Source organism: Azoarcus sp. TTM-91, from assembly GCF_012911025.1.
In the GTDB taxonomy this organism is placed as follows: Bacteria; Pseudomonadota; Gammaproteobacteria; order Burkholderiales; family Rhodocyclaceae; genus Azoarcus.
On sequence record NZ_WUEI01000026.1, the window covers coordinates 1 to 51,894 of the forward strand.

The window sequence follows — 51,894 nt, forward strand, 5'->3', positions numbered from 1 at the left end:
GGTTAGGGGAATGGGAGGGACTCAGTTCGCCAGCTCGTTCACCGACAGGATGCCGAGCAGGATGGAAACGATGATGGCGGCGATGACCGCGCCCAGCAGCAGGATGAGCAGCGGCTCCAGCAGGGTCAGCGTGCGCTTGATGCCGGCCTGCACCTCGCCATCGGTGACGCGGGCCAGCTCCAGCAGCATGGCGTCCAGCCGGCCGGTTTCCTCGCCCAGCCGCACCATGTTCAGCGCCAGCGGCGAGAACAGCGCGCTGCCTTGCAGCGCATCCGCCAGCCGGCCGCCCTGCTTGATCGCCGGGGCGACGCCGGCCAGCGCGGCGCGCAGGCGCTGGTTGGACATGGTGTCGGCGGCGATGCGCAGCGCCTGCACGATGGGTACGCCATTGCCCAGCAAGGTGCCCATGCCGCGGGCGAAGCGGGTGACCTCGTACTTGCGCACCACGCCGCCCAGCACCGGCATGGCGAGCAGGCGGCCGTCGCGCCAGTCGCGGCCGGCCGGCGTGGCCAGCCAGCGGCGCAGCGCCCAGGTGAAGACGGCGGCGGCCAGTGCCATCAGCCAGCCCCAGTCCGCCACCAGGTGACCGGCGACGACGATGAGGCGGGTGGGCAGCGGCAGGGCGTCGCCCATGTCGTCGAACAGGCTCTCGAACTGCGGCACGACGAAGCCCAGCATCAGGAAAACGGAGATCGCCGCCACCACCACCAGGATGGCCGGGTAGGTGAGCGCCGAGATCACCGATTCCCGCAGCGCCTTCACCCGCTCCAGGTGCTCCGCCAGCCGCGCCAGCACCTCGGCCAGCTGGCCGCCCGCCTCGCCGGCGCGCAGCATGTTGACGTAGAACTCACCGAACAGCGGCAGATAGGGCTGCAGTGCCTGGGACAGGCCCTTGCCCGACTTCACCGCCTTCAGCACCTCGTCCAGCAGCGCGGCGACCGAGGGTTTGGTGGCCATGCCCTGCAGCACGCGCAGGGCGCGGTCCAGCGGCAGTCCGGCGCGCAGCATGACCGCCAGTTCGCTGGTGAAGGCATGGACGTCCGCCGCGCCGGGACCCTTGTCCCTGGCCAGGAAGCCGCCGGCGAAGGCCGCCTTGTGGCCGGGCACAGCCTGATCGACAGCCATGGATGGTGCGGCGCTGCCCCGGCCCGCCTCCACCTGCAGCGGCGTCAGCCCGCGCGCCTGCAGCTGGCGGATGGCGGCTTCGCTGCTGGCGGCCTCCAGCGTGCCGCTGCGCAGCTGGCCATCTCCGGCGGCGGCGCGATAGGCGAAGTCAGGCATCGCTCTGGTCCTGGGTAACGCGCAGCACTTCGTCCAGCGAGGTTTCGCCCTGGGCCACCTTGCGCAGGCCATCCTCATACAAGGTGATCATGCCGCTGCGGCGGGCGGCGGCGTGCAGGCTGGTGGCGTCGGCGCCGGCGAGGATGGCCTGGTGGGCGGCGGCATCCATGGTGAAGAGTTCATGGATGGCGCTGCGGCCGCGGTAGCCACTGTGCTTGCATTCCGGGCAGCCGCGGGCGGCGTAGACCTGGCGGCTGCCGGCGGGCAGGAAGCGCGCCAGCCCGGCGCGCTCCACGATCTCCGCCGACAGCTCGGCCGGCGCCTTGCAGGCGGAACAGAGCCGGCGCACCAATCGCTGCGCCAGCACGCCATTCACCGAGGAGGTGATGAGGTAGCGCTCCACCCCCATGTCCTCCAGCCGCACGATGGCGCCGGCGGCGGTGTTGGTGTGCAGGGTGGACAGCACCAGGTGGCCGGTGAGCGCCGACTGCACCGCGATCTGCGCCGTCTCGGTGTCCCGCATCTCGCCGATCATGATGATGTCCGGGTCCTGCCGCAGGATGGAGCGCAGCGCGTGGGAGAAGCTCATGCCGATCTGCGCCTGCACCTGCACCTGGTTGATGCCGCCCAGTTGGTACTCCACCGGGTCCTCCACGGTGAGTATCTTCAGCGCGGCCGCATCCAGCTTGGCCAGCGAGGCATACAGCGTGGTGGTCTTGCCCGAGCCGGTGGGGCCGGTCACCAGCAGGATGCCGTGCGGCCGGGCGATCAGCTCGCGGTAGCGCGCCAGCGTGTCGGCCGAGAAGCCCATGTCCTCCAGGTTCAGCCGGATGCTGGCGCGATCCAGCACCCGCATCACCACGCTCTCGCCATGCACCGTCGGCAGGGTGGAAACCCGCAGATCCAGCTCGTGGCCCTTCACCCGGTTCTTGATGCGGCCGTCCTGCGGCAGGCGGCGCTCGGCGATGTTGAGGTGGGCGAGCAGCTTGATCCGCGAGGTGACGGCCGCCGCCAGCGACAGCTCCGCCAGCTCGCCCTCCTGCAGCACGCCGTCCACCCGGTAGCGAATGTGCAGGCCGTCCTCGAAGGGTTCTATATGGATGTCCGAGGCACGCAGGTCTATCACCCGCGAGATGATCTGATTCACCAGCCGGATCACCGGCGCCTCGCTGGCGAGATCCTTCAGATGCTCGACGAACTCGCTGTCGCCAGTGTCCGCGGCGAGCAGGCTATCGCCGCCTTCCTCCGCCTCGTCCGGCTCCAGGTAGAGCCGTTCCAGCGTCGCCTGCAGCTCCGACTCCAGCGCCAGTCGTGGCGCCACCTTCAACCCGGTCGCCAGCCCCAGCGCCTTCAGCAGGAAACCGTCCTGCGGCGTCGCCATCGCCGCCAGCAGCCGGCCATCGGCCACCTGCAGCGGCAGTACCGCATGCGCGATCAGGTAATCCGGCGACAGCCCGGCCACCTCCACCGGCAGCTCGGGGAAATCGGCCGCTGCCACCAGCGGCATACCCAGCTGCTCCGCCAGCGCCCGCCCCACCTCGGCCTCCGACACCAGCCCGAGGCGAACCAGCACCCGGCCGATCAGGTCGCCGATTTCCTGCTGCGCCGCCAGTGCCTGCTCCAGATCCCGCGGCGAGAGGCGGGCCGCCCGTACGAGCAATTCGCCCAGCCTGGGGCGCGCTGCGGACATCGCAGGGGCTGCGTCTTTCGGTGAAAGCACTGTGAGGGGCTGCACGATATATAGGCAGGAAATCAATAACGGGAGGGGTAGTCAGCGCTAGGCAAGTAGCGAGCCAGCAGAAGTAGGGGAAAAACCCATCATAAATAAGCGATATAGCACTGAGGCCAAGCGCCATCGTCAGTGTTGGATGTACAACAATCCGATCCATTTATTGTTTACTTAAGTACATATTTATGGATTGGAAGGCGGGCGGGAAGACAGGACTCCTGCTCGTTACAGAGCAGCTAGATTTGGTGGATGTCGCATGTACTTACCTTGATATTCCATCAAGGTGCCGGGGCGCGAAGAGGTAGGAGGTTATGCAAAGATGTGCGCCCGATGTCAGAGGTCGAGCGAGGAGGCTATGCCTAGTAGGTGGCTATGGCGCGTTCGAGAGATCCTAAAAATGACAGGACATATGCCTATAAGGCAGACCGCCCAGCTAAAGCTGGGCGGTCTGCGTCACACAGACCTTAGATGCTGCCGTAGCACCTGTTGTTGAGCCACGTGTTCCAACCCGCGCTGCCGAGATTCATGTACGTCTTGAGATCGGCTGCCAACTGCTCTGCGGCTGAAGTCGTGGCGGGGTTGCCATCGACATTCAAGAGAATGCCCTTCTGATCCAGCGGGTAGTCGGAGAAGGTCACGTACCAGTTGCTGTTCTCGGCGCAGACCTGGCCCCAGGAGACGAAACCTGCCGTGACATCGCCATTCTCAATGGCCTGGAGGGTGTAGTCGATGTTGTTGTACATGCAGAGGTCTCCCGACGTGCAAGCGCCGCCGGTTCCACCGTTGGTAGGCGCAGTGCCACTACCATACGGAGAGGCTAGCCATTGCTTCATCGCCGTAAGGATGGTTCGCGCTGCAACCCCATAGGGCGCTCCAGGTACGTTTCCGATGCCGAGGCTGTCGACGTTGCTTTCGTTGACTCGGACATAGTCGGCGTAGCCGTCGGCAGTGGCGGTGGAGTCCAGGGAACTGATGCCATCTTCGATAAGGTCATCCTTAGTGAGACCGGTGATGTCAGAGTTTGTATACAGCACGGGAATGCCATAGGCGTACCTGAAGGCCGTCGCTCCAGACTGCACGTAGCTGGTGCCTTGCAAGGACGTCGGGGTGGTGGCGTTAGCGGCGAGGAAAAGGGTGTAAGGGTACGCAGGCGTGCCGGTGATCTCGCCGTAGATGGTGGCGGTGGAGTCGTGGCAGACGCGTATCGTTTTCGTGGTCGGCAGCAAGGTCGCCAGGAAGCTTGAGACGAGGTCCTGCGCAGGTCCGTAGAAGTTCGATGCGACCACGATGGTTGTCGCAGCTGCCGGAGCAGGGGAAGCGTTGCTGACGTTCGTGCAGCCGGCGATAGCCCAGCAATTACCAGTGGCGAAGGCAATGCCCAGCGCAGCGAGATGGGGCAGGAAATTCTTGGTCGGGTTCTCTTTCTTCAGATTCTGGTTCGACATCATTCCTATTCCTCGAAAAAACCGTCCTCAGGATGAATTTCCTGGCGGTACGGCAAAGCAATAAAAGTGAAGCGGTAGTTGCCGCCATCTTTCGATATATTTACCTATATATCGATAGGCGATGAACTGCCTCGGATGGCGGTATTCAGTTAGCAAATTGTGAGCCATTCGTCATTTCTTGATGACACTTAGGCATACCAACAGATTTGACGAAGCAGGTCGAGAGGTTTTTGTAGGTTGTCTGTCAAAAATGCCTTTTACTGTATTGTTGACAACATAATATTTGAGAAAATGTAATTATTTTCTATGTTAATGTTTTTAAATGATTAATATGTAATTTTCAACGATGTCAATAACTTCGAAAATATAGATAATGTCCAGGCGTTGCCTGCGGCTCTACGGTTGGAAAATGATGCTCGATAAGTCCATGAGAAACGCTATGGCATTAAATTTGCTGTGTGCATTACTCGTAGGGATATCTCTTTGGTCTACCATCACTGAGGCGTGGAACGTTGTGATGGTTTTCCTTATATACTTAAGGAACATGCAATGCGCTCCATTATCTCCAGACCCTATGAGGGATGTCATAGAAATAGCCCTCGCCAGCGAGGTTTTCGCCCTCGTGCGTTGGGTCTTGCCATCTCCTCTTTGCTGTGCCCCCTGTTCGCCCAAGCTGCGCCCACCGGAGGTGTCGTAACCAGCGGTAGTGCATCCATCGTTCAGTCCGGCAATCTGACGTCCGTCACCCAGAGTTCGCAGAAAGCAGCCATCAACTGGCAGGGCTTCAGTATCGCGCCCACCGAAACGGTAAGCTTCAACCAGCCCAACGCGGCTGCCATCACCCTCAACCGGGTTGTGGGCAACGAACGCAGCGTCATCGAAGGCGCGCTCAACGCCAACGGCCGTATCTTCCTGATTAACTCCAACGGCGTTCTGTTCACCCAGGGCAGTTCGGTCAATACCGCCGGCCTGGTTGCGAGCACGTTGAACCTGAGCGATGCCGATTTCGAGCAGGGAAATTATGTGTTCCAAGGGAATGGCAGCGGTGCCTCCGTCATCAACCTCGGCACGCTGACCGCGGATGAGGGCGGCTACATCGCCCTACTGGGCGATACTGTTTCCAACCAGGGCGTGATTACCGCGACCAAGGGCACGGTTGCCTTGGCCGCCGGCGAGAAGATCACGCTGAACTTCAACGGCGACTCCCTGTTGTTGGTGACGCTGGACGAAGGCGCGCTGAATGCGCTGGTCGAGAACAAGCAAGCGATTTACGCCGATGGCGGCAAGGTCTTCTTGACCGCCAAGGCTGCCAATGAAGTGCTGGGCAGTCAGGTCAACAACAGCGGTATCGTGCAGGCGCGCACGCTGGGCGATCTGACCCGAGGTGAGATTGTTGTCAATGCATATGGTGGTACCGCCAATATTGACGGCACCCTCGATGCGTCAGCGCCTACCGACGGCGATGGCGGCACCATCGAAACCAGCGGCAAGAAAGTCAAGATCTCGGGTAGTGCCGCCATCACGACCAAGGCTAATAGTGGAACAAATGGTGAATGGGTGATCGGCAGCGATGGATACACCGTCGCAGCCAGTGGCGGGGACATAACGGGCGCCCGGCTCTCCAGTCTCTTAGACGCGAACACCACGAATATCCGGATCAACTCTACTTCGGGCTCTGGCTCAAATGGAGCTTTGAATGTGAATGATGTGGTGACCTGGAGTAGTGATGCCAAGCTCACACTTGAGGCGAGCAGCGATGTTGGCGTTAATGCGGCTATTAGCACGGCCGGCAACTCAGCCAGCCTTACTCTCACAGCAGGTGAGGACATCAACGTCAATGCCGACATCACGCTTAGCGGCAGCAATGCCGTATTGGAGATGAATTACGGCGGGGATTACCACATTCTCACCAGCGCGAGTTACAGCGGCACGACGACGGATGCCGACGGCAATCTCGTTGCCAACAGTGCGCCGGAAGGGGCCGAATACGCCAGTATCACCCTGAGCGGTGCGAATGCCGGCCTGATGATCAATGGTAACAGCTACACGCTGATTCATAACATCGCAGAGCTTGATGCTATTGACGAATATAACGCGGTTACGGGCAGTGGCACGGAAAAGAAGAAGGACGGACATTACGCTCTGGCACAAGATATCGATGCTCAGGGATATACCTTCCTCAAATCGCTGATTTCGACGAAATCGAGTACGTCATTCGCCGGGACGCTCGCTGGTCTTGGACATGAAGTCAGCAATCTGACGATATCGGCTAGCGCCACAGACTATATAGGCTTGTTCGGTTACATCAACCTCGGGACTGTCCGAGATCTGGGCGTGGTCAATGCAAATATATACGGCAAGAGATATGTCGGAGCTCTGACTGGCTATGCATTGGATAGTGTCATGACGAATGTATATAGCTCAGGAACTATTCAAGGTACTTCGTATCTCGGCGGACTAATTGGCAGATTGACACGTGGAGGATTGAGCTACGCCTACTCCGAGGTGAATATCACTGGAAATGGCTCTGGCTATGTCGGCGGCCTGGTTGGTTATGCACAATACACCAAGGTAGCGAATTCTCATGCCGTAGCGAATCTTGAAAACATAGGCTTCAGCACCGGCGGTCTGGTTGGGGATGTCTTGGGGAGCGTCGTAGAGAGTTCATACGCTTCAGCCGATATCGACGGCAGCCCGGGAACCTATAGTCTAGGTGGGCTGGTGGGGTCGTTCTCCACGTTCTCTGGATATGAGTCTTATATAAAAAATTCATTTGCCGTAGGAGGCGTGAGGGGAGGTTATAACCTCGGGGGGCTTGTCGGTCGTATAGAAGGTTCTGCATACGGAGTGATCTCGAACAGCTATGCGAAAGGCGATGTCGTCGGTACATACGGGTCCAGCATCGATACAGAGCATGGCATCGGCGGGCTGGTCGGCATCATTTACATGGATGAGGGCGTGAAGTTCGACATCGAGTATTCCAAGGCCTACGGAAACGTCTCTTTCGCCAATCAATACAACGGATATGCAGGTGGTCTGGTCGGCTTCTACCAGGCGGGCAGCGGAAGCCGGATCTACAAGTCCAGCTCCTATGGAAATGTCATTGCTCCCGGGGGTAGTTATGTTGGAGGGCTTGCAGGGTGGCTTTCTGGCGTGAACGTGTCTTCGTCCTCCGCCTCCGGGAATATCCGTGGGGTTAACGGCGTAGGCGGTTTGGTTGGAATCATGCTGAATGGAACAGTCAGTGATTCTTCCTTCTCCGGGACGGTTAGCGGCTCCCAATATGTCGGGGGGATTGTTGGTCAGGTCGCGAGTGGAGTGGACATCGTCAATAGTTATTTTCGGGCGAGTGATGGCCTGGTTGGGGTGGGTAATTCCGAGTATTTCACTGGTATTGATGGCAGTGTGGGGTTGGGCGAAGAACAGTTCGCGGATCTGGAGCATTACCTGGATGGGACCATCGACCAAGTGCTGGCTGCCCGCACTGAAGCTGCAGCTAAGGCGGCGGCAGAAGCAAAGGCCAGGGCTGAGGCTGCAGCAGAGTTGCAGGCCAGAAGCGAGGCGGGGGCTCAGCTTGGCAGTGCCGTCAGTTCCGAGTCCATGCGCCAAGGAGCGCGTCCGCAACAGCAGGTGCCAGACTTGGCTGTGTCCCCCGGGGCGAAGCTCGATAGCAATCTGGTTTATGCGGATACCTCTGACTTCTCCGCTGGAATCAGACGTATCGAAGTGGATGGAGTTAGCTTTGAGTTAGAGGAGGAAGGGAGTGGTAGCGATTGAGCGGCCCCCGTTTCTTTTTCCGCAAACTCGGCAAGACCTATATGCTCCATTTCATATCGAATAATCATGAATAAGAAAACGAAGAATGTTTCCAATTGCCGCTATTTGGCTGTTCTCTGTATTGCCATCTTTCATTCCTTGCCTGGGTTGGTTCTGGCCCAAGCGGTAGTCCCCCCGGGCATCGGCGAAGCCATCAAGGAAACTCAACCCCCGCGCCCGCTGGCACCGCAACAAGCCCCCGCCCCGGTAATCATCCAGCAAGATGAAGCCCCCCTACGCCTGCAATCTAGCGAAACACTGATGGTTCAAGCCTTCCGCTTCGAAGGCGCGGATTTCATTTCCGAAGAGGAATTGCAGGAGCGGGTGGCGTCTTACCGGGGGCGTGCCCTGAACATGATGGATATCGAGGAAGCGGCGGGGCGGATTACCGCGCTTTACCGCAGCCGGGGTTATCCGGTGGCGCGTGCTTATGTGCCGCGGCAGGATGCGCGGGATGGGACGCTGACCATCCGGTTGCTGGTGGGCAAGTACGGCAAGGTGTCGTTGCGCAATCGCTCGCTGGTGGGTGATGGCCTGTTGAAGGGCGCGTTGGCGCCGCTGGAGGCGGATGCGGCGGTGTCGCGGGAGACGCTGGAGCGGGCGATGCTCATCGTCGGCGACATGCCGGGCGCGGAGATGCCGCGGATGGCCATTTCGCCGGGCGAGCGGCAGGGGAGTTCCGACCTCGAGGTGGAGGTGGACGCCGGCAAGCGCTTTGGCGCTTATGCGATGGCGGACAACCAGGGATCGCGCTACACCGGTCGCAATCGCCTGCGCGCCGGGGTGGATCTGAATTCGCCGCTGGGGATTGGCGACCGTCTCTCGCTGTCGGGGATGGCTTCCGAGGGCGAAGGCTTGGCGAATGGCCGATTGGCGTATGGTTTTCCGCTCGAGGCCAACGGCCTGCGTGGCGAGATCGCGGCGTCCAAGACCACCTATGAGCTGGGCAAGGAATACAAGGATCTGGACGCGACCGGCGATGCTTATTCAATAGAGGGAACGCTGAGCTATCCGCTGATCCGCAGCCGGGATCGCAACCTTTATCTCAACCTGAACCTTGCCGCCCGGCGCATGCGGGACGAGATCGAGGCGACCGATACGAGCAACAGCCGCAAGAGCAAGGTGGGCACGTTGGGGGCGCAGTATGAAAGCTGGGGTAGCCTCCTTGGCTATTCCAGCTACAGCGGTTTCAACTTGGGCCTGACCTATGGCCACCTTGAACTGTTGAACGCAGACGAAGAAGCCCTCAACAAAGCCGGCGCGAATACCGGCGGCGACTACGGGCGGCTGAACCTGAGCTTCACCGGCAGCCTCGCCCTGAGCGAGCAGTTCAGCCTCTCGGTGGTGCTGAGCGGTCAGAAAGCGCTGATGGGCAAGAACCTGGATGGCTCCGAGCAGATGAGCATCTCCGGCACCAACGGGGTGAAGGCGTACCGCGAGGTGGTGCTGGGCGACAACGGCTACCTGGCCAATGCCGAGCTGCGTTACGTGCTGCCTGAGGTTGCCGGGCTGAATCATTCGCTTGGGCTCTTCACCGATACCGGCCGTATCCATCTGCAGAACGCCGACTACACCACGACCAATGGCGTGCGCCTGTCGGACGTTGGCGTGGCGTATTACGTTGGCTACAAGGCGCTGATGGGCAGTATCCAGGTGGCGCGCAAGGTGGGGCCGCGTCCCGGCGTGGTCGAGGAGGACGACAAGACCCGCGTACTGCTGCAGGTTGGCCTTGCGTTCTAGGTTCTGGCCGAGGACGGCGGGAGCGGGCGCCTTGCTGCTGCTCGCCGCGGGCTGCGCAAACACGGTGAACACCGAGTACACCGCCGAGCAATTCGTGCGGGCAACAAAGTGGTGCCACGACAACGCCCGCATGGAGCAGGTGCTGCAGCCGGATGCCTGGTTCTCCCGCTTCGTGGCTTGCCGCCGTGAGCATGTGATGCCCTTCGAGATCCAGGTTTTCCGGCGCGAGAAGGAGGTGGGGGAGATGTACGACGAACTCGCCCGGATCGCGCCGCTGGTGGACAAGAAGCAGGTATCCGCCAGGTCCGCGATGATGAAGTGGCAGCAGCTGATGCGGGAAAAACTGGCCATCGATTGCGCCATCATCATCGAGCATGCGGACGGCGGCGGGCAGTGCGCGGGCCTTCGGGCTGCGCGGGTGCGGTGATTCGAACTGCTTTCCATCGAGACCGGGCCCTCTCCGGCGCTCGGCCAAGGGAGCCGTCCGCCTGCGATGCCGGCGCTGCGCCTGACGCGCCTCCATCTAGCGACCCTGCTGCCGGGTTGAGCGCGGGCCTCGCGAGCCGCCGCTCCGTGGTGCCGCCCGATCGTGACGCGGTGAGGCAAAAGGACGACCAGAAAAGGCGGTTCATGCCGGGCGCCAATCTGTCCTGTCCGGATTCCAACATCGTTATGTAGTCGACAATATTTATGTCGTACTTCAGGCAGATCGGGCCAGGGGCAGTGCCGCTGTCAAGTCTTGCCTCGTAACAAGAAGTCGCGGTGCTGTGGGATCTGTGGTTATTCCCGAGGTGAGCGGCGGCGCCGGGGCAGGCTGGCATGCCGATTGCCTCAACTCTTCTTGCTATATCGCATCGTATATAGATAAGCCTGCGCTCCTGAGTGTGCGGAGCGATGCGAGTCATCGGTTTTCCCTATTTCTGCAAGGAGTTGGCGACATGAAGATGGAGTGGCTGTCCGCGGCGATCGACTATGGCGTGATCGGGCTGCTGGTGGTGCTGAGCGTGGTGATCGTGGCGATCGGGATGGAGCGTTTGGCCTTCTATCGCCGCCTCGACCTGAAGGCGGTGAACGACATCAAGTCGCTGGAACTGATGCTGTCGCGCAAGCTCTTCGTCATCGCCTCGGTAGCGAGCAACGCGCCCTACCTCGGCCTGCTCGGCACGGTGTTCGGCATCATGCTCACGTTCTACAGGATGGGCCAGGACGCCAGCATCGACACCGCGCAGATCATGGTCGGCCTGGCGCTGGCGCTGAAGGCGACGGCCGTGGGCCTGGGTGTGGCGCTGGTGGCGGTGGTGCTTTACAACAGCCTGCTGCGCAAGGCCAAGGTGATGATGCTGGAGTGGGAGATCGCCAATGGACGATAAGCCCTTCGAGAGCATGAACATGATCCCCTTCATCGACATCATGCTGGTGCTGCTCACCATCGTGCTGACGACATCCACCTTTATCGCCAGCGGCCGCATCCCGGTGAACCTGCCCCAGGCCAGCGCCAGCGAGCAGGACACCAGCAAGACCGAGACGATAGAGATCGACGCAGCCGGCACCATTTACCTCGGCGGCGAGGCGGTCAGCACCGACTTGCTGAAGAGCCGCCTGGGCGCGGTGGCCAAGGACACGCCCTTCGTGCTTCGTGCGGACAAGGCGGTGCAACTGCAACGCTTCATCGACGTGGCGGATGTGCTCAAGCAACTGGGTTTTGCCAAGGTGGCGGTCCAGACGGAGGTGGGACGATCATGAGCACGGGTCGCGCAGCGCTGGCTCTGCGCCAGCAAAGTGAAGCAGAGCGCATGGCAACGCCGCAGGCCGTACCCGCCCGCCCGAGCAGTCTGAAGCTGGTAAGGCCCGCGGGCAGGACGGGAAAGAGCGAGTTCGGCATGCTCGACGGCTTTGCATGGTCGGTACTGCTGCATGCGGCAGTGATATTTCTTTTCCTGGCGCCGGGCTGGTTCCTGGTGAAGCCGCAGCCCCAGCGCGACCAGCTCGTGGTCGAGCTGTTCGGCATGGTGAGCAACCGGCAGGAGCAGGAACAGCAGGCCGGCGCAAAGACCACCCAGCCGCCCCAGGAGGCTGCGCCCACGCCGCCCGCACCCATGCCACCCAAGCCGGTGATGAAGCGCGAACCGGTGCGCCATGTGCAGGAGGCGCCCAGCCCGGTGACGGTAGCCAAGCCCGAGGACAAGCCGGAAGAAGAGCCGCAGGAGCAGGTGACTGAGGCCCGCCAGCAGGTGGCCCCACAGCACGCTGGCGCGGAAGAAAACCGCGTCCAGCAGACCCTGCAGCGCCAGCCGACCGAGGCAGACCTGCTGCGCATGTACGTCAGCAGCCTGGCCAAGGCCATCCGTGAAAAGCTGGTGTATCCGCAGGCCCTGCGGGCGAGGGGCTATGTCGGGACCGCGGCGGTGCGCTTCACCGTGACCGAAAGCGGCGATCTGCTGCCGGGGTCGCTGGTGGTGATGCGCAGCAGCGGCTACCCGGAGCTGGATGACAGTGCCCTGCGCTCGGTTCAGGCCAGCCTGCCCCTGCCCAGGCCGGATCGCCAGCGGGTGGTGGTGGTGCCGGTGACCTTCAGCGGAAGTTGAGGGTGGCGCTGGTGTGTGTATTTCTGCCTGCGCGATGGGGGTGGGAAGGTCGGGCATTTCTCCCGGCTGCGGGTGGTCCCTGGCTGGGAAGCGTCGGGACAACCCAGGCAAGTTGATTGCCCTGCCGCGCTGCTTTCCCCCTTTCCCCTCGCGTACAGCGAGTCCACCTGTCTGGCCTGCAGCCGCTATAGAAAAAGCAATCCATCAGTACCCGTATTGATGGGGAGTTCGCTCTCATAGAAAGCTGCTCACGCATTCATGCAAAGCAAATGGGCAAGTTCTTGCTCGGCAGAGCAAGAACTTGCCCATTTTTTCTTTATGCATATCAATTGATTGCGAAACGGCGGGCGAGAGCTTGCTCGATTTTCAATGTCGCAATGCACTTGTGTGAAAAATCAGAGCGCTTACCCCAGAGCGTGACGGGAACACCTCATCCAAGCCAATGTAATAAGGCCACTTTTTGAACAGCAATCTCGCTTGTCATGCGATTTGCATAGCTGCTCGCCGGCACTTTGGCAACCAAGCTATGCCGGCCCTTTCGTCTTAACCATCAAGAACAGAGCACCATGCCAACTCCCGCGTACATCGGCATCCAAGGCAACATCTCCCAGGGTGCCTTCACCTCCGACGCCGTGGGCAAGGCCTCCGTCGAAGGGCATGAAGATGGAATCCTGGTCGAGGAAATCAAGCACCGCATCGCCACCCCGACCGACCCGCAGAGCGGTCAGCCGTCGGGCCCGCGTGTGCATGAACCCTTCGTCCTCACCTGCGCGCTGAACAACACCACGCCGCTGATGTACTAGGCCCTGGCCTCGGTGAAATGCTGCCCAAGGTCGAAGTGAAGTGGTACCGCACTTCCACCGAAGGCAAGCAGGAGCTCTTCTTCCCCCCATCTGGAAGACGCCACCAGCGTTGTCATCGACGGCACTGCCGCACGCCCAAGACTTCAACAAAGCCGAGTGCACGCAACTGGTCGATGTCTCCATGGGCTACCGCAAGATCACCTGGACTCACGCCATTGCCGGCACCGAGGCCTCGGACGACTGGCGCAAGCCGCGGGAAACCTGATTCCGGCCCCTGCTTTGCGGCTGGCAGCCCGGGTTGCCGGCCGTATCGCGCTGATCTGCCGCAGGGGATTGCCCCGGCCTGAAAGGAGCACCTAATGCCCAGCCAATCCCACCTGCGCTTCACCTTTACTGTGGGCGAGATCGAGTTCGACGTCATCGAGTTCACCCTCGACGAGGGCCTCTCCGAGGGCTGCCAACTGGCGCTGGAGCTGGCCAGCCACGACCCGGCCATCGACTTCGCCAAGGTCCTCGACGCCCCCGCCCACTTCATCCTCTGGCACGGCGAACACCCCGTGCGCCATGTCCACGGCAAGGTCAGCCACTTCGAGCAAGGCACCACCGGCTTCCGCCGCACCCGCTACCGTGCCCTGGTCGAACCGCCCCTGGCGCGGCTCGAGCTATGCGCCGACTGGCGCATCTTCCAGCAAAAAACCGTGCCGGAAATTCTGAACCAGCTGCTCGCCGGGCACGGCATCGCCCCGTACCAACAGAACCTCACCGAACAACACCTCACCCGCGAGTACTGCGTCCAGGCTGGCGACACCGACCTGGACTTCCTCCTGCGCCTGGCCGCCGAGGAAGGCCTCTTCCACCGCTTCGACCACCGCCCCGACGGCTGCACTCTCATTCACAGCGACCGCCTCCACATCCAGGGCGCCATCGCCGGCGGCCCGGTGCGCTACAACCCCACCCCCGGCGGCGACCGGCCCGAGCCGGCCTTGCGCACCTTCACCTACGCCGAGCACGTGCGCACCACCCGCCAGACCCAGCGCGACTACACCTTCAAACACCCGCAGTACGACCAGCAGCGCAGCGCCATGGCTGAGCGGCCGGTCGCGGCCGAGCGGGACTACGAGGACTACCGTTACCCGGGGCGCTACAAGGACCCGTCTGGCGAAGCCTTCACCCGCGACCGCCTGCGCGGCCTGCGCGGCCAGGCGCAGACCGCCACGGTCGAAGGCGACGACCCGCGCCTGGTCCCCGGCCTGGCCTTTGACCTCATCGGCCATCCCCGCCAGGACTGGAACCGCGGCTGGCGTCCGGTGCACATCCGCCATGAAGGCCGCCAGCACACCAGCCAGGCCGAAGAGAGCGCCGGGGCGCAGAGCGGCACCCACTACCAGTACACCGCCCAGCTGGTGCCCGACCGCATCGAATGGCGCCCCGCGCCGCGGCCCCGCCCGCTCATCCCGGGCCCGCAAGTGGCCACCGTCGTCGGCCCCGAGGGCGAAGAGTTCCACGTCGATGAGTTCGGCCGCGTGCGCGTGCAGTTCCCCTGGGACCGCGAAGGCGCGCACAACGAACACAGCTCCTGCTGGATTCGCCCGCTGCACGGCTGGGCCGGCAGCGGCTGGGGGCAAATCACCCTGCCGCGCATCGGCCAGGAGGTCATAGTCGCTTTCCTCGATGGCGACCCGGACCAACCGGTGATCACCGGCCGCAGCTACCGGGTGGGCAACCGCCCACCCTACGAACTGCCCAAGCACCAGGTGCTCAGCACCCTCAAGAGCAAGGAGCACAAGGGCCAGCGCGCCAGCGAACTGCGCCTGGACGACACCACCCGCGAAATCAGCGCCGCGCTGATGAACGACCATGGCCAAAGCCATCTCCACCTGGGCTACCTCACCCACCCGCGGCCCGATGGCGGCCAGCCGCGCGGCGAAGGCTTCGAGCTGCGCACCGACCTGCACGGCGCCTTGCGTGCGGCGCAGGGCATGCTGCTCAGCACCGAGGCACAAGCCAGCGCCAACGGCGGCCTGCTCGACCGCGCTCAACTGGTCAGCACCCTGGAGGCGGCGCTGGAACTGGCCAGGACCCTGGGCCACTACGCCGGTGAACACCAGGGCCTACCCCACCAGGCCAAGCCGCAAGAAAACCTGACCGAGGCTGTGCGCAACCTGGGCCACGGCGCCAACGACCAGGCCGACGGCTGCGGCAAGGGCAATGAACCGGTCATCGCCCTCTCCGCGCCGGCAGGCATCGCCCTGGCCAGCCCGCGCAGCATCGCCCTGGGCGCCGGCGAACACATCGATGCCGCCGCCCAGCAGCACCTGCAGTTCACTGCCGGCGAACAACTGCTGCTCAACGCCGGCCAGGGCCTGGGCACTTTTGCCCAGAGCGGCGACATGCGCCACATCGCTCACCAGGGCGAACTGCTCCTGCAGGCGCAGCACAACAGCGCACGCCTGGAAGCCGACCAAAGCGTGGAGATCAGTGCCAGCCAACAGCACGTCCTATTCGCCGCAAAGCAGCACATCACCCTGCTGTGTGGCGGCGCCTACGTGAAGATCGCCGACGGCAATATCGAGATGGGCATGCCGGGAGATTTTGTCGTCAAGGCGGGCAAGCACAGCCTGGTGGGGCCGGGTTCCGCCAGCTTCCCCCTGCCTCGGTGGTCGAAAAGCGATGCCGGCAACTGGATCGAGATCAACCACCGCGGTGCCGACGACCAGCCGTTCGCAGGGCAGGAATACCGGATTCTTTTCGAGAACGGCCAGAACATCACCGGGAAGCTCGACGCCCAGGGGTACGCCCGCCACGAAAATGTGCCCGAGAAAGCCGTCAAGGTCGAATACGCCCCCCTAGAACCGCGTGAGGATTCCACCTGGGAACCCCTGCGGCACCTGATCGACGCAGCCCGAAACAAACTGGGTTAAGGACGACCTATGTGGGAAGAACTCGAAAACGCATTGGCCTGGTACGCCGCCGCCCCCGCGCGCTGGCTCGGTAGCGCCAGGCAGGACCTGGGCGCCGCCGCCGAATGGCTCTGGATCGTCCTGCAAGGGGACTTCGCCGAAGAGCAGAGTACCGCCCAGGTGGTGACCGGCACGGTGATCTCGATGATCCCCATCGTCGACCAGTTGTGCGATGTGCGCGACCTGGTGGCCAACTGCCGGAAGATCAACGCCGACAGCAGCAATCACTGGGCCTGGATCGCCCTGGTCCTGACCCTGATCGGCCTGTTTCCCGTGCTCGGCTCGCTGGCCAAGGGCTGCTGCAAGATCCTCTTCGCCTACGGGCGCAAGTTCGCCGTGCGCTCCGGCGCGGCGCTGAAGGCCGAAGGTTTCTGGGACGCCAGCCGGCCCTTCGTCGAAGCCGGTATCGGCAAGCTCAACCAGCACCTGCAGACGCCCGTGGTCCGCAGTAGCCTGCGCGCCCTGAACATCCTGAACCCCTATCAATGGCTGGCCGGCAAGCTGCGGGAAGTGATCGCGCAGCTCAAGGTGGCGGAACTGACGAGGGTCTTCGACGAACTGATCGATGCCCTGCGCCAACTGCTCGACTTGGTTCGGCGCTGGGGCAGCGCGGCCATGGCCAGCCGCGCCGGGCAGTTGCTGGAGTCCGTGCTGAACGTACGGCGCATGGCCAACCAGAAGCTCGAAAGCCTGCTCGGCCCCGTGCGCGACTGGCTGGAGCGGCTGGCCCGCCGCCTGGATATCGAGGCGGACATGAACTACCGGGCCCAGGTGAACGCCCGGAATCACCACGGGACGCCACGCCTGCAGGCGGAAGACGATGCGCTGGAGTTCGAGCGGAACAAGCCGGAGTGGGTGGATAAGACGGGGGAGTTGGTTCACGAAGCGATGAGGCGCCCTCCATCGAAACCCGGCTGGCCGGATATCAGCGAGGCAGCTCTCAAGCCACTGGAAAAAGCCTTTAAGACTTTCGAAGATGCCCTACCGGTGACTCTGCAACCCGGTGAGAGGTTGTACCGCGTAGTGGCGCCCAACTCCTTCGACAACAGCATCTGCTGGATGCGCGAGGCTGAGTTTCTCGCCCTGAGCGGTCGTGACGACTGGCGTCGCCGCTTCGCTGTCTGGCGCTACTGGAACCGCAACGGCGAGTATGTCGTCTACACCGTGCCGCCGGGCAAGGGCCTGAATGCCTGGGAAGGGCCAGCTGCCAGTCAGCAACTCAAGAACTCCAACTACGTACTTGAAGGCGGCGCCGCGCAGATCGTCCTTGATCCCCGGCAGTTGCAGCCAGAGCACCTGAGCCGGCGCCGGCCCACCCAGTGGGGCTACAGCGACTTCCCCGGCGAGAGCGATGAATTCCTCGGCCTGCCCAAACTGACCAACCATATCGATGGGCGTAACCTGCCGCCCGACTCCAAACTCGATCTCTGAAAGGATGCCTTATGCCGACCCCTTTGAGACCCCAGGAAATCTACCTGCTCGAACGCTTCAGTTCCAAGGAGTACTACCAGCAGATGCAGGACGCCTGGGCAGCAATGCTTGCGCACGTGGAAGACTGCCTGCAGCGCTTCATGCGGCAGTTACCGGCGGACTACCGCAAGCGCGGCCTGCCGATGCAACCGGATATCGTCTGGGGCGACACCGTATTGCCGAACTTCCGCGAAACGATGATCTATGTGGACCGAGGCTTTATCAGCCTGACCCATGGCGATCACTCGGGGCTGTTCGGGGCCGTGGGTGTTGAAGGTGACATGCGAGGCCAGCGGGAGTTCTGGAGCGGCTGGCTGGATGAGGTGGAGGCCGGTGCGGATGACCGATATTGGGACCTGATTGGGCGGGCTTCGTATTTTGCCGGCAATATCTTGGCAACTGCCCATGCGCATTGGAGTAAGGGAGAACTGTCCACAAACTTCTGCCCGTCTTCTCAAGGCCCACTCGATCCCCCCACCGCTTGGCCACGCTATCGCCTGAATCCCCAGGTACAGGTCCGTACGGGAGAGCCGGTTCCACAAACAGGTGTCTATCTGCCGGATGTGGATGACGCCTGTGCACAGTTCCTGATCGCCTCCCAACACTTCACTACCTATCCACGCAATGCTCCTGAAGCCAGGGTCGGTTTGAGCCCTAGCGGTTTTCAATGTGCCTCCAAGCAGCCAACCCTCTGGACCCTGGTCGAACGTATCCCCGGCGAAACCGTGCCCTTCGAAGAAGGGCTTGGCCCCCTGCCCGTGCCGCCTGTCTACGCCGACCAGCCCTGCCCACGTACCGGTTTCTGGTTCACCCTCGCTCAGCACGATTCGCGCCGCCACTTCCAGCAGGGCGAGATTTTCCCCGAAGTGCCGCGCGGCCTCGCCAAGGGCCATGTGCTGTGGCTGTGGGATGAAGAGCAGGACGGCACACCGGCGGTTTTATCCTCCAGCGCTGCCACGGTCGACCTGCCCGCGCCAGTGGCGGATACCCCCAGCGCGTTCGCCAACAGCGGCGAACCGGCGCCCCACGCAGGGCTGTGGCAGGCGCTAGACAACCCCAGCGTTCAGTTCCGTGCCGGCCAGGCGGGCGAAGCCTTGCCCACCTACCAGGGCCAGCCGCTGCGCTGGCAGTGGATCGAACAGCCCGGAACAGGTTTGCGCGCCACCTCCGGCCAGCCTTGCCCCTACCCTGGCGTATGGAGTTGCGAGGACTGGCCAACCGGTGAGCAGACCTTCATGCATGGTGTGCCCCTGCCACAAGTGGAAGGGCGCAACGTAACCTGGAAGCTGGTGCGGGGAAGTTGACGACGATGCCCACGCCCTTGAGACCCCAGGAAATCTACCTGCTCGAACGCTTCAGTTCCAAGGAGTACTACCAGCAGATGCAGGACGCCTGGGCGGCAATGCTTGCGCACGTGGAAGACTGCCTGCAACGCTTCATGCGGCAGTTACCGGCGGACTACCGCAAGCGCGGCCTGCCGATGCAGCCGGATATTGTCTGGGGCGAAACGGTACTACCGAACTTCCGTAATACCATGGTCTATGTGAACAGAGGCTTTATCAGTCTGACCCATGGCGATCACTCTGGGCTGTGGGCGTTCAGGGCGGTATGCGGGGACAGCGGGAGTATTGGAGCGGCTGGCTGGATGAAGTGGAGCCTGGTGCGGATGAACGATACTGGGGCCTGATCGGGCGGGCTTCGCACTTCGCTAGTAATATTCTGGCAACCGCTCATGCGCATTGGGTAACAACTTTTCTAGCCACCGGATACAGCGAAGAGCGCGGCCCCCTTGACCCTCCTCCCGCCTGGCCACGCTATCGCCTGAATCCCCAGGTACAGGTCCGTACTGGAGAGCCGGTTCCGCAAACAGGTGTCTATCTGCCCGATGTGCATGACGCCAGTGCACAGTTCCTGATTGCCTCCCACCATTTCACCACTTATACGCGTAACGCTCCCAAAGCCTGTGTGGGACTGAGACCAAGCGGCCTCAACTACGCCTCCCAAGAGCCAACCCTCTGGACTCTGGTCGAACGTATACCCGGCGAAACCGTGCCCTTCGAAGAAGGGCTTGGCCCCCTGCCCGTGCCGCCTGTCTACGCCGACCAGCCCTGCCCACGTGCCGGCTTCTGGTTCACCCTCGCTCAGCACGATTCGCGCCGCCACTTCCAGCAGGGCAAGATTTTCCCCGAAGTGCCGCGCGGCCTCGCCAAGGGCCATGTGCTGTGGCTGTGGGATGAAGAGCAGGACGGCACACCGGCGGTTTTATCCTCCAGCGCTGCCACGGTCGACCTGCCCGCGCCAGTGGCGGATACCCCCAGCGCGTTCGCCAACAGCGGCGAACCGGCGCCCCACGCAGGGCTGTGGCAGGCGCTAGACAACCCTAGCGTTCAGTTCCGCGCCGGCCAGGCAGGTGAAGCCTTGCCCACCTACCAGGGCCAGCCGCTGCGCTGGCAGTGGATCGAACAGCCCGGAACAGGTTTGCGCGCCACCTCCGGCCAGCCTTGCCCCTACCCTGGCGTATGGAGTTGCGAGGACTGGCCAACCGGTGAGCAGGCCTTCATGCATGGTGTGCCCCTGCCAAAGGTGCAGGGCCGCGATGTCACCTGGTTCCTGGTCAGAACGCAATGAGCGCTGGGCAGCTCATTGCGTTTCTACCCGAGCAATGAAGGAGCTACCGGCTAAATAAACGGCCTTAATCTGCGGCCGTTCGTGCCCTAGCCATGATGCAGACAGATGCGCGATGCGGCTTCGCACTGGGCTCGGACGTTTTCGGGGCCGGCGATTTCGGCGACCAGGGCGGCGAAGCTCGCCACGCCCGAGCTGCGCAGCGGGCGGTAGGGGATGTTGAAGCGTTCGCAGCCACGCTTGAGCAGCGTCACCGAGTTGTGGGAGATGCAATCCACCGGAAAAACGACCAGGTCGGCGCCGGCCAGGGTGGTGGTGAGCAGGCCGCGGCGGTCTTCGATGCCACCGTCGTGAAGCAGCAGCTCGCCGCCAGCCGCTTCGACCAGGGCGCGTATGGTGTTCGCGGCCTGCGGCCGGCCACCGACGTAGACGATGCGTTTGCCCTTCAGCGGGGTGGGCGCGGTTCCGGCCTCGGCCTGCGGTGCGAAGGTGTCGGCGAGGTGGGTTTCCACCGCCTCAAGCTCTTGTTGCTGGGCGTTGATCTGGCGATGCGCCTCGATCAGCGCGGCTTCCAGGGTGGAGGCCCGGTCTTCCGCTTCTTTCAGCCGGGCCTCCGCCTTCTCCAGCCGGCCGGCATGGTGGGCGCTGGCCTGCTCGCTGGCCCGCAGGGCGATTTCGCTGTCCTTCAGCGCGCTTTCCAGTGCCTCCACCCGCTCGTCGGCGCAGGTTTCCACCGGCTTGCTGCGCTCCTGCAAGGCGTGCGCGGCCTGGGCGGTGCCGAGCTCGCGCAGGCGTTGCTGCTGGCGGTCCACCTTGTCCCTGAGGGTGGCGTTTTCTTCTTCCAGCGCCAGCAGGCGGCGGATGTCGGCGCGGTTCGCTGCGCCCACCAGGTGGGACAGCATGTGCACTTCGCCGAAGGCGTGCTGGCGCAGGCCGGGGTTGGCGGCCGGGTGCGTCATCAGCGCCCAGTAGGCGCCGGGCACGTCGCCGTGCTTGAGGCATTCGGCCCAGGCGGCTTCCACTTCGGCTTCGGTTTCGTAGCGGCGGAAGCGCTTGATCTCCGGCGCATACACCGTGTCCAGCAGCTTGTGCAGCGCGCGGGCGCCGTCGCCGCCTTCGGTGGCCAGTTGAACCGCCATGTGGTGGATGTCGAGGTCGGTGGCCTTGGCGCGGTCCAGGTCGCAGAACTTGGGCACCAGTTTGCGCAGGGCCGTGGTGCTCAGGCAGGTGCCGATGATGGAGCAGTGCAGGTGCGGGTCCAGCTCGTACAGCTTGGCGCCGCGGGGCAGGAAGGCTTTGGCCGGTACCGGCGCGGGCGGCTTGCCGGCTCGGGGCAGCGCTCGCAGCGCCCATGAAGAGGACGGAGTGGCGTCAGGGCGATCCTGGGTCTGGAAGATGTGGGCGGGCTGGCTCATGGCGGCCTCGGAAAGAGCAGCGGCTGGAAGCGATTTATTTATGTAGTCTAATATACAGCGAAAGGCGGCTGCTGAAACGGGGTCGCGCTGCGGCACGGGGAGCCCGTTCCTCTATATGGGGCACGCGCTGGCGGTGCCGGCGATTGGTCGATTGGTCGTGCGGCGATGAGCCTGACCGGAGAGGGTCGCGGCCGGTGCCTCTCCGGTTCTGCTTGGGCGGAAGAGAAGCTCAGGCGCGGGGCGGCAGCTGCCAGTCCACGTTCTTCGGCCGTCCTGGCAGGTCCAGGCTGGCGGTGGTCGCCGGCGTGCGGGCGACGATGTGGCCGTTGCGTATCACCGCCAGCCGGGTGGCGCGCAGGCGGATGGCTTCCACCGGGTCGCGCGCCTGCAGCAGCACCAGGTCGGCGCGGCAGCCCGGCTCCAGGCCGTAGCCTTCCAGTCCGAGGATGGCGGCCGGGGTGGCGGTGACCGCCTGGAAACAGGCGCGCATCGCGTCTTGCCCGGTCATCTGGGCGACGTGCAGGCCCATGTGGGCCACTTCCAGCATGTCGCCGCTGCCCAGGCTGTACCAGGGGTCCATCACGCAGTCGTGGCCGAAGGCAACCGGGATGCCGGCGGCCAGCAGTTCCGGCACGCGGGTCATGCCGCGGCGCTTGGGGTAGCTGTCGTGGCGGCCCTGCAGGGTGATGTTGATCAGCGGGTTGGCGATGGCGGCGACGCCGGCCTCGCGCATCAGCGGCAGCAGCTTGGAGACGTAGTAGTTGTCCATGGAGTGCATGGACGTGAGGTGCGAGCCGGTGACGCGCCCGTGCAGGCCGAGACGGTGGGCGTGGAAGGCCAGCGTCTCGATGTGGCGGGACAGTGGGTCGTCCGACTCGTCGCAGTGCATGTCCACCCGCAGGCCGCGCCCGGCGGCGAGCTCGCACAGGATGCGCACCGATTCCGCGCCGTCCGCCATGGTGCGTTCGAAGTGGGGGATGCCGCCGACCACGTCCACACCCATGTCCAGCGCGCGCTTGAGGTTGTCCAGCGCGCCGGGGCTGCGCAGCACGCCGTCCTGCGGAAAGGCGACCAGCTGCAGGTCCAGCCAGGGCTGCACCTTTTCCTTCACTTCCAGCAGGGCCTCCACCGCCAGCAGGCGCGGGTCGCAGACGTCCACATGGCTGCGGATGGCCAGCAGGCCCTTGGCCACCGCCCAGTCGCAATAGCGTAGCGCGCGTTCCACCAGGGCCTCCTGTGTCAGCTCCGGCTTCAGCTCGCCCCACAGGGCGATGCCCTCCAGCAGCGTGCCCGACTGATTCACCCGCGGCTGGCCGTAGGACAGGGTGGCGTCCATGTGGAAGTGGGCATCCACGAAGGGCGGGGTGACGAGCTGGCCGGCGGCATCCACCACGCTGTGGGCGACCGCCGGCAGCACCGGCTCGACGGCGACGATGCGGCCGTCGCGTATGCCGATGTCCAGGCCCTGGCGGCCGTCGGGCAAGGTGCAGTTGCGCAGGACGAGATCGAGCATGGGGCCTCCCTGAAGGTGCGCTGTGGCGGATTTTTCCGCTTGTACCGGAAGGCGGTGGGTGGTGCAAACCCGGGAATGCCGGTTGCTGCCCGGTTTGTTTGCGACAGCCGGCGGTGACACCGGCTTTTCGGACAATGAAATCAAAGGAGCCCCGTCATGACGACACCCAGAAACCAGGATGCAAGGCCCGGTGATGCCACCCTGCACGACCAGCAGGTGGGCCGTGGCAGCGGCGGGGAAACCCACCAGGTGGCCGGCGTGGATGTTCCGGTGCTCACCACCGCCCAGGGCGTGCCGGTGGCCGACGACCAGAACTCCCTGCGCGCCGGCGCCCGCGGCCCGACGCTGATGGAAGATTTTCATCTGCGCGAGAAAATCTTCCACTTCGACCATGAGCGCATCCCGGAGCGGGTCGTGCATGCCCGCGGCTACGGCGCCCACGGTTACTTCGAGAATTACGACAGCCTGGCCGACCTCACCCGCGCCGACCTGTTCCAGCGACCCGGCGAGAAAACGCCGGCCTTCGTGCGCTTCTCCACCGTGGCCGGCAGCGAGGGTTCGCCCGACCTGGCGCGCGACGTGCGCGGCTTCGCCGTCAAGCTCTACACCAAGGAGGGCAACTGGGACATCGTCGGCAACAACATCCCGGTGTTCTTCATCCAGGACGCGATCAAGTTTCCCGACCTGATCCACGCCGCCAAGCCGGAGCCGGACAGCGGTTTCCCGCAGGCGCAGACCGCCCACGACAACTTCTGGGACTTCATCTCGCTGACGCCGGAGTCGATGAACATGGTCATGTGGATCATGTCCGACCGTACCATCCCGCGCTCCTTCCGCTTCATGGAAGGCTTCGGCGTGCACACCTTCCGCCTGGTGGATGCCGGGGGCGGCTGGCGCTTCGTCAAATTCCACTGGAAGCCCAAGCTCGGCATGCAGTCCGTGGTGTGGAACGAGGCGGTGAAGATCAACGGCGCCGATCCCGACTTCCACCGCCGCGACCTGTGGAACGCCATCCAGGCCGGCGATTTCCCCGAATGGGAGCTGGGCCTGCAGGTGTTCGACCAGGCCTTTGCCGACAGCTTCGACTTCGACGTACTGGACGCCACCAAGATCATCCCGGAGGAGCTGGTGCCGGTGCGCCGCGTTGGCCGGCTGGTGCTGGACCGCATGGTGGACAACTTCTTCGCCGAAACCGAGCAGGTCGCCTTCTGCACCCAGAACATCGTGCCCGGCATCGATTTCAGTGAAGATCCGCTGCTGCAGGGGCGCAACTTCTCCTACCTGGACACCCAGCTCAAGCGCCTGGGCAGCACCAACTTCACCCAGCTGCCGATCAACGCCCCCAAGTGCCCCTTCCACCACTTCCAGCAGGACGGCCACATGGCCCTGCACAACCCGCGCGGCCGCGCCAACTACGAGCCCAACTCCTGGGGCGGCGCCGCGGGCGGGCCGCGCGAATCGCCCGGTCGCGGCTTCAGCAGCGTGCCGGTGAGCTACGACGGACCCAAGCAGCGGGTGCGCTCCGAGACCTTTGCCGACCATTACAGCCAGGCGCGGCAGTTCTACCGCAGCCAGACGGAGGTCGAGCAGGGCCACATCGCCGCCGCGTTCACCTTCGAACTGAGCAAGGTGAAGACGGTGGCGATCCGCGAGCGCATGGTCTCCCATCTGCTGAACATCGACGGCGCGCTGGCGGACCAGGTGGCCCAGGGCCTGCGCCTCAAGGGCATCCCCCAGCCGGCGACGCCGGCGATGACACCGCGCGACCTGCCACCCTCGCCCGCCCTCAGCATCCTGGAGAACGGCCCGGACGGCTTCGTCGGCCGCAAGCTGGGCGTGCTCGTCACCGACGGCAGCGACGCCGGCCTGCTCGCCGCGCTGCGCAAGGCGGTGGAGGACGTCGGCGGCATGGTGGAGATCATCGCCCCGGAAGTCGGCGGCATCACCGCCTCGGACGGCAGCCATGTGGTCGCCGACGAGCGTCTGGATGGCGGCCCCTCGGTGCTCTACGACGCCATCGCCGTGTTGCCCTCGGAGGAGGGGGCGGAGGCGCTGCTGGAGAAGCCGCCGGCGCGGGACTTCGTCGCCGACGCCTATGCCCACTACAAGTTCGTCGCCTTCATCGCCCCGGCGCGCAAGCTGTTCGACAAGGCCGGCCTGCCCGCCCAGCTGGACGACGGCTTCATCCCGCTGGACGCCGGCTCGCCGCCGACCCGCTTCGTCAGCGCCTGCGGCGCGCTGCGGTTCTGGAATCGCAAGGGGGCTTGATGGGCTTCCACGCGGCACCCTGCGTCCAACGCCCGCCGCCGTGGATCGAGCCCGCCCGGGTCTTCCCGCTCTTCCCTCGCGGGAGAGAGCGGGTAAGCGGGGGCGCCCCGCTGGGGTGCCGGATTCGAGGCTCGCACGACGCCTTTCTCTTTCTCTGTCGGAAAAGAAGAGGAAGGCATGCCTTCCAAGTCAGACCGTATCGCCGGCAGGATCGGTGACACGGGAGGGCCGCCCCAGCCTGAGCTGCGCCCCCGGCGCCCTTTGCCGGCCCTTGCGCGCCTCTAGGCAAGATTTGCCGGCCACTCTTGCCGTCCCGGACTTGTTTCCCGGCATGCCGGAAGCTGCGCAAACTCAGCCAAAGCCACGCCAGCCAATGCCTGGGCGCCGGCACCGGCAACCGGCAGCCGCTTTGGCATGGAACTCGCAAATGGGGGTGAAACGTGCTCCCACGGCGAGGTTTCCATGCTGTCCACCATCCTCCGACCCGTTGCCCTGCCGCCCGATCTCATCGGCCAGCCCGCGCCCTGCGACCTCTTCGACGCCCGCGGCACCTTGCTGCTGCGCCAGGGCGCCAACATCTCGCTGCGCGCCGAAACCCCGCACCGCCCCTGCACCGTTTTCTGCGCAGCCGAGCAGGCGGAGCGCATCTCCCCGGCCGACCCCATCGGCCGCCTGCGCGAAATCGGCATGGCCCTGGGCCAGCTCGCCGATGCCGCGGTGCAGGGCGGCGTGGTGGCGGCGGAGGATTTCCGCGACCTCGCCCGCTGCACCTACGAGGTCTGGCAACTGGATGCCGACGTCTGCCTCGGCTACGTCCGCCTGGTGCAGTTCGACCGCGCCAGCGTCTGCCACGCCATCCACGCCGCGCTGCTGGTGGCCGAGCTGGCGACTGCCAACGGCTTGCCGGACCACATGGTGGTGGAGGTGATGGGCGCCGCGCTCACCATGAACCTCGCCAGCATGGGCCTGCATGACGACATGGCCGACTACGTCGGCGCGCCTGACGTCACCACCCGCGAAGCGCTGGATGCTCACCCCGGCGATTCGGTGGCGCTGCTGGTGGAGCTCGGCGACTTCCCCGCCAACTGGCTGGCAGCGGTGGCCCAGCATCACGAGAACATCGACGGCAGCGGCTATCCGCTGGGTCTGCGCCGCGGCGAGATCACGCTGGCGGCGCGCATGCTGCGCATCGCCGATGTGCTCGCCGCCCGCCTCAGCAGCCGCCGCGGCCGCACTCCGCGCCACTGGGGGCTGTACCAGGCGCGCGACGTCACCCACCTGATCGAACACGTGTTCGGCGCCGACCTCAGCCAGCTCGATCCCACGCTGGTGCGGTTGGTGATGTCGCGCCTGGGCACCTTCCCGCCAGGCAGCCTGGTGCGCCTGTCCAACGGCGAACTGGCGGTGGTCAGCCGCCGCCGTGCCGGCCAGGGGCCGACCCCGCGCGACGTGCTGTCCTTCATCGGCACCCACGGCCGCCCGCTGGAAACGCCGCGCCTGCGCCAGATCGGTCCGCGCGACGTGCGCATCCAGGGCTACGCCCACGACGAGCTGCCGCGCCTGCCGCCCTACGAATGGCCGCAGATGTGGGGTTACCGGCACTGAGTTTCCGCGCCGGGCGCCGGGGCCATCATCCGGGCACCTGAACACGCCGCTGCCGTTCGGGCTGAGCCCGTCGAAACCCCGCTTCCGCAATGCCCTGCGCCAAGCCCGTCTGGAGCGAAGCCGCAGCCCGGGGCGCGGCAGTGCCTGTGCGGTCGCCGAATCGATGATCGGCGCAGTGGCGCTGCCCTACTAGCTGGCGAGATCCAGGCGTGGGCCACAGCCCGGTGCCGGGAGAGGGGCGCTCACCCTCCCGCCGCCCCATCCCGCTCTCCTTGACACCCGTCAACGTGGCCCCGGCTGCGAGGCGGAGACTCTAGCCATCGGGCCCCCGCGTGGCCCATGGCAAAGGAGCAGCCATCATGATCACCACTGCCATCTTCCCGGGACGCTACGTGCAGGGCGACGAAGCCCTGGCCACCCTGGGCGAGGAGGCCGCCCGCCTTGGCCGCAAGGCCCTGCTGGTGTGCGATCCCTTCGTGCTGGACCACCTCGCCAGCGAAGTACGCGATGGCCTCGGCGGCCGGCTGCCGGCGGTCGAGGTGCGCTTCGGCGGCGAATGCTCGGACGAGGAAATCGCCCGCATCAAGGCCATCGCCGAGCGCGAAGGCGCCGACATGGTGGTCGGCATCGGCGGTGGCAAGGCGCTGGATACCGCCAAGGCGGTCGCCTACGAGATGCAGGCGCGCACCCTGATCGCGCCCACGCTGGCTTCCACCGATGCGCCCTGCAGCGCGCTTTCGGTCATCTACACCCCGGCCGGCGCCTTCAAGCGCTACCTGGTGCTGCCGCACAACCCGGATACCGTGCTGGTGGACACCGGCGTCATCGTCCGCGCCCCGGTGCGGCTGCTGGTCGCCGGCATGGGCGATGCCTTCTCCACCTGGTTCGAAGCGGAAGACTGCCGCACCAAGCGCGGCGCCAACATGACCGGCCGCATCGGCCCGATGACCGCCTACGCGCTCGCCCGCCTGTGCCATGAAACTCTGCTGGAATACGGCACCCTGGCCAAGGCCAGCGCCGAACAGGGCGTGGTCACCCCGGCGCTGGAGCACATCGTCGAGGCCAACACCTTGCTCTCCGGCCTGGGCTTCGAGAGCGGCGGCCTGGCTGCCGCCCACGCCATCCACAACGGCCTCACCGCGCTGCCGCAGAGCCACGGCGCCTGGCACGGCGAGAAGGTGGCCATCGGCGTGCAGGGCCTGATGTTCCTGGCCGACAAGAAGCCGGAGATGATAGACACGGTGTATGACTTCTGCCTGTCCGTCGGCCTGCCGGTGACGCTGGCGGACATCGGCCTCGGCGAGGTGAGTGACGCCGAACTGCTGATCGCCGCCACCGCCGCCTGCGCCCCGGGCGAGACCATCCACAACGAACCGGCGGAGGTGTCGCCCAAGCGGGTGCTGGCGGCGCTGAAGGTGGCGGATGCCGAAGGGCGCAGGCGCAAGATGCAGTGGGCGGTTGCCTGAGCCGGTGAGCCGGGAGAGAGCCCGGCTCACCGGAATACCGAGCAGCAATTCATGACGAAGGCCCCGGAAACGGGGCCTTCGCCGTTTGGGCGTGGCTATCCGCAGAAAGAACACTGCCTGGCGCTGTGCTGCGCTTGCGCCAACCGGAGGGCCGCAAGCAGCAATTCCTCCGTCCTTCCACTGGCTGACCAGCGCATTCGCCTTGTTCGGAATGCATGCATCGCTGTGTTGTTAACTACATAAAAAATAAGCTTGTTATGTTTTGGACAAGATGTTTTCCGCGCTGCTGGTCAATTGGGCTTGCCTATGTCTTAAGACTAGCTTTCTATTTATGGATTATGTATTTGTAAACATGTGGATGCGTTTATTGAGCCAGGCGGCGTTCGGGGTCTGTATGTTTCTGGCATGGGGCCTGCTGGGTCGAATTGTCTATGTAGTCATATGCATAGATAAGGCGTCTCATGAGCGCGGCTTGTAGCTCACGGCTCAAGAGCGCTTTCGGGTTGAACCACGCAATCGATCCCGCTCGTTAAGAGTCGGGAGCCCATGACCTACTTGGATGCAAGGAGTATCAAGCATGAAAGGAAATGGAAAGACGCTGCTCAGCGTTGCTGTCATCGCGTTCGGGCTGCAATTTGGCGCAGCCTGGGCGACGGATGTGCATATTGCTGCAGCGAAGGTTCTGGAGCCTGCATTTGGAACGACCAGCACCGAGGGGCCGGTGATCACGGCCTTCAAGAGCGCGAACCCGACCTACGCCAGCTACAACTTCTATACCCACACCGGGCCATCCGGCACCTATGCGACGACCATCGCCAATGGCCTGACCGCCTCGCCGAAGGCCTATCCCTACGACCTTTTCCTTTCCGCGGACACCCTGTATCCCGATTCGCTTACCACGTACGCCGAGGTCTCGGGCGTCACAGTCTTCTCCCAGGGGGAGGTGATGCAGTGGTCCAAGGGTGGCATCAATGTGGAAACCGCCTTCCCCACTGGCGCGACGACGATCGGCATCTGCGACGAGGACATGGGGCCCTACGGCCAGGCCGCGCTGGACATCCTGAATGATGAGTTCGGCATCACGGAGCCGACGACATCGCCGATGTCCATCGTCCGCTACAGCAACATCATGATGGTGGACCAAGCCATCAACAGCGGCGCCGCGCAATCGGGCTTCGTGCCGACCGCCTTGCATTGCTCCAGTGGAGCGGTGAGCGGCCTGCCTGCCGGCGCGACCAAGGTGATCTTCACCGGTACTCACTACGACCATGGTGGCGTGGTGATCAGCGACCCGTCGGATACCGCCGCGGCCACCGCCGCAGGGGCCTTGCTCGCCTGGCTGGCAAGCGCCGGGGGCCAGGCTGTGCTCGAGGATTACTGCCTGGCGTTCCCGTAATCGCTTGATGGCCCCGCTTTCCAGAGCGGGGCCGCGCTCCTCTCCTTCTGCAAGCGAATACCCACGCTCCTCCGTTGCCTGAGCTGTCGCCATCCGGCTTGCGCAGAGCCCCGGCGGCCCGAGGGTGTCCGCGTTTGCCATGCCTCTGGAATCTGCTTTATGAACCGCATCTACCGTACCGTCTTCAATTTCCGCCTGGGCGTGGTCCAGGTGGCGGCAGAACATGTCCGCAGCCGGCGCAAGGCCGCATCCGGCTGCGGCACCGTGCTGGCTGGCGCCCTGTTGCTCGGGGCTGGCGGCGCGCTTGCCGCCGGGCTGCCGACCGGCGGAACGGTGGTGCAGGGCAGTGCGACCATTTCCACGCCGGCTGCCAACGCGATGCGGATCGATCAGGCCAGCGACAAGCTGATCACCAACTGGCAGAGCTTCGACATCGGCGAGGGTTACAGCGTCAGCTTCAACCAGCCTTCGGCTACCTCGGTGGCGCTCAACCGGGTGCTGGGCAGCGATGGCTCGCGCATCATGGGCCAGCTGAATGCCAACGGGCAGGTTTTCCTGGTCAACCCCAATGGCGTGCTGTTCGGGCGCAACGCCGAGGTCTCGGTCGGCGGCCTGGTGGCGTCCACGCTGGACATCAGCGACAGCGATTTCCTCAGCGGCAACTACCGCTTCGGCAGGGCCGGCGACTCGGCGGCGGCGGTGATCAACCTGGGGCGCATCACCGCGGCGGACGGCGGCGCGGTGGCGCTGCTCGGCGGCCAGGTGAGCAACGAGGGCGTGATCGTCGCCCGCATGGGGACGGTGGCGCTCGCGGCGGGTCAGGCGATCACGCTGGACTTTGGCGGTGACGGCCTGCTGAGCGTGCAGATCGACGAAGCGACGCGTGACGCGCTGGTGGAGAACCGCCAGCTGATCCAGGCCGATGGCGGCAGGGTAGTGCTGGCCGCGGCGGCGGCCGAGGCCCTGCTGCAGAACGTGGTGAACAACACCGGCGTGATACGCGCCCGGCGGCTGGAGAACCGGGGCGGCGAGATCGTGCTCGATGGTGGCGGCAGCGGCACGGTGAGCGTGGCCGGCACGCTGGATGCCAGCAGCGAGGATGGCAGCGGCGGGCAGGTGGCCATCACCGGCGAGGGCATCGAACTGAAGTCCGCCACGGTGGATGTCTCCGGCCTGAACGGCGGCGGCAGCATCGCGGTGGGCGGCGGCTACCAGGGCGGCGGCACGCTGGCCCACGCTGACTGGGTGAGGGTGGATGCCGGCAGCACCTTGAAGGCGGACGCGGTCGGCAGCGGCAATGGCGGCAGCATCGTGCTGTGGGCCGACGGCCAGACGCAGGCGCTGGGCCGCTTCTACGCCCGTGGCGGCGCATCCGGCGGCGATGGCGGCCTGGTGGAAACCAGCGGCCATGCGCTGACGCTGGATGGCATCGTGGTGAACACCAGCGCCAGCGCTGGCGCCACCGGGACGTGGTTGATCGACCCCGATGGCTTTACCGTCGGCAGCGGTGGCGACATCACCGGGGCCGCGCTGACTGCTGCGCTGGTCGACAACAACATCGAGATCAAGTCCACCGACGGCAGCGGCGAAGGCGGCGACATCGACATCAACGATGCGGTCTCCTGGTCGCAGAACACGCTGACGCTGACGGCGACCCACAACATCAACGTCAATAACGTGATGACGGTGAGCGGCAGCGGCGGCCTGGTGGCGAATTATGGCGCCGGCGTGGATGCGGACGGCGTGCCCTACGGCCTCTACACGCTGCAGAGCGCCACCGCCGGCAGCTTCGCCGGCCGGGTGGACATCAGCGGCAGCGGGGAAGTCTGGCTGGGCGGTGAGCAATACACCGTGATTACCGATGGGGCCCAGCTGGCCGCGCTGGAAGGTGGCAGCGGCAACTACGTGCTGGGGGCCGGCGTCACCTTCGACAACGCATACATCAACAGCTTCTCGGGCAATCTGAATGGCTTGGGGCACGAGATCAGCCACCAGAACAATGCAGGTACGGGTGGAACAAGCAATGGGTTGCTCGGAGAACTGGGGGCAGGCGGGAGCCTGAGCAACCTGGGCATTTACGGAGCAATCATCGGCGACGCGGGAGGCGGCACGGTAGGCAGCCTGGTCAATGTGAATCACGGCGATATCGTCAATACCTTCAACCGGAATGCGCAGACGGCGCTTACCAATACCTCTGTCATCGGGGGGGTGGTCGGCACCAACTACGGTTTGATCGCGGACAGTTATCAACTGGGCAACCTGGCGGCGACAACCGTTGGTGGAGGCCTGGCCGGTATCAACGAGGCCACCGGGCGGATCGTGCGCAGCGCGACGCGGGCGGTGAGCGGGGCGAGCAACCTCTCCGGGTCGGCTGCGACACTGGCCTATGTGGGCGGCCTGGTCGGTATCAACCGTGGCTACATCGGCAAGTCCTATTCAGAGATCTTCCTCTCTCCCTCGGGCAGCGGTGCCGGTGCAGTCATCGGTGGAAATTTCGTCGGGCTCAATGATGAAACAGGCGTCATCGACCAGAGCTTCGCGCTCCGGCGCTACTCGACGACGACGACGTCCGCGGGAACGAAGATTGGTGGCTTCGTTGGCGAAAACCGCGGCGGGATCTCCAATTCCTATTTTTACAACCAGTATTCCCGGATGACCTGGATAGGCGGGTTCGCCTACATCAACTCCGGGACGATCTCCAGTTCCTATGCCCAGGACACCAGCGTCCGCGGCACGACGCAGCGCTACGGCTTCGTCGCCATCGATGAAGGCGGTACCGTCATCGACTCTTACTACTCACATGGCTACTACAACGCGGTAGTGCCGTATGTACTGGAGAGCTCAAGCGCAACGGAGAACTCGCTGGTCTTCTCCAGCATCGCGGAACTCGCCGCCGCCGGCTTCGATACCAGCATCTGGGGGCGGGGCAGTGATGGCGGGCCCATCCTGATCAATATCCCCGTCTATGTCAGCAACAGCGGCGTGCAGTACGGCAGCAGCGGCGGCGCGGTCATCGGTTCGCTCACCGCGGCCGGGCTGCAGCGGGCGGATACCGTGGCGAGCGTGCTCTCGCAGCTGAGCGCGGCTTACCTCGATGCCGGAAGCTACGCGGCGGATGCGGTGCTGGCGGCGGGCGGCTACGGCGCCCTGCTGGGCCGGGTGACCATCACCCCCAAAGTGCTCACCCTCTCCGGCGTGGTTGCCGACAAGGTGTACGACGGCACCACCGCCGCCAGCCTGAATGATGAGGACGAGTTGTCGAATGGCGGGCTGGTCGGCCTGGTGGATGGCGAGACGCTGGAAGTCAGCTACACCTCGGCCAGCTTCGCCGACAAGAATGCCGGCAGCAGCAAGAGCGTCAGCGTCGGCTACACGCTGGCGGACGGCAGCGGCAAGGCCAGCAACTACACGCTGGCGGGCACCAGCAATGGCGACGGCAGCGGCACCACGACCACCACCGCGACGATATCCAAACGGGAGTTGGGGGCGGACGACCTGGCTGCGCTGGCCGCCGACAAGACCTACGACGGCAGCACCACGGCAAGCGCCAGCCTGGGCACCAGCGACAGCGTGGCGCTGGCCGACATCGCCGCCGGCAGCCTGGGGCTGGCCTATGGCAGCGCGGCCTTCGACGACAAGAACGCTGGTACGGACAAGGCGGTGACCGTCTCCGGCCTGTCGCTGAGCGGCAGCGACAGCGCCAACTACACCCTGAGCGCCGGGCTCAGCCTACAGGACCAGGCCGACATCACCCCCCGCGTGCTCAGTCTCAGCGGCAGCAAGCTGGTCGACGGCAGCACCACCGCGGAAGCCAGCCAGTTGCTGGCGCAGAACCGGGTTTCGGGCGACGGGCTGGTGCTCGCCGGCAGTGTCGGCCTGGCCGCAGCAAGCAGCGGCGCGCAGGCCATTTCGGATGTCTCCGGCCTCACGCTGTCGGGGGCGGATGCGGCCAACTACACCCTGGCCGGCGCCGGCGGCACCGTGGCCGTCAATAACATCGGCACAGCGGGGCTGGTGCTCGAACAACTGGTCAGCGGCAGCGCCTCGGCGAGCACCAGCGGCAGCACCATCACCATCACCCAGAACTCCGACAAGGCCATCCTGAACTGGCTGAAGTTCTCGCTGGGTGAGGGCGAGACCCTGGTGTTCGAGCAGCCATCGGCGAGCGCGGTGGTGCTCAACCGCGTCACCGGCAGCGATCCCAGCGTGATCGCCGGCACCCTGAGCGCCAACGGCCGCGTCTTCATCCTCAACCCCAATGGTGTGCTGTTCACCTCCACCTCCCAGGTGAGCGTCGCTGCCCTGGTGGCCAGCACGCTGGCGCTGGGCAACGACGATTTCCTCGACGACGCGCGCTTCCTGTTCGTCGCCGGCGCCAGCGAGGCCGGCTCGGTGATCGCCGAGGGCGACATCGTCATCGCCGACGGCGGCTTCCTGGCCCTGGCGAGCGGCCAGGGCGTGCGGCTGGCCGGCAGCCTGACGGCGGTGGACGGCGATGCGCTGCTGGTCGCCGCCACCCAGCTGCAGCTGGACACCGCGCCCGCCGGCCTGGCGGATTACGCCATCGCCGGCCTCTCCGCCACCGCCACGCTGGATGGCGCGCCGGTGCTGGGCGGCGGTCTGCTGGAAACGGCAGGGGCCAGCCTGGCGCTGAATGTGCAACCGGGCGCCGGCGCTTGGTCCCTGACCTTGCCCGCGCTGACGCTGGGCAGTACCTTCAGCGCCGCTTTCGTCCAGTCGCAACTCGCCCTGCTGGACCTGCGGCTCAATGCCCTGGCTGGCGACCTGGTGGTGGCAGACAACCTCAGCTGGAGCAGCGACCATGCGCTGGGGCTTGCCGCCAGCGGCAGCATCGCCATCCAGGGCCGCATCGCCGCCAGCGGCAGCCATGCCGGGCTCAGTCTCGACGGCAACTACGTCATCGACTCCGCCCGCCTGGATTACGCCGGCAATGCCGTCGGCCATGACAACGCCGGCATCACGCTCAGCGGCGCCGATGCCAGCCTGAGCATCGATGGCGTTGCCTACACCTTGCTGCGGGGAATGGATGACGTGTCGGCCATCGACGCGAGCGCTGGTGCAGGGTATTACGCGCTCGCCCATGACATTGACGCAGGCGGGACGAGCCATGGCGAGGCGGTGGTCGAGCGTCTCTCGGGTACCTTGGCCGGGCTGGGGAATTCCATCGTCAATCTGAGTATCGATGCCGGATTGAGCGATTACGTGGGCTTGATCGGACAGGCCGACAGCGGCGCCGTCATTCGCGACCTTGGCCTGGAGCAGGCTTCGGTGCGGGGCCACTCATATGTGGGCACCCTGCTGGGAGCAGGCTCGGGGGTGACCCTCCAAAACGTCTGGGCCACCGGCAGCGTGACCGGTGTCGCGGACGATACGGCCAGCGTTGATGGCAGCTATTACCTGGGCGGGCTGGCCGGTTCGCTGGAGAGCGGCAGCAGCGTCAGCAGGGCCAGGGCGTCAGTGGCGGTAGCGGCCAATGTCAGCGCGCTCGCCGATATCACCGGGAACATGCCGTCGGGCAGCACGGGGGGGCTGGTGGGCCGCCTGCGTGGCGCCTCGCTGACGGAGTCCTACGCGACGGGAGCCGTCGTCGGCTATTCCGGTGTCGGGGGGCTGGTCGGGACCTTGCAGGATGGCGCGGCGGTGACCTATTCATGGGCGAGTGGCGAGGTCAACGGTGGGTTGATCACGCTGCCGGATGGAAGTACGGCGACGACTGCCGGCAATGTTGGCGGGCTGGTCGGCAGCATGACCAACGGCTCATCGCTGGATCATGTGCGCGCCACCGGCAACGTGACCGCCGGTTACGTCGTTGGCGGCCTCGTCGGCAGCAGTACTGCGTCTTCGATCAGCAACGCGGCGGCCAGCGGTACGGTGACCTCCCGCTATGTGGAGACGGGGCATTTCTGGCACTGGAAGGTCGGCGGGCTGGTTGGAGAGAACATCGACGGCTCCATCACCAGTTCCTCCGCGAGCGGCGATGTGCTCGCCAATGACCGTAATGATCCGATCTACGACGCCTCGGATGTCGGTGGCCTGGTCGGCCGGAACAGCGGCAGCGGCACGATCTCGAACTCCTTCGCCACCGGCAGGGTGTCCGGTGGCAACAACACGGGCGGGCTGGTCGGAACCAACTTCGGCAGCATCGTGAATTCCTGGGCCAGTGGTGCTGTCGCGGGGACCGGTGCAGTCGTCGGCGGGCTGGTCGGCAACAACCCCGGCCAGATCTCGGCCTCGTGGGCGAGTGGCGCCGTGGCCGGGCGCTTCGATGTCGGCGGCCTCGCCGGGTCGAACACCGGCCTCATCGAAGACTCGTACGCCAGCGGCGACGTTGCTGCGACCGATCCCGGGCGCGGTGGCGTAGATCGTCTTGTCGGTGCCAATGGCGGAACGATAAGGAACTCCCGCGCAATTGACGGCAACGGTCCGGCGGAGCCGCCGGATCCGGAGGAGGGCGCGGGTTCCGGACTCGCGGAAAGCGTCGGGAATGCGGTGGAGGCTGCTGTTGCAGCGACGCGCAGGAGCGAGGAGGCGCCAAGCGCGCTGCCCGGGACGCAGTATGACTTCAGCGGCAACAGCAATGCCGCCTTGCAACTGCTCAGCGCGTTGATGACGGGAACTGGCGACAGCCGCGGCGGAGCGGCCGGTGAGCCAGGCCGTCCGCTGTCCGCGAGCCTGCGCCAGATCGAAGTGGACGGCATGACCTTCCAGCTGAGCGATGACGAGGATTGCGAAGGTGCTGCCTGCGCGCCCGCCCGCTGACCCCTTCCTCGGCTGGAGGCCGCAGACACCTCCCGGCCTGCCTTTCTCCCCATCACCATCAGGTTCTCCCATGAAGAAGAGACTGCTTGCAGTCATGCTGCCCTTGCTGCTGACAGCCGCAGCGGCGATCGCCGAGGAGCCGGCTGCGGTGGTTGTCGCCGACCCGCGCCCACCGGCGGCGGGCGTCCAGCTCCGCGAAATCCAGGATCAGACCCTTGCCCGCGCGCTGGGCGATCGCATGGAGCGCACCGCCATTCCTGGCCCGGACACCCCCTACGAGATCGACGACGGCGGCATGCCCCTGCCTGCCGGCCTGTGCGAACGCAGCCGCAGCGGCTGCCGCAAGGAGGCCGGGCGATGACGGCCATGCGTTCCATTCCGCTGCTGCTGGGCCTGGCCTGCGGCGGCCTGGCAATGCCGGCCGCGGCCCAGATTGCCCCGGGCGCCGGCCAGAGCCTGCGTGAAGTCGCGCCGCCCGCGCCCTTACCGGCCGAGCGCAAACTGGATCTGCAATTGCCCGAGGATGGCGCCGCAGCGGCGCAGCCGCTCCAGGGCGGGCCGACGGTGATGGTGCGGGGTTTCACCGTCAGCGGCAACCAGGCCATAGACAGCGCCGAACTGCTCGCCCTGCTGGCGGATCTGCAGGGCCGGGAGCTGGATCTGGGCGAACTGGAGAATGCCGCCGCCCGCCTGAGCCGCCGCTACCGGGAGCTTGGCTATCCCCTGGCCCGCGCCTATGTGCCGGAGCAGCGGATCAAGGACGGCATGGTCGCGCTGGTGGTGCTGGAAGGCCGTTACGGCGCGGTGCAGGTGAACAACGAATCGCCGCTGGGCGCGTTCGCCCTGGCGCCGCTGCGCGAACTGCATGTGGGCGAAGCGGTGCGGGCGGCAGCGCTGGAGCGTGCCCTGCTGCTGCTCAACGAGCGCGCCGGAGCCAAGGCGCGCGGCGTGCTGCGGCCGGGCAGCGAGGTCGGCGCCACCGATCTGTTGGTCGGCCTGGATGCGACGCCGGCCATCAGCGGCAGCCTGGGTTACGACAACGCCGGCAACCGCTATACCGGCGCCAGCCGCCTGAGCGCCGGGCTAGGCATCAACAGCCCGACGGGACTGGGCGACAGGCTGGACCTGCGGGTGCTGGGCACCGAGGAGAAGCAGGCGTACTACTACGCCGGCTACCAGCTGCCGCTGGGAGCGTGGGGGACCAGCGCCGGCATCAGCTACTCCTACCTGGAGTACGAGCTGGGCAAGGACTTCAAGGCTCTGGACGCGCATGGCACCGCGCGTGCGGCGGGCGTGTTCTTGAACCAGCCGCTGGTGGTCAGCCGCGAGCTGTGGGTGAATGCCCGCCTGCAGTACGACCACAAGCGCCTGTCGGACAAGATCGATCTCTACGGAACCGACAGCGGCAAGCGTTCCCGGGTGACCACGCTGACGGTGGATGGCAATGCCCGCGATGCCTTGTTCGGCGGTGGCCTCTCCCAGTTCTCGCTGAGCTGGAGCCTGGGGCAGCTCTCCCTGCGCAGTGCGGAGGACCGCGAGAACGACGACGCCAGCGCGCGCACCCGCGGCGGCTTCAACGTCTGGCGCACCACCCTGACCAGGCTGCAGCGGCTGGATGACCGTTTCAGTCTGTTCGGCCGTCTGCGCGGGCAGTGGGCGGATGGCAACCTGGACGGCTCGGAGAAGTTCGGCCTGGGCGGCCCCTATGGCGTGCGCGCCTACCCGCAGGGCGAAGCCCAGGGCGACGAGGGCTGGATCGCCAACCTGGAATTGCGCTATGCGCTGATGCCGGAATGGCAGCTGTCGGCCTTCCTGGATCATGGCCAGATTCGGCGGAACAGGCAGCCCTGGGACGATGCCGACAACCACCGCGAGCTGGGTGCGATGGGGGTGGGCACAGCATGGTCCAGCGAGCACTGGCGGCTGGAGGCCTACTCGGCCTGGCGTGTCGGCGATGCGCGGCCGGAGAGCGACAAGCACAAGGAGCCGCGTTTCTGGCTGCAAGCGGCCTGGTTGTTCTGAGCGCGCTGCCTCCCGGTTGCGAGCGGTAAACGGCAAAGGCCCCGGGTTTCCGGGGCCTTTGCCGTTTGGGATTGGGCGTGCGCCCAGGTGCTGCCTTGCTGCGTCTGTTGACGCTGTTGCCCTTTGCGGGGCTTATCTCTTGCGGGCCGCGGCAGCCTTGTGCTGGCGGGAGAGGGTGGCCAGCGCCAGCAGCGCGGCCAGCATCAGGGCCAGGCTGCCGGGTTCCGGCACGTGGTTCTCCGGCGGCAGGTCGGGCGTTCCCGGTGTAACCGGGGTGACGGGCGGCAGATCGGGGGTTTCCGGCGGCAGATCGCCGCTGAAGGGCTGCAGGTGGATCTCGCCGCGCTGGTCGATGCTGCTCACCACCACTGAGCCTTCGATATTGTTGTAGTTGGTCAGCGTCGCGTTCGGGGCCAGCACGCTGCCGCCGAACTGGCTGTACAAGGTGATGTCGGTGGCGTTATAGAAATTCCAGATGACGTGCGAGCCGATGGCCTGGGCGCTGCCGCCGAGGAAGTTGGCGAAGATGCTGATGACCAGGTCGTCGACGTTGAAAATCACCGTGTCGGCGCTGCCGAGGTTGAACTCGAACTCGCCGAGCTTGAACAGCGCGGTATCTATGCTGGTGAGGTCGAACACCGCCAGGCCGTTGGCATCCGCCACCGCGTTGAAGGTGGCCTTGTTGCCGTTGACGCTGACCGTGCTGCCGGTGCTGGGCAGGCCGGCCAGTTGCAGCGCCAGGTCGCGCATGGTGCTCTCGATGGCGGCGGTGCTGGGCTGGGTGGCGGCGGCGTAGCTGCGGCCGCCGTTGAAGTTGCTGCCGCTGGTGGTGCCGCCGACGTAGGCGTTGCCGCCGTTGAAGTTTACGCTGCTGGCGTTGCCGGCGACGTAGGCGCCCCCCTTGTTGATGTTGGCGTTGCTGAGGTTGCCGCCGACGCTGATGCCGCCGCCGTTCACGTTCAGTTTGGAGGCGTTGCCGCCCACCACCAGGCCGGCGTATTCGGAGGCCGGCATGTCGTTGGCGTGGAGCACGTAGTCGCCGCCGGTGACGTTGCCGCCGATGTAGGTACGGCCATCCACGTGGGAGCTGGACTTGGCGTCGCCGAACACCACCAGGTTGAACTGCTGCAGCACCTCGCTGCCGATCAGCGGGGCGGCGTGGGCGGAGGCGGTGAAGGTGGCACAGGCCAGAAATGCAGCGCAGGCACGGAAGGCGGTTCGGATGCGGTTGGTGCGCAAGCGGGCGGTCATCGTGGTGGCGTCGTTGTTTTTCGTCAGGTGGCGAAGGCGCTCGGGGGATTACACCTTCGAGGTATGACCGCCATGCTAGACGCGCGCGTGCTCTGCTGCCGTGCAATAAGTCACCAAAGGCCTGGATTCGCAAGCATGGGTTTACGTCGGTGCTCAGTCCGCCGGCAGGCCGCAGCCGCGCAGCACCAGGCTGGCGACATGGCTGCCGGCGCGGTCGAGCGCGGCGCGGTCCAGCCGTTTGCGGCCGAGCACCGCGCACACCTGGGGGGCGAAGTCGGCGTAGGTCTGCGTCAGCGCCCAGATGCTGAAGAAGAGGTGGGTGCTGTCCACCGGCGCCATGCGGCCGGCCGCGATCCAGCCGTCTATCACCCGTGCCTTGTCGGCCACATGGGCGCGCAGCTCCTGGCGCAGGAAGGCACCGATTTCCACCGCGCCGTGCAGCAGTTCGTTGGCGAACACCCGCGAGGCATCCGGCCGCGCGGCGGTGAGCTGCATCTTGGCGGCAACGTAGCCGGCGAGCGCCTCGCGCGGCTCGGCCTCCGGCCGGATGCGGTCGGTTTCCGCCAGCCACAGCGCCAGGATATTGCCCAGCACCGCGCGATAGACCTCGGCCTTGGTACCAAAGTAGTAATGGAGGTTGGCCTTGGGCAGGCCGGCGCGGTCGGCGATGGCGGCCATGGTGGCGCCCTGGTAGCCGGCGCCGGCGAAGACCTGTTCCGCGGCCTTGAGGATGGCGGCCTCCTGGCGCCGGCGCACGCGGCCCTTGGCCTCGGCGCCGGCGGTGGTTTTCTCTGTCTTCACTTGGTGCCGAACAGGCGGTCGCCGGCGTCGCCCAGGCCGGGCACGATGTAGCCGTGCTCGTTGAGGTGGCTGTCCACCGCGGCGGTCATCACCGGCACGTCCGGGTGGGCGGCGGCCAGCGCGGCCAGGCCCTCGGGCGCGGCCAGCAGGCAGACGAAGCTGAGGCTGTTGACGCCTTCTTCCTTGAGCCTCGACAGGGCGGCGCAGGCGGAGTTGCCGGTGGCGAGCATGGGGTCGACCACGATCACCTGCCGCTCCTCGATGTCCTCCGGCACCTTGAAGTAGTACTCCACCGGCTGCAGCGTGGCCGGGTCGCGGTAGAGGCCGATGTGGCCGACGCGGGCGCCGGGCAGCAGCTCGATCATGCCGTCCAGCATGCCGTTGCCGGCGCGCAGGATGGACACCAGGCAGAGCTTCTTGCCGCTGATGACGGGCGCGCGGCAGCTCGCCACCGGGGTGGTGATCTCGATCAGTTCGGTGCTGAGCTCGCGGGTGGCCTCGTACACCATCATGGAGGCGATCTCCCGCACCAGGCGGCGGAAGTTGTCGGTGGTGGTGTCGGCGCTGCGCACGTAGGTGAGCTTGTGCTGCAGCAGCGGGTGGTCGATCACGGTGAGGTTGGGATTCATCGGTGCGACTCCTGCGGGGCCAGGGGAGGGGGATTCAAAACACGGTGCCGTCGCTCTCCAGCTGCAGCGGCGGCGCGCCGCCGGGGCGGCGTTCGGCGGCGATGCGGCGGCCGGCGCTCCAGCTGCCGCCCTGCAGCACGCGGGCGAGCGAGAAGGCGGCGGTGGAAACGTCCAGCTCGGCGCGCACCGCCTCGGCCAGGCGGTCCAGCCCGGCCACCGTCAGCGCGCGCCATTCGACGATGGGCAGCGCATCCACCGTCCATCGGGTGGTGTAGAAGGCGGGGTGGCGCGGGGCGATGACGCCGAAATCCAGCAGCAGGCCGCCGTTGCGGTATTCCGGCAGGCCGGTGAGCGCATCCAGGCCGGTGATCTCCAGCCCGGCCGCCTGCAGCGGCTCCAGCAGCGAATAGGCCAGCCACTGCGTGAGCTTGTGGAAGGGCAGCAGTTCGTCGGCCAGCGCCGGGTGGCGCCAGCAGTCGCCCAGCGGCACGCCGGCGAGGCTGAGGCGGCCGGGCCACACCGGGCCGAGGGCGCGCAACAGCAGCGCCAGCAGTTCTGCGGCCGGCAGGCGGCCGTCCGTGGCAAGGGCGAACAGGTGGTCGACCAGGTTGCCCAGCCGCGCCGGCCGGCCGAACACCGCCGGCGTGGCTTCCACCACTTCGCCCAGGCGGTTGAGCAGCGTGGCGCGGCCTTCCAGCCCGAGCAGGGGGTTGCCGCTGCTGACCTGGAACAGCGCCCCCAGCATGGCGGCGTCGATGCGGCGCAGGGCGGCGGCATCGCTGCGCAGCGGCCGGGCGGGATCGTCCGACAGGGTGCCGGCGGCGAACAGCGCCAGGCTGGCGACGGCCAGGCCCTCGGAGCGCGTCAGCGGCGGCTGGTCGTCGGCCTCGTGGAAGCGCCAGTCCGGCCCGGCGCCGGCGTCCAGCAGCACGCTGGGAATCACCAGGTCCACCGCCACCCGGGCGCATTCGCGGGCGTCGCCGGCGAGCCCGGCGGCGGCCTGCAGCCCGGCCCAGCGGTCGCGGCCGCCGGCCTCGAAGTGGCGCCAGCGGCTGTGGTAGGGCACGGCCAGGTCGGGGTAGGCGCGGCGCACGGTGTCGGCCACGTAGGCGGCGCAGGGGGCGAGTTGCGCGCCGTGCCACTCGAACAGCGGCGAGTCGCCGGCTTGCACCCGCGCCATCACCGCCGCGCAGCGCTCCCGCACCGCTTCGGCGCGCAACAGCGCGGCGGCGGGATGGCCTGCCGGCACCGGGGTGTGCCAGCCGCTGCCTTCGTGGGGAAGATTCATCGGACGCTCCTCTGTTTGCCGCAGCGCGGGGTTGAGGAAATGCTGGAGCCTGCTTATCGACGTTCTGGCCGGCTCATTCGTGCAGCCCCCGGCCCTTGGCCTGCGCCAGTTCGGCCTGCTGCGGCGGCGCGGCCGGGGTGAAGTAGCCGGCGGCGAGCTTGGCGTCGATCTCGACCCGGGCGTCGGCCGGGATCAGCGCCTCCGGGATCGGCACCCGTTCCACTACCTCGATGCCGGCGGCCACCAGCGCGCCGTGCTTCATGTTGCTCATGGACGCCCAGCGGTCGATGCGGCGTATGCCCAGCCAGTGGAAGACGTCCGGCATCAGCTCCTGGAAGCGCATGTCCTGCACGCCGGCCACGCATTCGGTGCGCTCGAAGTAGGTCTCGGCGCGGTCGCCGCCGAGCTGGCGCTTGCGCGCGTTGTACACCAGGAATTTGGTGACCTCGCCCAGCGCCCGGCCTTCCTTGCGGTTGTAGATCACCAGGCCGACGCCACCCTGCTGCGCCATCTCGATGCAGACCTCGATGCCGTGCGCCAGGTAGGGCCGGCAGGTGCAGATGTCGGAGCCGAACACGTCGGAGCCATTGCACTCGTCGTGCACCCGGCAGGCCACCCGCGTCTGCGGCTGGCCGAGGGCGGCGACGTCGCCGAAGAAGTAGAGCGTCATCCCGCCTATCGGCGGCAGGAAGACCTGCAGGTCCGGCCGCGTCACCAGCTCGGGGAACATGCCGCCGGTCTGTTCGAACAGGGCGCGGCGCAGCTCGTGCTCCTTGATGCCGAAGCGGGCGGCGAGGCCGGGCAGGTACCACACCGGGTCTATGGCCGCCTTGGTCACCCGCACGTCGCCGTTGGCGCACAGGATGTCGCCGTCCGGCCGCAGGCGCCCGGCCGCGATCGCCGCCTGCAGCTCCGGCATGTTGATGTGAGCGGTGGTGACGGCGATGGTGGGGCGGATGTCCATGCCGGCGGCGATCTGCTCGCCGAAGGCCTCCGCCACCCGGTGGCCCCAGGGGTCCAGCGACACGATCTTGTCCGGTTCGCTCCACTGCGGATGCGGGCCGATCAGCGCGGCGGGCGAGGTGTCGGTGAGGTCGGGGCGGTGGTCGCGCTGCAGCTGGCCGGCGGCTACCGCCAGCGCGCGGTACACCGAGTAGGCGCCGGCGTGGGTGCCGATGGCGTTGCGCTGGGCGGGCTGGGTGAGGCTGGCGATCAGCGGTCCGCGGTCGCGGGCCTCGGCGGCGCCCCAGCGTATCGCCGGCGCCGAGCCGGCACGTACGCGGGGGTGCGAGGTGAGCATGATGTGCGATGCCATGATCCCTCCCCGGGGGCGGAGCCCCTTGCGCGGGTGGCTGCCGCTGCGGCCACCTGGCGCCATTGTGGCGCGACCGGCGCGATCCTGCCGGCCTTTCGAAATTGACCAATTGGTCAGGTTCGGCGAAGCCAGTTCCATGCCACCGGGGCAAGCCCGGGTTTTTCCATCCGGCGTGGAAAAATGCCGCACTGCGCTGGGGCGGCGGGGCTGACGACGGTCATGTTTTTGTGCAAGGATGGTGCGACGCAAGCGCGTTTGCCGTCGCCTCCGCCAGCTCGCGGCAGGGCGGCAAACCACCTGGCCGGACAGCGCTTCTGGCCTGCCGCGCAAGGAGGCGGTAAGCGGGTGGCATTCGCCTTGCAGTCATTGCTGCCGCGTGCTGGCCGTCTCCGGCCCCCACTCCGCTGCCGGACCCGCCATCCCGGCGCCGCCGGGCACGCTGTCTGCAACACCCCTTTCCCATTACAGAAAGCGAGCGTGATCCATGGACACGAAAAACAAGCTCAAGGCCCGGAATTTCCCTTCGGCGCAGGACGAGGTGAGCGCCGCCGCGCCCAAGCAGCCGTCCCGCTACGACGGGCCGGGCAGCGCCTTCCGCATGGCTTTCGCCGACACCGAGTTCCTGCTGCGCGAGGAACTGCGCCCGGTGCGCATGCAGCTGGAACTGATGAAGCCCGAGCTGGTGCAGCAGGACCAGGGCGTGGACTCCACCATCGTCATCTTCGGCAGCGCGCGCTTCAAGTCGCGCGAGGTGTCGGAGCAGATGCTGGCCGCCGCCCGCGCCGCCGAGGACGAGGCCGCCATCAAGCGTGCCGAGCGCCTGCTGCGCATGTCCCACTACTACGAGGAGGCGCGCCGCTTCGCCGAGTTGGTGACGCGCGAATCCGGCGCCCTGGGCGAGCCGGTTATCGTCTCCACCGGCGGCGGCCCCGGCGTGATGGAGGCTGGCAACCGCGGCGCCCACGAGGCCGGCGGCCGCAGCATGGGCATGAGCATCTACCTGCCCTTCGAGGAAGCGCCCAACCCCTACATCACGCCGGAGTTGTGTTTCCAGTTCCACTACTTCGCCATCCGCAAGATGCACTTCCTGATGCGGGCGGTGGCGCTGGTGAGCTTCCCCGGCGGCTTCGGCACGCTGGACGAGTTGTTCGAGGTGCTGACGCTGACGCAGACGCGCAAGATCCGCCGCCGCCCCATCATCCTGTTCGGCCGCGAATTCTGGGAGCGCCTGATCAACTTCGACACCCTGGTGGAAGACGGGCTGATCAACCCTGAGGACGTGGAGCTGTTCCAGTACGTCGAAACCGCCGAGGACGCCTGGGAGGCGATCAAGCTCGCCTACCGCATCGACGATCCGAAGTTCACCGCGCGGCAGATGCGCGGTTGATGTCGGCCCCGGGGAGCGCGGGCGCTTGCTGCAGCTTGGGCGACGCCCGCGTCTGGCCCGGTGCCTGCGTTGCCGGGTCTGATGCGGCAGGGCGGTTTTTCCATCCTGCGGCGCTGCGCACAGTCCGTGCCGGGCTTCACGCCAGCTAGCTGAAGGGACGAGCGCCGCCGCCGCACATTGCGGACCCGGCGGGTTCCAGGCCGCGCTGATATGAGCTGATGAGGGCCGCCCGGCCCGGTCTCCGCCAGCCCGGCGCCACAGGCCAGCGCACCCGCTCCCAGGCATGCCCGCCAGAGCGCGTCCGGGCGAAGGTCATCGCCGGGCTATCATGCTGGCATTGCCTTCCCGGTCCACCCGCATGTCCTCCGATGCCGTCCGTATCGCTCCCTACTGGTCCCGCTTCGGTGAGTTCCTGCGCTACCCGCTGCGGCTGGAAGCGCTGGCGGCCTGCCTGGCGGCGGGCGTGTTCAGCGTCGCGCTCGAATTCTTCTTCTCGCCGCTGAAGCTGCTGATGCAGGTCCTGCTGTGGGTGGCGGTGCTGCGCTATGCCTTCAGCGTGCTGGAGCGCACCGCCTACGGCTACCTGGACGACCGCTTCATGCTGTTCGAGTCGCTGCACGGCGGCCGCCACCTGCCCTACAAGCATTTCGTCGCCATCGTTGCCGGCGTGGTGGCCGGCGTCCTCGCCGCCATGCTGGGCGGGCCGCACTTCGGCGGGCTGGTGGGCGTGCTGCTGGGGGTGTGCTGGCCGGCCAGCATCATGGTGCTGGCGATCACCAACAACCTCGGCTGGTCGCTGTCGCCGCTGCGGCTGTGGGCGGTGATGCACGCCATCGGCATGCCCTACCTCGGCCTGGTGGCCTGCCTGTTGCTGATCACCTCCGCCAGCGGTGGGCTGATCTCGCTGCTGGAGCCGGTGCTGCCGGCCTGGCTGCTGTGGATGGCGGGCGGCGCGGCGGCGGCTTATTTCACCCTCGTCATGTTCCGGATGATGGGTTACGTGATCTACCAGTACCACGAGCCGTTGGGCTTGCAGCCGCGGGTGACGGCGGTGGCGGAAGAGGCACCGCAGGATGCCGCCCGCCACATCGCCGCCCTGCTGCGCGAAGGCCGCAATCCGGAAGCCCTGGTGCTGGCTCGCGCCGAGGTGGCGGAACAGCCCGCCTCGCGCGAAGCCAACCTGCGCCTGCACCGCCTGCTGCTGGCGATGCCGGATGAAGCCGAGGCGCTGCTGGCGCATGCCCGAGCCTGGCTGCCGGGGCTGATCGCCAACGACCGTTCCGGTCTGGCGCTGGAGGTAATCGAGGCGCTGTGGCGCAGCGCACCGGATTTCCGTCCGCAGCAGGGCGCCGAAGCGTTGGCGCTGGCCCAGCTCGCCTACGAGCGCCGCCGCTTCGACACCGCCGCTCGCCTGCTGAAGGGTTTTGACCGCCATTACCCCGGCCACCGCGACACTGCCGCCGCCTACCTGCTGGCGGTGCGTCTGCTCATCGAACAACGCCACGATTACGATCAGGCCGAGCGCTTGCTCGCCGGCCTCAAGCGGCGCTTCCCGGATCAGCTGAGGGAGGAGGTGGCGCGGCAGGAGGCGCTGCTCGCAAGGCTGAGGGCGGTGAGCCGCGTGCCGGAGCGCACTGGTGTCTGAGTTCCTTCTCCGTTGCGGGAAGAGCGCGCGCCTCAGCCTGCCTCAGTGCGCTTCGCCGGCAGCGGCCGGTGTCAGCGCATGCGCCAGTCGCGTCTGCCGCAGCGTCAGCAGGCGGCGGGCGCGGCTGAGGTCGCCGGCATCCCGGCAGGCGTCGGCCAGCCGCCGCAGCGCATCCGCCGCCACCGCCTCGTCGCCCGGCCGGGCCGCTAGCCGCAGCGCCAGTTTCTCGGCGCTGTCCAGGCGCTGGCATTCCAGCAGCCGGCCGAGGATGCGGCCCCAGGCGCCGCTGCTCAGCCGCGGCAGGCGCGGATGGCTGTCATTGAGCGCCTCTTCCACCGCCTGGCAGCCCACCTTGCGTGGGTGGGCGGCGGTGAGCTTCAGCAGGTGCAGGGCGGCTTCGCTGCGGGCCTGCGGCTGGTGGGCCAGGCGGGCGACGCGCAGATAGGCCTCCGCCGAGCCGGCATCTTCCGGCAGCGCGTGGATCAGGCGGCGGTAGTCGGCGGTGGCGCGGGCGAACTGCAGCTGCGCCACATGGTTCTCCGCCTGTGCCTGCAGCTGGGCGATGGACTCCGCCGCATCCTCCCGCTGCACCGAATCCGCGCTGCGCCAGCCGCGCCGCCAGCGATACAAGGCCACCAGCAGCGCCCCGCCGAGGAAGCCGGCGAAGTGGGCGAGGTAGTTGATGTTGGATTCGCTGTCGAAGACGAAGCGCAGCAGCAGTTCCTTCATCACCCACACCGGCAGGATGGCCAGCGCCGGCCAGCGGGCGACGCCGAACACGAAGATGAAGAAGTAGAAGAAGGGGATGCGGCGCACGCCGTACAGCACCAGGTAGGCGGCCATCACCGCCGATACCGCGCCGGAGGCGCCCAGGCCGTAGCCGGGCTGGGGGAAGAGCAGGTCGGGCACGGCGGCGCACAGGCCGCCGAGCAGGAACAGCGCCAGCATGCCCCAGCCGCCCAGTGCCGCTTCCACCGTGTAGCCGACGATGAAGAGGAAGGCCATGTTGCCCAGCAGGTGCTCGGTGCTGCCGTGCAGGAATATGTGCGACACCGCGGTGAGCGGCGTCGGCGCTTCGGACTGCAGCGCGTAGCGGGGGGTGACCCGCTGTTCCAGCAGCCCGTCGTAGTGGGTTCGCCGGCTGCGCCATTCGTTGTAGCCGGCGTCGGCCGGGGTGATGACCTGGCCGGCGTGCAGCCGGCGCATGAAGTCGGTGTCGGCGTCCATCGCTTGCTGGACCGGACCGGCCTTGCGCTGGGCCAGCGTTTGCCGCAGCCGCGCCGCTTCGTCGGACTTGCCGCGGGCGACGAGGTCCTGCAGGTAGGCGGGCAGTTCTTGCCGGGCCAGCCCGGAGCCGAGGTAGTACTGCTGTGCCGCCTGCATGCGTTGGGCATCCTTGCCCTGTATCAGGAACACGGCCACGCACAGCACGATCAGCAACAGCGTGGCGATGGGCGGTCGGCGCCAGTCGGGGCGCGCAGGCAGAGGTAGGATGATCATGGGATTGCAAGGGGGATGTCGTGCGCATGATTATAGTTGCGCCGCCGGGGATTGCAGGCTGGCGTTCGGCGGCGAAGGCCGGCGTTGCCGCGCCGGGCTCGCGGCCGGGCGGGGCAGGCCGGGCGGATGCCGCCGCGGCGGGCCGGCAAGCGGTGGTCGTGGCCTGCCAGCCGGGGCAGGGGCTATTGCTTTGGTGATAGTATCGGCAGGGCGATGACTGCGGGTTCAGCTGCGGTGCGGGCCGCGCGCCAGCCAGTCGCCGACGATGCGGGCGCTGAGGGCGAGGCGGCCGAAGTCGTAGCCGGCGAGCTCGGCGCGGCTGAGCAGGCGCAGCTCGGCCAGCTCGTGGTTGGGCTGGGGCACGCCGCTGGCGCGCAGGGCGTAGGCGATGATGAGCTGGTTGCGCTTCTCCAGCGTGTAGTGGCCGATGAAGTCCGCCCGGCTGGCCGCCAGCCCGAGTTCCTCCCGCGTTTCGCGCAGGATGGTCTGTTCCGGCGTTTCCTCGCGCTCGATGAAGCCGGAGATCAGCGAGAACACCTCGGGCGGCCACAGCGCGTTGCGGGCAAGGATGAAACCGGCCTCGGTCTCCACCAGCCCTAGCACCACCGGCGTCGGATTGTCCCAATGCACGAAGCCGCAGCCGGGCGCCGGACAGGCGAGGCGCTGCAGTTCATCGACCTGGCGTGGCGCCAGCGGAGTGGCGCACTGGGGGCAGAAGTTCATGGCGGGGCGTGGAGCGGCGCTGGCGGGCGGAAAGGCCGATGGTGCCTCGTCCGGCGGCGGATCGCCACATCGGCACCGGCGCGGTGGGACCGTGCCCGCCTGTAACGGCGCTCGATTTTCGCTTTCGACTGGATAGAATTACAGCCATGAACGCTCCAGCCCCCGGCGTCGAACTGCGCCCCACCGAGATGCCGGCCCCGGCCGGCGCCATCGCCCCCGCTTACCTGCAAAGCCTCAACCCCGCCCAGCGCGAGGCGGTGGAGTACGGCGTAGACGCGGATGGCGGCAGAACGGCCGGGCCGCTGCTGGTGATCGCCGGCGCCGGCTCGGGCAAGACCAACACCCTGGCGCACCGCGTCGCCCACCTCATCGCCAACGGCGCCGACCCCGGCCGCATCCTGCTGCTCACCTTCTCCCGCCGGGCGGCGGACGAGATGGGGCGGCGGGTGCAGCGCATCCTCGCCCGCGCCGCCGCCGAGCATCCGTGGCTGGCCCAGGCGGGCCTGCAGTGGTCCGGCACCTTCCACGCCGTCGGCGCCCGCCTGCTGCGGGAGTACGCCGGCCATATCGGCCTGGACCCGGCCTTCACCATCCACGACCGCGAGGACTCGGCCGACCTGATGAACCTGGTGCGCCACGAGGCCGGCCTCTCCAGCCGCGACAAGCGCTTTCCGCTCAAGGGCACCTGCCTGGCCATCTACTCGGCGGCGGTGAATACCCGCGCGCCGCTGATCCAGGTGTTGCAGTCCGCCTTCCCCTGGTGCGCCGAATGGGAGGGGGAGCTGAAGACGCTGTTCCGCGCCTATGTGCAGGCCAAGCAGACCCAGCAGGTGCTGGACTACGACGACCTGCTGCTCTACTGGGCGCACATGGTGGCCGACCCCGCCCTGGCGAAGGAGGTGGGCGGCCGCTTCCAGCATGTGCTGGTGGACGAGTACCAGGACACCAACGCGCTGCAGGCCGACATCCTGCTCGGCATGAAGCCGGACGGCCGCGGCCTCACCGTGGTTGGCGACGACGCCCAGTCCATCTACGCCTTCCGCGGCGCCACCGTGCGCAACATCCTCGACTTTCCGGCGCGCTTCGAGCCGCCAGCGCACCGGGTGACGCTGGAGCGCAACTACCGCTCCACCCAGCCCATCCTCGCCGCCGCCAACGCCGTCATCGCCCAGGCGGCCGAGCGTTACAGCAAGGAACTGTGGTCCGACCGCGAGTCCGCCGCCAAACCGCAGCTGGTGTCGGTGCGGGACGAAGCCGACCAGGCCGCCTTCGTCGTCCAGCGTGTGCTGGCGCGGCGCGAGGCCGGCGTGAAGCTGAAGCAGCAGGCGGTGCTGTTCCGCGCCGCCAGCCACAGCGCCCGGCTGGAAATGGAGCTCACCCGGCGCAACATCCCCTTCGTGAAGTTCGGTGGCCTCAAATTCCTCGAAGCCGCCCATGTGAAGGACGTGCTGGCGCTGCTGCGCTGGGCGGAGAACCTGCGCGACCGCGTTTCCGGCTTCCGCGTGGTGCAGCTGCTGGCCGGCATCGGCCCCAAGACCGCCGGCAAGATCCTGGACAACGTCTGCCAGTCGCCCGCCGGCTGCAGCCTGCTCGCCGAGCAGCCGGTGCCGGAGACGGTGCAGGTGGACTGGCGCGAATTCGCCGCGGTGGTCGAACAGCTGCGCCGCGAAGGCGCGCCCTGGCCGGCCGGCTTCGAGCTCGCCTGCCGCTGGTACGAAGGCCAGATGCCGCGGCTGTACGACGACGCCCAGGTGCGCCAGGGCGACATCCAGCAGCTGGCCCGCATCGCCGCCACCTACCCCAGCCGCCAGCGCTTCCTCACCGAACTGACGCTGGACCCGCCCAGCGCCACCAGCGACGAGGCCGGCGTGCCGATGAAGGACGAGGACTACCTCATCCTCTCCACCATGCACTCCGCCAAGGGCCAGGAATGGAACGCGGTGAGCGTGCTCAACACGGTGGACGGCTGCATCCCCTCCGACATCGCCACCCGCCACGCCAGCGAGATCGAGGAGGAGCGCCGCCTGCTCTACGTCGCCATGACCCGCGCCCGCGACAGCCTGGAGCTGGTGGTGCCGCAGCGCTTCTACGTCACCCAGCAGACCGGCCTGGGCGACAAGCACCTCTACGCCGGCCGCAGCCGCTTCATCTCCAACCGCATGCTGGCCAACTTCGAGCAGGTGACCTGGCCGGAGCCGCCGCCGGAGCTGAAAGGCACGCCGGACTCCCGTCAGGCGGCGCTGGACCTGGCGGCGCGGATGCGCGGCATGTGGGAGTGAAGGAGGCACAGGCCGGGGGTTTTCCCGTCTCCCCTCGCGGGAGAAGGGCCGGGGAGAGGGAGAGGCGTGCCACGCCGCAGCCACCGCGATTGCGCCCTTGCGGCCCCGCCCCGCCGGGTCCGGTGTTTGCAGGTAAACGCAAACACCCCCCAAGCCC

The 51,894-nt window shown here is 66.4% G+C and carries 35 protein-coding genes; 23 read left to right on the plus strand and 12 right to left on the minus strand.

What is annotated here, in order from left to right:
- Positions 1-21: 21 nt before the first annotated feature.
- The 3 genes from GRF61_RS09840 to GRF61_RS09850 form a co-directional block, all read right to left on the minus strand.
- Positions 22-1,281, minus strand: coding sequence for a type II secretion system F family protein (locus GRF61_RS09840; protein WP_169150486.1), 1,260 nt, complete (start codon positions 1,279-1,281; stop codon positions 22-24).
- Positions 1,274-2,971 carry an ATPase, T2SS/T4P/T4SS family gene (locus tag GRF61_RS09845; RefSeq protein WP_169150487.1) on the minus strand — a complete coding sequence of 566 codons (1,698 nt, stop codon included), beginning with the start codon at positions 2,969-2,971 and terminating at the stop codon, positions 1,274-1,276. Before GRF61_RS09845 ends, GRF61_RS09840 begins: the two co-directional genes overlap by 8 nt.
- Before the next feature lie 503 nt (positions 2,972-3,474).
- Positions 3,475-4,458 (minus strand): substrate-binding domain-containing protein, encoded by a 984-nt coding sequence (locus GRF61_RS09850; protein ID WP_169150488.1) that lies wholly within the window; start codon positions 4,456-4,458, stop codon positions 3,475-3,477.
- A gap of 546 nt (positions 4,459-5,004) precedes the next feature.
- On the opposite strand from GRF61_RS09850, the gene GRF61_RS09855 reads away from it, so the two are divergent.
- The 13 genes from GRF61_RS09855 to GRF61_RS09910 all read left to right on the plus strand — a co-directional run bounded on the left by GRF61_RS09855 (position 5,005) and on the right by GRF61_RS09910 (position 20,457).
- Positions 5,005-8,232, plus strand: a complete 3,228-nt coding sequence (locus tag GRF61_RS09855) for a GLUG motif-containing protein (protein WP_169150489.1) — start codon at positions 5,005-5,007, stop codon at positions 8,230-8,232.
- 66 nt (positions 8,233-8,298) lie between these two features.
- A complete protein-coding gene (locus tag GRF61_RS09860; protein WP_169150490.1) occupies positions 8,299-10,011 on the plus strand; it encodes a ShlB/FhaC/HecB family hemolysin secretion/activation protein in 1,713 nt (570 codons plus the stop codon).
- Between the two features lie 31 nt (positions 10,012-10,042).
- Positions 10,043-10,438, plus strand: a complete 396-nt coding sequence (locus tag GRF61_RS09865; protein ID WP_169150491.1) for a hypothetical protein — start codon at positions 10,043-10,045, stop codon at positions 10,436-10,438.
- Between the two features lie 511 nt (positions 10,439-10,949).
- Complete coding sequence (exbB, locus tag GRF61_RS09870) at positions 10,950-11,381, plus strand: TonB-system energizer ExbB (RefSeq protein WP_169150492.1); 432 nt, start codon at positions 10,950-10,952, stop codon at positions 11,379-11,381.
- Positions 11,371-11,754 (plus strand): biopolymer transporter ExbD, encoded by a 384-nt coding sequence (locus GRF61_RS09875; RefSeq protein ID WP_133592405.1) that lies wholly within the window; start codon positions 11,371-11,373, stop codon positions 11,752-11,754. Before exbB ends, GRF61_RS09875 begins: the two co-directional genes overlap by 11 nt.
- Positions 11,755-11,891: 137 nt before the next feature.
- Positions 11,892-12,596 (plus strand): TonB family protein, encoded by a 705-nt coding sequence (locus GRF61_RS09880; RefSeq protein ID WP_169150493.1) that lies wholly within the window; start codon positions 11,892-11,894, stop codon positions 12,594-12,596.
- A gap of 566 nt (positions 12,597-13,162) precedes the next feature.
- On the plus strand, positions 13,163-13,399 hold the full coding sequence (gene tssD, locus GRF61_RS25020) for a type VI secretion system tube protein TssD (protein ID WP_282447171.1): 237 nt from the start codon (positions 13,163-13,165) through the stop codon (positions 13,397-13,399).
- Between the two features lie 109 nt (positions 13,400-13,508).
- On the plus strand, positions 13,509-13,664 hold the full coding sequence (locus GRF61_RS25025) for a hypothetical protein (RefSeq protein WP_282447172.1): 156 nt from the start codon (positions 13,509-13,511) through the stop codon (positions 13,662-13,664).
- Positions 13,665-13,758: 94 nt separating this feature from the next.
- Entirely contained in the window at positions 13,759-16,320 is a 2,562-nt protein-coding gene (tssI, locus tag GRF61_RS09890; protein WP_169150494.1) for a type VI secretion system tip protein VgrG, read from the plus strand.
- A gap of 9 nt (positions 16,321-16,329) precedes the next feature.
- On the plus strand, positions 16,330-17,790 hold the full coding sequence (locus GRF61_RS09895) for a hypothetical protein (protein WP_169150495.1): 1,461 nt from the start codon (positions 16,330-16,332) through the stop codon (positions 17,788-17,790).
- Positions 17,791-17,801: 11 nt separating this feature from the next.
- Positions 17,802-19,133: a hypothetical protein gene (locus GRF61_RS09900; RefSeq protein WP_211165869.1), complete on the plus strand. Its 1,332-nt coding sequence runs from the start codon at positions 17,802-17,804 to the stop codon at positions 19,131-19,133.
- A gap of 5 nt (positions 19,134-19,138) precedes the next feature.
- Positions 19,139-19,516 (plus strand): hypothetical protein, encoded by a 378-nt coding sequence (locus tag GRF61_RS09905; protein WP_169150496.1) that lies wholly within the window; start codon positions 19,139-19,141, stop codon positions 19,514-19,516.
- A 362-nt stretch (positions 19,517-19,878) separates the two neighbouring features.
- Entirely contained in the window at positions 19,879-20,457 is a 579-nt protein-coding gene (locus GRF61_RS09910; RefSeq protein ID WP_169150497.1) for a hypothetical protein, read from the plus strand.
- Between the two features lie 86 nt (positions 20,458-20,543).
- Here GRF61_RS09910 and GRF61_RS09915 read toward each other — a convergent pair whose 3' ends face one another.
- A complete protein-coding gene (locus GRF61_RS09915; protein WP_169150498.1) occupies positions 20,544-21,869 on the minus strand; it encodes a DUF2325 domain-containing protein in 1,326 nt (441 codons plus the stop codon).
- Between the two features lie 229 nt (positions 21,870-22,098).
- Complete coding sequence (locus tag GRF61_RS09920; RefSeq protein ID WP_169150499.1) at positions 22,099-23,382, minus strand: amidohydrolase family protein; 1,284 nt, start codon at positions 23,380-23,382, stop codon at positions 22,099-22,101.
- 156 nt (positions 23,383-23,538) lie between these two features.
- Here GRF61_RS09920 and GRF61_RS09925 point away from each other — a divergent pair, with 156 nt between their 5' ends.
- The 7 genes from GRF61_RS09925 to GRF61_RS09955 all read left to right on the plus strand — a co-directional run bounded on the left by GRF61_RS09925 (position 23,539) and on the right by GRF61_RS09955 (position 38,919).
- Positions 23,539-25,650 carry a catalase gene (locus GRF61_RS09925; RefSeq protein ID WP_169150500.1) on the plus strand — a complete coding sequence of 704 codons (2,112 nt, stop codon included), beginning with the start codon at positions 23,539-23,541 and terminating at the stop codon, positions 25,648-25,650.
- A gap of 414 nt (positions 25,651-26,064) precedes the next feature.
- On the plus strand, positions 26,065-27,255 hold the full coding sequence (locus tag GRF61_RS09930; protein ID WP_169150501.1) for an HD domain-containing phosphohydrolase: 1,191 nt from the start codon (positions 26,065-26,067) through the stop codon (positions 27,253-27,255).
- Positions 27,256-27,614: 359 nt separating this feature from the next.
- Positions 27,615-28,721, plus strand: coding sequence for a glycerol dehydrogenase (locus GRF61_RS09935; protein WP_169150502.1), 1,107 nt, complete (start codon positions 27,615-27,617; stop codon positions 28,719-28,721).
- A 577-nt stretch (positions 28,722-29,298) separates the two neighbouring features.
- Positions 29,299-30,117 (plus strand): substrate-binding domain-containing protein, encoded by an 819-nt coding sequence (locus GRF61_RS09940; RefSeq protein ID WP_169150503.1) that lies wholly within the window; start codon positions 29,299-29,301, stop codon positions 30,115-30,117.
- A 159-nt stretch (positions 30,118-30,276) separates the two neighbouring features.
- Complete coding sequence (locus tag GRF61_RS09945; RefSeq protein ID WP_169150504.1) at positions 30,277-36,897, plus strand: filamentous hemagglutinin N-terminal domain-containing protein; 6,621 nt, start codon at positions 30,277-30,279, stop codon at positions 36,895-36,897.
- A 70-nt stretch (positions 36,898-36,967) separates the two neighbouring features.
- Complete coding sequence (locus tag GRF61_RS09950; protein WP_169150505.1) at positions 36,968-37,258, plus strand: hypothetical protein; 291 nt, start codon at positions 36,968-36,970, stop codon at positions 37,256-37,258.
- Positions 37,255-38,919, plus strand: a complete 1,665-nt coding sequence (locus tag GRF61_RS09955; protein ID WP_211165870.1) for a ShlB/FhaC/HecB family hemolysin secretion/activation protein — start codon at positions 37,255-37,257, stop codon at positions 38,917-38,919. The genes GRF61_RS09950 and GRF61_RS09955 overlap by 4 nt, the downstream gene beginning before the upstream one ends.
- A gap of 132 nt (positions 38,920-39,051) precedes the next feature.
- Here the strand turns inward: GRF61_RS09955 and GRF61_RS09960 are convergent, their stop codons facing one another.
- From GRF61_RS09960 to GRF61_RS09980, 5 genes are all read right to left on the minus strand, one after another.
- Positions 39,052-40,170: a choice-of-anchor A family protein gene (locus GRF61_RS09960; protein ID WP_169150506.1), complete on the minus strand. Its 1,119-nt coding sequence runs from the start codon at positions 40,168-40,170 to the stop codon at positions 39,052-39,054.
- Positions 40,171-40,323: 153 nt separating this feature from the next.
- Complete coding sequence (locus GRF61_RS09965; RefSeq protein ID WP_169150507.1) at positions 40,324-40,971, minus strand: TetR/AcrR family transcriptional regulator; 648 nt, start codon at positions 40,969-40,971, stop codon at positions 40,324-40,326.
- Positions 40,968-41,600, minus strand: coding sequence for a uracil phosphoribosyltransferase (gene upp / locus GRF61_RS09970; protein ID WP_169150508.1), 633 nt, complete (start codon positions 41,598-41,600; stop codon positions 40,968-40,970). Before upp ends, GRF61_RS09965 begins: the two co-directional genes overlap by 4 nt.
- 34 nt (positions 41,601-41,634) lie before the next feature.
- Positions 41,635-42,888, minus strand: a complete 1,254-nt coding sequence (locus tag GRF61_RS09975; RefSeq protein WP_169150509.1) for a DUF1688 family protein — start codon at positions 42,886-42,888, stop codon at positions 41,635-41,637.
- Positions 42,889-42,961: 73 nt separating this feature from the next.
- Positions 42,962-44,203: a GTP cyclohydrolase II gene (locus GRF61_RS09980; protein WP_169150510.1), complete on the minus strand. Its 1,242-nt coding sequence runs from the start codon at positions 44,201-44,203 to the stop codon at positions 42,962-42,964.
- 484 nt (positions 44,204-44,687) lie between these two features.
- Here GRF61_RS09980 and GRF61_RS09985 point away from each other — a divergent pair, with 484 nt between their 5' ends.
- Together GRF61_RS09985 and GRF61_RS09990 are read left to right on the plus strand one after the other, a co-directional pair.
- Positions 44,688-45,590: a TIGR00730 family Rossman fold protein gene (locus GRF61_RS09985; protein WP_169150511.1), complete on the plus strand. Its 903-nt coding sequence runs from the start codon at positions 44,688-44,690 to the stop codon at positions 45,588-45,590.
- 358 nt (positions 45,591-45,948) lie between these two features.
- Positions 45,949-47,235 carry a hypothetical protein gene (locus tag GRF61_RS09990; protein ID WP_169150512.1) on the plus strand — a complete coding sequence of 429 codons (1,287 nt, stop codon included), beginning with the start codon at positions 45,949-45,951 and terminating at the stop codon, positions 47,233-47,235.
- Between the two features lie 42 nt (positions 47,236-47,277).
- On the opposite strand, the gene GRF61_RS09995 is transcribed toward GRF61_RS09990, so the two are convergent.
- Both GRF61_RS09995 and GRF61_RS10000 read right to left on the minus strand, forming a co-directional pair.
- Positions 47,278-48,735 (minus strand): rhomboid family intramembrane serine protease, encoded by a 1,458-nt coding sequence (locus GRF61_RS09995; RefSeq protein ID WP_169150513.1) that lies wholly within the window; start codon positions 48,733-48,735, stop codon positions 47,278-47,280.
- A gap of 225 nt (positions 48,736-48,960) precedes the next feature.
- A complete protein-coding gene (locus tag GRF61_RS10000; protein WP_169150514.1) occupies positions 48,961-49,458 on the minus strand; it encodes an NUDIX domain-containing protein in 498 nt (165 codons plus the stop codon).
- A gap of 188 nt (positions 49,459-49,646) precedes the next feature.
- Here GRF61_RS10000 and GRF61_RS10005 point away from each other — a divergent pair, with 188 nt between their 5' ends.
- The gene (locus GRF61_RS10005; protein WP_169150516.1) at positions 49,647-51,737 is read left to right on the plus strand and encodes an ATP-dependent helicase; all 2,091 of its coding nucleotides are present in this window, start codon (positions 49,647-49,649) and stop codon (positions 51,735-51,737) included.
- Positions 51,738-51,894: the final 157 nt, after the last annotated feature.

Bases quoted from the DNA above. Each gene is read 5' to 3' on its own strand.
- GRF61_RS09840 (WP_169150486.1), bottom strand. From the start codon at position 1,281: ATGCCTGACTTCGCCTATCGCGCCGCCGCCGGAGATGGCCAGCTGCGC.
- GRF61_RS09845 (WP_169150487.1), bottom strand. From the start codon at position 2,971: ATGTCCGCAGCGCGCCCCAGGCTGGGCGAATTGCTCGTACGGGCGGCC.
- GRF61_RS09850 (WP_169150488.1), bottom strand. From the start codon at position 4,458: ATGATGTCGAACCAGAATCTGAAGAAAGAGAACCCGACCAAGAATTTC.
- GRF61_RS09855 (WP_169150489.1), top strand. From the start codon at position 5,005: ATGCGCTCCATTATCTCCAGACCCTATGAGGGATGTCATAGAAATAGC.
- GRF61_RS09860 (WP_169150490.1), top strand. From the start codon at position 8,299: ATGAATAAGAAAACGAAGAATGTTTCCAATTGCCGCTATTTGGCTGTT.
- exbB (WP_169150492.1), top strand. From the start codon at position 10,950: ATGAAGATGGAGTGGCTGTCCGCGGCGATCGACTATGGCGTGATCGGG.
- GRF61_RS09875 (WP_133592405.1), top strand. From the start codon at position 11,371: ATGGACGATAAGCCCTTCGAGAGCATGAACATGATCCCCTTCATCGAC.
- GRF61_RS09880 (WP_169150493.1), top strand. From the start codon at position 11,892: ATGCTCGACGGCTTTGCATGGTCGGTACTGCTGCATGCGGCAGTGATA.
- tssD (WP_282447171.1), top strand. From the start codon at position 13,163: ATGCCAACTCCCGCGTACATCGGCATCCAAGGCAACATCTCCCAGGGT.
- tssI (WP_169150494.1), top strand. From the start codon at position 13,759: ATGCCCAGCCAATCCCACCTGCGCTTCACCTTTACTGTGGGCGAGATC.
- GRF61_RS09895 (WP_169150495.1), top strand. From the start codon at position 16,330: ATGTGGGAAGAACTCGAAAACGCATTGGCCTGGTACGCCGCCGCCCCC.
- GRF61_RS09900 (WP_211165869.1), top strand. From the start codon at position 17,802: ATGCCGACCCCTTTGAGACCCCAGGAAATCTACCTGCTCGAACGCTTC.
- GRF61_RS09905 (WP_169150496.1), top strand. From the start codon at position 19,139: ATGCCCACGCCCTTGAGACCCCAGGAAATCTACCTGCTCGAACGCTTC.
- GRF61_RS09915 (WP_169150498.1), bottom strand. From the start codon at position 21,869: ATGAGCCAGCCCGCCCACATCTTCCAGACCCAGGATCGCCCTGACGCC.
- GRF61_RS09920 (WP_169150499.1), bottom strand. From the start codon at position 23,382: ATGCTCGATCTCGTCCTGCGCAACTGCACCTTGCCCGACGGCCGCCAG.
- GRF61_RS09925 (WP_169150500.1), top strand. From the start codon at position 23,539: ATGACGACACCCAGAAACCAGGATGCAAGGCCCGGTGATGCCACCCTG.
- GRF61_RS09930 (WP_169150501.1), top strand. From the start codon at position 26,065: ATGGAACTCGCAAATGGGGGTGAAACGTGCTCCCACGGCGAGGTTTCC.
- GRF61_RS09935 (WP_169150502.1), top strand. From the start codon at position 27,615: ATGATCACCACTGCCATCTTCCCGGGACGCTACGTGCAGGGCGACGAA.
- GRF61_RS09940 (WP_169150503.1), top strand. From the start codon at position 29,299: ATGAAAGGAAATGGAAAGACGCTGCTCAGCGTTGCTGTCATCGCGTTC.
- GRF61_RS09945 (WP_169150504.1), top strand. From the start codon at position 30,277: ATGAACCGCATCTACCGTACCGTCTTCAATTTCCGCCTGGGCGTGGTC.
- GRF61_RS09950 (WP_169150505.1), top strand. From the start codon at position 36,968: ATGAAGAAGAGACTGCTTGCAGTCATGCTGCCCTTGCTGCTGACAGCC.
- GRF61_RS09955 (WP_211165870.1), top strand. From the start codon at position 37,255: ATGACGGCCATGCGTTCCATTCCGCTGCTGCTGGGCCTGGCCTGCGGC.
- GRF61_RS09960 (WP_169150506.1), bottom strand. From the start codon at position 40,170: ATGACCGCCCGCTTGCGCACCAACCGCATCCGAACCGCCTTCCGTGCC.
- upp (WP_169150508.1), bottom strand. From the start codon at position 41,600: ATGAATCCCAACCTCACCGTGATCGACCACCCGCTGCTGCAGCACAAG.
- GRF61_RS09975 (WP_169150509.1), bottom strand. From the start codon at position 42,888: ATGAATCTTCCCCACGAAGGCAGCGGCTGGCACACCCCGGTGCCGGCA.
- GRF61_RS09980 (WP_169150510.1), bottom strand. From the start codon at position 44,203: ATGGCATCGCACATCATGCTCACCTCGCACCCCCGCGTACGTGCCGGC.
- GRF61_RS09985 (WP_169150511.1), top strand. From the start codon at position 44,688: ATGGACACGAAAAACAAGCTCAAGGCCCGGAATTTCCCTTCGGCGCAG.
- GRF61_RS09990 (WP_169150512.1), top strand. From the start codon at position 45,949: ATGTCCTCCGATGCCGTCCGTATCGCTCCCTACTGGTCCCGCTTCGGT.
- GRF61_RS09995 (WP_169150513.1), bottom strand. From the start codon at position 48,735: ATGATCATCCTACCTCTGCCTGCGCGCCCCGACTGGCGCCGACCGCCC.
- GRF61_RS10000 (WP_169150514.1), bottom strand. From the start codon at position 49,458: ATGAACTTCTGCCCCCAGTGCGCCACTCCGCTGGCGCCACGCCAGGTC.
- GRF61_RS10005 (WP_169150516.1), top strand. From the start codon at position 49,647: ATGCCGGCCCCGGCCGGCGCCATCGCCCCCGCTTACCTGCAAAGCCTC.